The organism is Microbacterium sp. JAI119 (genome assembly GCF_013410135.1).
GTDB classification, from domain to species: Bacteria; Actinomycetota; Actinomycetes; order Actinomycetales; family Microbacteriaceae; genus Microbacterium; species Microbacterium oxydans.
Map to the genome: position 1 here is coordinate 1 of NZ_JACCCK010000006.1, position 56997 is coordinate 56997.

52 protein-coding genes (1 of these 52 only partly in view) are annotated in these 56997 nt (G+C 68.6%); 25 read left to right on the plus strand and 27 right to left on the minus strand.

Annotated elements, in window-relative coordinates; all coding sequences use genetic code 11:
* Positions 1-68: 68 nt before the first annotated feature.
* The 7 genes from HDC31_RS18305 to HDC31_RS18335 form a co-directional block, all read right to left on the minus strand.
* Complete coding sequence (locus HDC31_RS18305; RefSeq protein WP_179516397.1) at positions 69-860, minus strand: glycosyltransferase; 792 nt, start codon at positions 858-860, stop codon at positions 69-71.
* 22 nt (positions 861-882) lie between these two features.
* Positions 883-1524 carry an exosortase/archaeosortase family protein gene (locus HDC31_RS18310; protein WP_061016047.1) on the minus strand — a complete coding sequence of 214 codons (642 nt, stop codon included), beginning with the start codon at positions 1522-1524 and terminating at the stop codon, positions 883-885.
* Positions 1525-1612: 88 nt separating this feature from the next.
* On the minus strand, positions 1613-3355 hold the full coding sequence (locus HDC31_RS18315; protein ID WP_179516398.1) for a DUF11 domain-containing protein: 1743 nt from the start codon (positions 3353-3355) through the stop codon (positions 1613-1615).
* Between the two features lie 34 nt (positions 3356-3389).
* The gene (locus HDC31_RS18320; protein WP_061016043.1) at positions 3390-4055 is read right to left on the minus strand and encodes a hypothetical protein; all 666 of its coding nucleotides are present in this window, start codon (positions 4053-4055) and stop codon (positions 3390-3392) included.
* Positions 4056-4152: 97 nt separating this feature from the next.
* Complete coding sequence (locus HDC31_RS18325) at positions 4153-4344, minus strand: LPXTG cell wall anchor domain-containing protein (protein WP_061016041.1); 192 nt, start codon at positions 4342-4344, stop codon at positions 4153-4155.
* Positions 4344-5489: a non-hydrolyzing UDP-N-acetylglucosamine 2-epimerase gene (gene wecB / locus HDC31_RS18330; RefSeq protein ID WP_113680069.1), complete on the minus strand. Its 1146-nt coding sequence runs from the start codon at positions 5487-5489 to the stop codon at positions 4344-4346. The genes HDC31_RS18325 and wecB overlap by 1 nt, the downstream gene beginning before the upstream one ends.
* Positions 5490-5547: 58 nt before the next feature.
* Positions 5548-6330 carry a DUF11 domain-containing protein gene (locus tag HDC31_RS18335; RefSeq protein WP_147251137.1) on the minus strand — a complete coding sequence of 261 codons (783 nt, stop codon included), beginning with the start codon at positions 6328-6330 and terminating at the stop codon, positions 5548-5550.
* Here HDC31_RS18335 and HDC31_RS18340 point away from each other — a divergent pair.
* From HDC31_RS18340 to HDC31_RS18355, 4 genes are all read left to right on the plus strand, one after another.
* Complete coding sequence (locus tag HDC31_RS18340; protein WP_258546181.1) at positions 6307-6807, plus strand: Type 1 glutamine amidotransferase-like domain-containing protein; 501 nt, start codon at positions 6307-6309, stop codon at positions 6805-6807. The genes HDC31_RS18335 and HDC31_RS18340 overlap by 24 nt on opposite strands.
* Positions 6804-8159, plus strand: a complete 1356-nt coding sequence (locus HDC31_RS18345; protein ID WP_058633065.1) for an anaerobic C4-dicarboxylate transporter family protein — start codon at positions 6804-6806, stop codon at positions 8157-8159. Before HDC31_RS18340 ends, HDC31_RS18345 begins: the two co-directional genes overlap by 4 nt.
* 20 nt (positions 8160-8179) lie before the next feature.
* The gene (locus tag HDC31_RS18350; RefSeq protein ID WP_113680067.1) at positions 8180-9508 is read left to right on the plus strand and encodes a threonine/serine exporter ThrE family protein; all 1329 of its coding nucleotides are present in this window, start codon (positions 8180-8182) and stop codon (positions 9506-9508) included.
* A 199-nt stretch (positions 9509-9707) separates the two neighbouring features.
* Positions 9708-12149 (plus strand): LuxR C-terminal-related transcriptional regulator, encoded by a 2442-nt coding sequence (locus HDC31_RS18355; RefSeq protein WP_257022334.1) that lies wholly within the window; start codon positions 9708-9710, stop codon positions 12147-12149.
* A gap of 75 nt (positions 12150-12224) precedes the next feature.
* Here HDC31_RS18355 and HDC31_RS18360 read toward each other — a convergent pair whose 3' ends face one another.
* The 3 genes from HDC31_RS18360 to HDC31_RS18370 form a co-directional block, all read right to left on the minus strand.
* The gene (locus HDC31_RS18360) at positions 12225-17420 is read right to left on the minus strand and encodes an isopeptide-forming domain-containing fimbrial protein (RefSeq protein ID WP_179516400.1); all 5196 of its coding nucleotides are present in this window, start codon (positions 17418-17420) and stop codon (positions 12225-12227) included.
* Positions 17421-17706: 286 nt separating this feature from the next.
* The gene (locus tag HDC31_RS18365; RefSeq protein WP_179516401.1) at positions 17707-20226 is read right to left on the minus strand and encodes an ABC transporter permease; all 2520 of its coding nucleotides are present in this window, start codon (positions 20224-20226) and stop codon (positions 17707-17709) included.
* Positions 20226-20993 carry an ABC transporter ATP-binding protein gene (locus tag HDC31_RS18370; RefSeq protein ID WP_113680811.1) on the minus strand — a complete coding sequence of 256 codons (768 nt, stop codon included), beginning with the start codon at positions 20991-20993 and terminating at the stop codon, positions 20226-20228. Before HDC31_RS18370 ends, HDC31_RS18365 begins: the two co-directional genes overlap by 1 nt.
* Before the next feature lie 108 nt (positions 20994-21101).
* Between HDC31_RS18370 and HDC31_RS18375 the strand changes: the two genes are divergently transcribed.
* The 6 genes from HDC31_RS18375 to HDC31_RS18400 all read left to right on the plus strand — a co-directional run bounded on the left by HDC31_RS18375 (position 21102) and on the right by HDC31_RS18400 (position 25464).
* Complete coding sequence (locus HDC31_RS18375; protein ID WP_258546327.1) at positions 21102-22334, plus strand: sensor domain-containing protein; 1233 nt, start codon at positions 21102-21104, stop codon at positions 22332-22334.
* Positions 22322-22960: a response regulator transcription factor gene (locus HDC31_RS18380; RefSeq protein ID WP_113680813.1), complete on the plus strand. Its 639-nt coding sequence runs from the start codon at positions 22322-22324 to the stop codon at positions 22958-22960. The genes HDC31_RS18375 and HDC31_RS18380 overlap by 13 nt, the downstream gene beginning before the upstream one ends.
* Positions 22961-23208: 248 nt before the next feature.
* Positions 23209-23559 (plus strand): PadR family transcriptional regulator, encoded by a 351-nt coding sequence (locus HDC31_RS18385; RefSeq protein WP_046748117.1) that lies wholly within the window; start codon positions 23209-23211, stop codon positions 23557-23559.
* Between the two features lie 2 nt (positions 23560-23561).
* Positions 23562-23930 carry a DUF1048 domain-containing protein gene (locus HDC31_RS18390; protein WP_061017439.1) on the plus strand — a complete coding sequence of 123 codons (369 nt, stop codon included), beginning with the start codon at positions 23562-23564 and terminating at the stop codon, positions 23928-23930.
* Positions 23927-24700, plus strand: coding sequence for an ABC transporter ATP-binding protein (locus HDC31_RS18395; protein WP_113680814.1), 774 nt, complete (start codon positions 23927-23929; stop codon positions 24698-24700). The genes HDC31_RS18390 and HDC31_RS18395 overlap by 4 nt, the downstream gene beginning before the upstream one ends.
* Positions 24697-25464, plus strand: coding sequence for an ABC transporter permease (locus HDC31_RS18400; protein ID WP_113680815.1), 768 nt, complete (start codon positions 24697-24699; stop codon positions 25462-25464). The genes HDC31_RS18395 and HDC31_RS18400 overlap by 4 nt, the downstream gene beginning before the upstream one ends.
* Positions 25465-25615: 151 nt before the next feature.
* On the opposite strand, the gene HDC31_RS18405 is transcribed toward HDC31_RS18400, so the two are convergent.
* Genes HDC31_RS18405 through HDC31_RS18420 form a run of 4 tightly spaced genes read right to left on the minus strand, consistent with a single transcriptional unit; the run spans position 25616 to position 29338 of the window.
* Positions 25616-26803 (minus strand): ABC transporter permease, encoded by a 1188-nt coding sequence (locus HDC31_RS18405; protein ID WP_058630819.1) that lies wholly within the window; start codon positions 26801-26803, stop codon positions 25616-25618.
* A 17-nt stretch (positions 26804-26820) separates the two neighbouring features.
* Positions 26821-27531 (minus strand): ABC transporter ATP-binding protein, encoded by a 711-nt coding sequence (locus HDC31_RS18410; protein ID WP_179516402.1) that lies wholly within the window; start codon positions 27529-27531, stop codon positions 26821-26823.
* Complete coding sequence (locus HDC31_RS18415; RefSeq protein ID WP_113680816.1) at positions 27528-28583, minus strand: peptidoglycan-binding protein; 1056 nt, start codon at positions 28581-28583, stop codon at positions 27528-27530. The genes HDC31_RS18410 and HDC31_RS18415 overlap by 4 nt, the downstream gene beginning before the upstream one ends.
* Entirely contained in the window at positions 28580-29338 is a 759-nt protein-coding gene (locus tag HDC31_RS18420) for a hypothetical protein (protein ID WP_058630822.1), read from the minus strand. The genes HDC31_RS18415 and HDC31_RS18420 overlap by 4 nt, the downstream gene beginning before the upstream one ends.
* A gap of 136 nt (positions 29339-29474) precedes the next feature.
* Here HDC31_RS18420 and HDC31_RS18425 point away from each other — a divergent pair, with 136 nt between their 5' ends.
* Both HDC31_RS18425 and HDC31_RS18430 read left to right on the plus strand, forming a co-directional pair.
* The gene (locus HDC31_RS18425; protein ID WP_113680817.1) at positions 29475-30143 is read left to right on the plus strand and encodes a response regulator transcription factor; all 669 of its coding nucleotides are present in this window, start codon (positions 29475-29477) and stop codon (positions 30141-30143) included.
* 5 nt (positions 30144-30148) lie between these two features.
* On the plus strand, positions 30149-31417 hold the full coding sequence (locus tag HDC31_RS18430) for a HAMP domain-containing sensor histidine kinase (protein WP_181800691.1): 1269 nt from the start codon (positions 30149-30151) through the stop codon (positions 31415-31417).
* 6 nt (positions 31418-31423) lie between these two features.
* On the opposite strand, the gene HDC31_RS18435 is transcribed toward HDC31_RS18430, so the two are convergent.
* The 6 genes from HDC31_RS18435 to HDC31_RS18460 are packed head-to-tail and all read right to left on the minus strand — an operon-like array spanning position 31424 to position 37736.
* On the minus strand, positions 31424-32278 hold the full coding sequence (locus HDC31_RS18435; protein WP_046748107.1) for an ABC transporter ATP-binding protein: 855 nt from the start codon (positions 32276-32278) through the stop codon (positions 31424-31426).
* On the minus strand, positions 32275-33069 hold the full coding sequence (locus HDC31_RS18440; protein ID WP_179516403.1) for an ABC transporter ATP-binding protein: 795 nt from the start codon (positions 33067-33069) through the stop codon (positions 32275-32277). Before HDC31_RS18440 ends, HDC31_RS18435 begins: the two co-directional genes overlap by 4 nt.
* A gap of 3 nt (positions 33070-33072) precedes the next feature.
* A complete protein-coding gene (locus HDC31_RS18445) occupies positions 33073-33921 on the minus strand; it encodes an ABC transporter permease (protein WP_061017457.1) in 849 nt (282 codons plus the stop codon).
* On the minus strand, positions 33918-34868 hold the full coding sequence (locus HDC31_RS18450) for an ABC transporter permease (RefSeq protein WP_029258835.1): 951 nt from the start codon (positions 34866-34868) through the stop codon (positions 33918-33920). The genes HDC31_RS18445 and HDC31_RS18450 overlap by 4 nt, the downstream gene beginning before the upstream one ends.
* Positions 34869-34873: 5 nt before the next feature.
* Positions 34874-36517, minus strand: coding sequence for an ABC transporter substrate-binding protein (locus HDC31_RS18455; RefSeq protein WP_046748105.1), 1644 nt, complete (start codon positions 36515-36517; stop codon positions 34874-34876).
* Between the two features lie 34 nt (positions 36518-36551).
* A complete protein-coding gene (locus tag HDC31_RS18460; protein ID WP_046748104.1) occupies positions 36552-37736 on the minus strand; it encodes an acyl-CoA--6-aminopenicillanic acid acyltransferase in 1185 nt (394 codons plus the stop codon).
* Between the two features lie 103 nt (positions 37737-37839).
* On the opposite strand from HDC31_RS18460, the gene HDC31_RS18465 reads away from it, so the two are divergent.
* A complete protein-coding gene (locus tag HDC31_RS18465; protein WP_113680820.1) occupies positions 37840-38727 on the plus strand; it encodes a MurR/RpiR family transcriptional regulator in 888 nt (295 codons plus the stop codon).
* Positions 38728-38767: 40 nt separating this feature from the next.
* On the opposite strand, the gene bsh is transcribed toward HDC31_RS18465, so the two are convergent.
* From bsh to HDC31_RS18490, 5 genes are all read right to left on the minus strand, one after another.
* Positions 38768-39745: a choloylglycine hydrolase gene (gene bsh, locus HDC31_RS18470; protein WP_113680821.1), complete on the minus strand. Its 978-nt coding sequence runs from the start codon at positions 39743-39745 to the stop codon at positions 38768-38770.
* A gap of 143 nt (positions 39746-39888) precedes the next feature.
* Positions 39889-40797, minus strand: a complete 909-nt coding sequence (locus tag HDC31_RS18475) for a glycine betaine ABC transporter substrate-binding protein (RefSeq protein ID WP_046748102.1) — start codon at positions 40795-40797, stop codon at positions 39889-39891.
* A gap of 54 nt (positions 40798-40851) precedes the next feature.
* A complete protein-coding gene (locus HDC31_RS18480; protein ID WP_058630834.1) occupies positions 40852-41853 on the minus strand; it encodes a proline/glycine betaine ABC transporter permease in 1002 nt (333 codons plus the stop codon).
* Positions 41853-43172, minus strand: coding sequence for a glycine betaine/L-proline ABC transporter ATP-binding protein (locus HDC31_RS18485; protein WP_113680822.1), 1320 nt, complete (start codon positions 43170-43172; stop codon positions 41853-41855). The genes HDC31_RS18480 and HDC31_RS18485 overlap by 1 nt, the downstream gene beginning before the upstream one ends.
* A 338-nt stretch (positions 43173-43510) precedes the next feature.
* Complete coding sequence (locus HDC31_RS18490) at positions 43511-44821, minus strand: class I SAM-dependent methyltransferase (protein ID WP_179516404.1); 1311 nt, start codon at positions 44819-44821, stop codon at positions 43511-43513.
* A 90-nt stretch (positions 44822-44911) separates the two neighbouring features.
* On the opposite strand from HDC31_RS18490, the gene HDC31_RS18495 reads away from it, so the two are divergent.
* The 7 genes from HDC31_RS18495 to HDC31_RS18525 all read left to right on the plus strand — a co-directional run bounded on the left by HDC31_RS18495 (position 44912) and on the right by HDC31_RS18525 (position 51573).
* On the plus strand, positions 44912-45898 hold the full coding sequence (locus HDC31_RS18495; RefSeq protein WP_113680151.1) for an ABC transporter ATP-binding protein: 987 nt from the start codon (positions 44912-44914) through the stop codon (positions 45896-45898).
* Positions 45892-47517, plus strand: a complete 1626-nt coding sequence (locus HDC31_RS18500) for an ABC transporter permease subunit (protein WP_308472286.1) — start codon at positions 45892-45894, stop codon at positions 47515-47517. Before HDC31_RS18495 ends, HDC31_RS18500 begins: the two co-directional genes overlap by 7 nt.
* A 10-nt stretch (positions 47518-47527) precedes the next feature.
* Positions 47528-48016, plus strand: coding sequence for a GbsR/MarR family transcriptional regulator (locus HDC31_RS18505; protein ID WP_179516405.1), 489 nt, complete (start codon positions 47528-47530; stop codon positions 48014-48016).
* A 298-nt stretch (positions 48017-48314) separates the two neighbouring features.
* A complete protein-coding gene (locus tag HDC31_RS18510) occupies positions 48315-48704 on the plus strand; it encodes a GntR family transcriptional regulator (protein WP_046748097.1) in 390 nt (129 codons plus the stop codon).
* Entirely contained in the window at positions 48701-49615 is a 915-nt protein-coding gene (locus HDC31_RS18515) for an ABC transporter ATP-binding protein (protein WP_061015282.1), read from the plus strand. Before HDC31_RS18510 ends, HDC31_RS18515 begins: the two co-directional genes overlap by 4 nt.
* On the plus strand, positions 49615-50301 hold the full coding sequence (locus tag HDC31_RS18520) for a hypothetical protein (RefSeq protein WP_113681127.1): 687 nt from the start codon (positions 49615-49617) through the stop codon (positions 50299-50301). The genes HDC31_RS18515 and HDC31_RS18520 overlap by 1 nt, the downstream gene beginning before the upstream one ends.
* Positions 50302-50448: 147 nt before the next feature.
* The gene (locus HDC31_RS18525; protein WP_113681128.1) at positions 50449-51573 is read left to right on the plus strand and encodes an aromatic acid exporter family protein; all 1125 of its coding nucleotides are present in this window, start codon (positions 50449-50451) and stop codon (positions 51571-51573) included.
* Positions 51574-51578: 5 nt separating this feature from the next.
* Here HDC31_RS18525 and HDC31_RS18530 read toward each other — a convergent pair whose 3' ends face one another.
* Positions 51579-52169, minus strand: a complete 591-nt coding sequence (locus HDC31_RS18530; RefSeq protein ID WP_046748094.1) for a helix-turn-helix domain-containing protein — start codon at positions 52167-52169, stop codon at positions 51579-51581.
* Positions 52170-52243: 74 nt separating this feature from the next.
* Here HDC31_RS18530 and HDC31_RS18535 point away from each other — a divergent pair, with 74 nt between their 5' ends.
* Positions 52244-53611, plus strand: coding sequence for an MFS transporter (locus HDC31_RS18535; protein WP_113681126.1), 1368 nt, complete (start codon positions 52244-52246; stop codon positions 53609-53611).
* Positions 53612-53635: 24 nt separating this feature from the next.
* Here the strand turns inward: HDC31_RS18535 and HDC31_RS18540 are convergent, their stop codons facing one another.
* Complete coding sequence (locus HDC31_RS18540; RefSeq protein ID WP_113681125.1) at positions 53636-53854, minus strand: SCO4848 family membrane protein; 219 nt, start codon at positions 53852-53854, stop codon at positions 53636-53638.
* Between the two features lie 70 nt (positions 53855-53924).
* On the opposite strand from HDC31_RS18540, the gene HDC31_RS18545 reads away from it, so the two are divergent.
* The 4 genes from HDC31_RS18545 to HDC31_RS18560 all read left to right on the plus strand — a co-directional run.
* Positions 53925-54605, plus strand: coding sequence for an RNA polymerase sigma factor (locus tag HDC31_RS18545; protein WP_231589697.1), 681 nt, complete (start codon positions 53925-53927; stop codon positions 54603-54605).
* Positions 54602-55057, plus strand: a complete 456-nt coding sequence (locus HDC31_RS18550) for a hypothetical protein (protein ID WP_113681124.1) — start codon at positions 54602-54604, stop codon at positions 55055-55057. Before HDC31_RS18545 ends, HDC31_RS18550 begins: the two co-directional genes overlap by 4 nt.
* A 57-nt stretch (positions 55058-55114) precedes the next feature.
* Positions 55115-56683, plus strand: coding sequence for a S8/S53 family peptidase (locus HDC31_RS18555; RefSeq protein ID WP_113681123.1), 1569 nt, complete (start codon positions 55115-55117; stop codon positions 56681-56683).
* Positions 56684-56896: 213 nt separating this feature from the next.
* Positions 56897-56997, plus strand: the beginning of a protein-coding gene (locus HDC31_RS18560) for a CHAT domain-containing protein (protein WP_179516406.1). It continues 2350 nt past the right edge of the window; the window shows 101 of its 2451 coding nt (coding positions 1-101); its start codon is at positions 56897-56899; its stop codon lies off the right edge, out of view.

Sequence of the window (56997 nt, forward strand, 5' to 3'; positions counted from 1 at the left end):
TCAGAGAGTTAGCGCTTCTGATCCTCGGGGACCTCGACCCCTACCGCCGAATCACCGCCCGGCCACCCTCACCCCACCGGATGTCCGAAGAGCCCGTAATCCTCCAGGAGAGCTCCGTGCCATGGTTCGCCGAACTTCTCGCCGATCGCGTCGAGAACCGACAGCCGCGTGAACTGTCCGTTCCCCCCGAGCCCCACGGTTCCCGTCTTCGCGCGCAGCGACTGCATCGCTGCGATGGTCGTGCGGAATTCGAGGTCCTGCATGCGCAGCAGGAAACGGGCGAAGGTGTTCGCGAACCGGCCACTGTTCGGGTAGGGCTTCTTGTCGTCGCGGTTCTTCATCCACACCGCGATCTGCGCCGCACCGACCGCGGGATCGCCGAAGGTGTCCTCGGCCGAGCAGATCTCCAGGGCGTTGGGCTCCATCTCGCCGTCGGCATCGATCACGACGACGACGATCCGTTCATGGTCGGCGTCTTCGGGCAGCCAGCTCAGCAGCTGATGGTAGGCCGCATTGAGGGCGTCGCCTTTGCCGGTGCGGGCTTGCGGACGGCGGCGCTGCACCAGGTGCACGTGCGAGTCCTCTGCGGCCCACCGCGAGACGATCGCCGAGGTGGCGTCTTCGCTGTCGTCGTCGATCACCCAGGTGTGCGCACCGGGGAAGTCCCGACGGGCGCGCGAGATGGTGGTGTCGATGACCGCCTCCTCGTCACGGCACGGGATGAAGAAGTGCCATTCGAAGTCGGCGGGGTCCCCCGGGATCGCCTTCGGGTACCGGAGGTACGGAACGAGGATGAAGACGACGTAGGTGACGAAGGCGACGCCGAGAAGAATCGTGAAGGCGTTGAGTATGGAGAGCATGGAACGGCCTTTCAGGTTCGCGTCAGAGCGCGCCGTTTCGGTGGTAGCGAGGCCCCTCGGTCTCTTCCGGCACGACGCGGCGACGGCGACGCGGCCGCACGCCGACGATGAGCAACAGGGCGGCTAGCCCGAGCGCATAGCCGATGATGCCGACGACGGAACCGACGAAGACATGGCTGATCTCATAGCCGGGGTCGAGACCCCAGGTCTGCGTCGACCATCCGATGATCACGAGCCGGAGGAGGTTGACGACGAAGATGATGGCCCACATCGCCAGGATCCCGAGCACACTGCGACTCCATGGCACTCGCGTGCTGGCGAGGATGACCGCGCCGACGACCGTCAGGGGAACGCCGATCAGCAGCGTGGTGCACTCGACGGTGACGCGAAGGGCGATGAGCTCATGCTCGGGCGTCCGCACGAAGTAGTGCTCGGCGATGGGAAGACGCTGACCCTCGACGAAGGGGGAGAGAGCCCAGGTCGCAGCCGAGGCTTCGAAAGAGCGGAACGCCTCGTTGACCCAGACGAGGGCCAGCACCGCGAGAATCAACAGCAACGCCGCGAGGATTCGAGCGGCGCGGTCCCCCTTCGGCCCGCCGAGCGCGAACCGCACAGGAGGTCGGAGTTCTCTTCGCGGGTCTTCGACGATCGTGCTGCTGGCCATGACTACCTCTCACTGCGGGTGGTGCAAAACGGGGCGAGGAGAGGACCGCCCTGGAAGGACGGCCCTCTCCTGTTCGCCGGGGCGCTCCTTAGCGGGCGCTCCCGTAATAGGTGACACCGGGGAAGGCGAAGCCGTCTCCGTTGCCGTTCCAGACACCGGTGAAGGTGATCACGACGGTCTGGCCGGACGCCAGCGGACCCTTCCAGTCGATGGTGTTGCCACTGACCACGACGGTGCCGCTGTTGGCCGTGACGCTGGACGGGTTCCAGGTGGAATCATCCAGCACGCCGGCCAGGGCGTACTCGATCTCCGCATTCGCCGAGTCGACGTTGCCGTTGTTGCCGAACTCCATCCGGTACGTGACCGCCTGACCCGGCTGCGGGTCGGTCGGGTTCGAGTTGAACGTGTACTGGAAGAACTCGCGCTTGACGGTGTCGGTGTCGGTTGCGCAGACGTTCGCTGCGTTCGACGCGGCGGCGCACGCCTGGTTGGACAATGCACCCGGCGCTGCCGACTGGTTGACCTTGGCGTTCACCTTGAGCGTGACCGACTGCCCTGCGGCGAGGTCGCCGAGGTCGGCGGTCACGTTGCGCCCGGAGGCCGTGACCGTGATGCCGGCAGGACCGCTGCCCGACACGAAGTCGAGACCGGCCGGGAGCGGATCGCTGACCACGACGCTCTTGGCAGCACCGTCACCGGTGTTCCGCACCACGATGTCGTAGGTCAGGTTCTGACCCAGCTTGACGTCACCCTGCTGGTCGTCCTTGGTGATCGTCAGGACGGGCTTGGTCTGCTTGTCGATGGTCGTGTCGTCCCAGTCGCACGCCTGGTTGGACGAGGTCGCGACGGCACAGGCGTTGTTGCGCAGGTTGCCGAGCGGAGTCGACGTCCCGACCGTCGCCTTCACCGTCAGAGTCGACGAGGCTCCGGGAGCGAGCGACGGGATCGTGCCGCGCACCTGCTGTCCGGAGACCGTGACCTGACCCGAGGTACCCGCCGTGTAGGACGCGGTGATACCGGTCAGACCGGCGGGCAGATCGTCGCTGATGGCGACGTTCGTCGCCGCCGCATCGCCGGAGTTCTTGACGACGATGTCGTAGGAGAGCTGGTCGCCGATGACAGCCGCGTCGCGGTGGTCGTTCTTGTCGACGGTCAGCACGGGCTTGGTGGGCTTGTCCACATCGATGTCGATGCTGTGCAGGTCGCTCGGCACCTTGGTCCACGTGGGGATCAGGCCGAGGAAGGCACCCTTCGACCGCATCGTGACCTGGAACACGACCCTGGAGACCGTGCCATTGACCCGCACGGTTCCGCTCTTCGACGCGAAGTTGGTGGACGTGATGGTGTTCGAGGTGACGTCGAGGTCTCCGGACGTCGAGCTCAGTGTCACGCCGGAGGTCGTCAGCGTGTACTTGGCGGAGCTGTTCACGACACCGCCGAGGGCGTAGACGTCGCCACCGAGCTTGTCGAGTTTGATCTTCGGGTTCGTCACCTGCTGACCGAAGTCGACCACGACGTTGCCGCGGACGCACTCGATGCCGTTCTTGCAGGGAAAGTCCTCGTGGAAACCGATCACGTTCAGCCCCAGCTCACCGCCGTCGCGGACGGTGGCGAGGTTGACGACATCACCGGAGCTCTTCACCTGGATCTTGTCGGTGGTGGTGATCTTGGCAGTGGCGCCGGCCGCGGATGCGGTGCGGGTGTCGCCCGAACCGGTCCAGCCGTTGACGTCTGCGGCCGTGGCAGCCGGGGCCGCCGCGAGGGCGCCCACCGCCAAAGCGGCGAGCAACCCCCCGGCCAGCGCACCCCGGAGGATGGATTTCTTCTTCACTGTGGTTTCTTCCTCTTGAGTGAGCCGAGCGCGGTCAGTCGGTGGCCGTGGAACGACGGCGCAGAGCGAGCGCGCCGAGCGCGCCGACCCCGATCACACCGGCGCTGGCGAGTCCGACACCGGCATCGATCACCGGCACCGGAGGGCGCTGCGCGAACTGGTGCGCATAGTTGTAGGTGAAACGGACGTCGTCCGTGAACACTCCGCCGGTGTAGACGACTTTGGCGCTGTTGGTGATCGTCGGTCCCCAGTAGTCGTCGGCGACCGTGAACGACGCCATCGGCTGCACGATCCGCGTGCCACCGTCATGCGCCACGTTGAAGGTCCACACGACGTTGGAACCGACCAGCGCGCCGCCCTCGGTCGCCGAGGCGAACGTGGTGTTCGCCGGTACCGGAAGGATCACCTTGTAGACGCCGTCGATCTGCTCATCATTGACGAGCTGCACGACGGCACCTTCTTTGATCTCCGATCCGGGAGTGACCCCGGTGGCAGCCGTCTGTGTGGCGCGACCGAGGTAGCCGCGGACCAGCTGGGGAGAGCTGACCCTTTCCGTTCCGCTGGTGCTGGTGGTCGTCGTCGACGAATCCGGCGTGACCGGCTGGTCGTCGGCCATGGCCACCTGCCCACCGAGCACTGTGCCTCCCACGATCAGCAGGCCGATGCCGGCGGTGCAGGCAGTCTTGAGGATGCTCTTCATCTCGAGCCCCTTCCTTCCATTTGAGTGACGCGCAGAGTGCATCGCCGCCGATAGGACCGCGGATCGAACGTTCGATTACGCCCGCACGGGAAACGCCTCAACGGCATGGCCGGCGTCGATCCCGCCCGACGGGGGCGGCCCTGCGCAGCACGCGCCGACGGACGGTGAGCAACGCTCCAGCTCCCATGGCTGCCGCACCCACGATGACCCAGGTGAGCACCGAATCCGGACCGGTCATCGCGAGGAGGCCGACGGCGGCGAGAGGCGTGGTGAGATCGCTGCTGTACATCAGGACTCCTCTGCGGCGAGGCGGACGACGGAATTGATGTGCGTGGCGATGCGTGCCGTGGCCTTGCCATCACCGAACGGCGACGGCAAGGCGCTCAGCTTCTCCAGGGTCCCCTCGACATCGGCGAGCACAGCCGCCGCCTCGCTCGCGAGCGTCTGAGGTGTGACGAGCTTCGTGAACGATCCCAGCGCCTCAGGGCGTTCCGTCGAATCGCGCACGACGAGCACCGGTCGCCCGAGCACCGTGGCCTCCTCCTGGATGCCGCCGGAGTCGGATACCAGTACTGCCGCGTGTGCGGCGAGGGCGAGGAAGCGCTCATAGCTGTACGGCTCCTCGGCGATCAGGGCGTCGAGGAGATGCTCCGCGTCCAGTGAGGTGAGCATCGCCCGCGTTCGAGGATGCACGGGGAAGACGACGGGCCACCCGGAAGCGGCGATCTCGTTGAACGCGTGCAGGGTCGAGATGAGGTTGGCCGGGGTGTCCACGTTCTCCTGACGATGCAGGGTCGCGAGCACGTAGCGGTCGGGGTGGACCCCGAGCCTGACGAGCTCGTCGACGTCCGCGGCGACGTCGGAACGTTGCATGCGAACCGCCTCGACCACGGGGTTGCCGGTGACGAGGATGCGCTCGTCCTCGATTCCCTCCTCAAGGAGATTGGCCCGGTTGGTCTCGGTCGCGGCGAAGAGGTCATCGGAGATGTGGTCGACCATCACCCTGTTGTGCTCCTCCGGCATGCGACGATCCCGCGCCCGGAGGCCGGCCTCCACGTGCCCCAGTCGCACTCCCGCCGCGTTCGCGGCGAGCGCGGCGGCGAAGGTCGCGTTCGTGTCGCCCTGGACGACGACGTATTTCGGGTCGAGCTGGGTGATCGCCTGTGCGATCTGCTCGGCTGCTCGGCCGATCTGCGCAGCGCGTGGGAGTCCGCCGACATGCAGCTGGAGATCGACGCGCCTGATACCGCACGCCTGCAGGAAGACACGGGACATGCCGGGGTCGTAGTGCTGGCCGGTGTGGACGATGTAGGCGGCATCGCCGAGGCTTCGCACCAGAGGGGCGAGCTTCACGATCTCAGGACGGGTGCCGAACACGACCATCACCGAGGATTTCGGAAGCTCAGCGGACGAAAGGAAGGAAGAGGATGTCATTTCTGGGTACTCCGATCAGCCCCCGGGGATTTCCCGGGGACGACGTGTGTGAGGGGATCTAGCGGTTGGACCTGCGGCGCACACCGACGACGATGAGGAACGCCCCACCGGCGAGGAGGATGATCGCAGGGACGGCCAGCGCGAAGGTCGCACCGGTCTGGGCAAGAGCGGCCGGAGCCGGAGTGACCGTGGTGACGGCGCACGACCACGAGGGGTCATCCGCACACGCATGCACTGCGGTCAGCGGAGGCAGTGCCGGCAGCTCGGACAGGTCGGCATTCTCAGGAACAGGCATGCCCGCCTGCCTCGCCGCGCTGCGGAGGGATTCGTTCATGACCTCGTCGTAGGCGACCGTGGCACGGTTGACGATCTTCCCGTTCTGGGTTGCCGGAACCTGAGCCCGGAGACTCATCGTCGCCGACTGGCCAGGGAGGATCTCCTCCACCATCCACCCGACGCGGTCCTTGACGGCGACGCCGCCCGTCGAGGCGGAGATGAACCGCGTCCCCTCCGGGAGGTCGTCGACGACCGGGATCTGCGTCGCGGTGCCAGGACCGGTGTTCACGACCGTGATCGTGTAGTCGAGGATCGCGCCGGACTGCGCGGCGGCCTGCGCCACCGTCTTGCTGATCTCCAGAGAAGCGAGCGCGGGGACCGCCGTCACCGCACATGCCTGCGCGACGTCGTCGACGCAGGGCGTGAGGATCGTCGGATCGGGCGTGCCCGCCGGGACTCCCGCCGGGTTCTGCACCGTGGCCCTGTTCACCAGCTGCACCTCCCCCTGTTCCACCGTGCGGTCGACGACCTGGCCGGTTTCGTGAAGGGCTTCGACGTGATCCACGTCGGCGGCGGCAACACCGCCAACATGCTCGACGTCTGGAAGCGCCAGGGCCTCGACGAGATCATGCGCGAGATGTGGGAGGACCCCGACTCGAACGTGGTGTTCACGGGCGGCAGTGCAGGAGGCATCTGCTGGTTCGAGGGCGGGACCACCGACAGCTACGGACCGACCCTGCAGGTGCTGCCGGAGGGACTCGGCTTCCTGCACGGCAGCTTCTGCCCGCACTACGATGCCGAGGACCAGCGGCGTCCCCTCTTCCACACGTCCCTGCTCAGCGGAGAGCTCTCGACGGGGTACGCGGTCGGCAACCTGCAGTCGCTGCACTTCGAGAACTCCGAGTTCGTCACCGCGGTGAGCCCGGTCGACGATGCCCTCGCCCTTCGCGTGGAGGCCATAGGCGGGAAGATCGTCGAGACCGAGCTGCCCACCGAGGTGCTCAGAGGCGCTGCGCCCATCGTGAAGGGACCGTCGTCATGAACGACAACGTGTGGATCCTCGTCGCCGAACTCATCGTCGTCATCCTCGCGATCTTCATGGGGACCCGCACGAGCGGGATCGGTCTGGGCGTCTGGGGGCTCGTCGGCGTCGCCGTGCTCGTCTTCGTCTTCGGCGAAGCGCCGGGCAACGCCCCGGTCGACGCGGTCTTCATCGTCATCACGGTCATCACGGCGGCATCGACCATGCAGGCGGCCGGCGGCATCGACTGGATGGTGTCGGTCGCGGCGAAGGTGATCAGACGCCGACCCCGATCGGTGGTCTTCCTCGCCCCGGCGATGTCATTCCTGTTCACCGTCGGCGCAGGAACGGGCAACATCTTCTACCCGCTGCTGCCCGTCATCTACGACGTCTCGTACCAGCAGAAGATCCGACCGGAGCGTGCGCTCTCGGTGTCGGCCGTGGCCTCGCAGGTCGGCATCCTGTGCTCTCCTGTGTCCGCCGCGACCGCCTCGATGGTGGTGCTGCTCGCCCCGCAGGGCGTCGACCTCGGCGGACTGCTGCTGATCATGTGGCCCGCCTCCATCGTCGGCCTCTTCGTGGCGGCACTCGTGATGATGCGCCATGGCAAAGATCTGGAAGACGACCCCGAGTTCCAGAAGCGCCTCGCCGATCACCAGATCAAGCCGCCGGAGACCGACGCGCACGAGAAGAAGCTGCCTCCCACCGCGGTGCTCTCGGCCTCGCTGTTCCTCGCCGGCGTCGCTGTGATCGTGCTCTTCGGCCTGTTCGAGAACCTGCGTCCGGTCATCGGGACCGATGACGCCGGCGACCCGGTGCGCCTCAGCGTCACGGTCATCATCGAGGTCGTGATGGGCATCATCGCCGCCCTGATCTTCGTCTTCTGCAAGGTCAAGGCCGCAGATGTGCCCAAGCAGCCGACGTTCCCCGCCGGTATCGTCGGAGCCATCGCCCTGTTCGGCATCGCCTGGCTGGCCAACACCTTCGTCGCCGCGAACCAGACCCTCATCGTCGACGGCCTCGGCTCCGTGGTCTCCGGCTCCTCGGCGTTCCTCGGCGCGTTGCTGTTCGCGCTGGCCCTCTTCGCGGTCGCCATGCTCACGACGAGCCAGTCGAGTGCGACGAACGCGATCGTGCCGATCGGCATCACGATCGGCCTCCCCGCCTCCCTCCTGGTGGGCCTGTGGCCGGCGGCGATGGGCATCTACACGCTGCCGGCCAACGGCAGCCAGGTGGCCACCGTCGCGTTCGACCAGACGGGCACGACCAAGATGGGCAAGTTCGTCTTCGACCACTCGTTCCAGCTGCCGAACCTCATCTACGTGGCTGTGGCGATCATCGTCGGCGTGCCGCTCTCGTTCCTGTTCACCTGAGCCGAGCGGCCGGCCACGACATGACCGACGGCCTCGACCGGGCGACGCTCCGGCAGTTCCTGCTGGGGCTGGCGCAGGGCATGAACGCCTCCGCCGAGTCGGTCGACCGCATCCGTGACGTCATCGCAGAGGTGGCGAGGGCCTATGGGGGCGACGACGCCGACTTCGTGGTGCTGCCGACGATCATCCTCATCGAGAGCGGCGAGTCCGATGAGTCCCGCGTCGCGATCCGCTCGGCGACGAACGCCTCGTTCCGTTTCGATCAGATCGCCGCCCTGTACGAGCTGATCGCCCAGGCGAAGACCGGCTCGGTCACCCCGCTCGACGGCATCAGACGCCTGAACGAGATCGGCGCGATGCGCCCGCGGCTCGGCTGGATCACCCGCACGTTCGGGCATGCGGTGCTGACGACAGGGCTCTCTCTCCTGCTCGCCCCCACGTGGCAGGGCGTGATCGTCGCGTTCGTGCTCGGAGCGCTGATCGGATTGCTGAAGCTGGTCCGCTCTCCGACGCTGCAGCTGATCATGCCGGTGGTCGCGGCGTTCGTGTGCGCCACCGCGGTCTTCCTCCTGGCCGAGGTGATCGAGATCGGCGATCCGATCCGCCTGCTCATCGCCCCGCTCGTCACCTTCCTGCCCGGCGGCGTGCTGACGAGCGCCACCGTGGAGCTCGCAGCAGGGCAGATGATCTCCGGCGCCTCCCGTCTGGTCTACGGCTTCGTGCAGCTGGCGCTGCTGGCGTTCGGCATCCTCGCCGCCGGCACCGTCGTGGGGGTCGACTCGTCCTCGTACGAAGCCCTCGACGGGGGCTCGCCGCTCCCGTGGTGGGTGGCGCTCATCGGGATCCTCGTGTTCGCGCTCGGGAACTATCTGCATTTCTCCGCGCCACCGTCGACCTTCGGGTGGGTGCTTCTCGCACTCGTCGTCGCCTACACGGGCCAATGGGCCGGCACCGAGTTCGTGGGCGCGACGGTCGGCGGGTTCGTCGGTGCCGTCGCGATGACCCCCGTCGTGCTGTGGATCGCGACCCTCCGCCACGGAGCACCGTCGCAGCTCACCTTCCTCCCGGCCTTCTGGCTGCTGGTCCCCGGGGCCGCCGGGCTCGTCGGGCTCACGGAGGCGGTCGCGACCGACGGCGGACTCTCCGACTTCACCACGGCGCTGGTCTCGGTCATGTCGATCGCGCTCGGCGTGCTCATCGGCACCGCGCTGTACCGCGTCGTGCACCACGGCGCCGAGGAGATCGTGCAGTTCGCCGTCGCCCTTCCCCCCGCCTCGGACGAGAGCGCCCCCGCTCCGAACCTGTGGTCGCGGATCACGGCGCCCTGGCGCCGGAACGGTCACCGCTGACGGTCACGGACACGCTCCGCTCTCCCGGTATCGCTCGTCTCTGCGTTCGTCGCTGTCCCGGCGGGCGTCGCTTGTCGGTGCGGGATTTCGGCATATCGTAGAGGGAGGGGACCTGGGGAGGTACGGGGTGTCGGCATTTGTCGCGCAGGGGGACGGACGTATACCGCGAGTATCGGCGCACGCCATCAGGCGTCCGCGATTGAGCGCCGAGTTCGAGACCGAGACGCCCCTCACACTCATCCGCTCGGCGTCCGGCTCCGGCAAGACCACGGCCCTGGTGGACTGGGCGGCCACCACATCCGCCCACGTCGTGTGGCTGACCGTGACGCCGGCGATCACGAGGAGTGAGGCACTCGCCGGAGCGCTGCTGCGCGTCCTGCCCGGAGCCGACCGGCGGGACGACGGCGACGAGGGCTGGGCCGCCGTGGCCGCGCGTCTGCACGAGGCGGAGGGCCACCTGGTCGTGGTGCTCGACGATGCTGCCGCCGTCGAGCGCGATGGCGCGTTCGCGCTGTGTCGCGCCGTCGGTGCCGCTGCCCGCACCCGTCTGATCGTCGCAACGAATCGGCCGAGCCCCTTCGACAGCGAGGGCCTCGACCTCTTGATCGACACGACGCTCGTCGCTCCCGAAGACCTCATGTTCGATGATGAGGAGATCCGTCGCGCGCTCGACGTCGACGAGGACACGGCGGCTGCGACACGAGAGGCGACAGGAGGATTCCCCGCGCTAATCCGCGCCCTGGCGCTGCGGGGGACCGGCATGGATGCCGCGTCCCTGCGAGCCGCGACCACGGTGATCGAGGACTACCTGCAGGACAGGCTCACCGAGTGCGGCTTCGACCCTCGGGCGCTTCGAGGCATGCTCCGGATCAGCGTCACCGATTCCGTCGACGTTCCGCTCGCCACGGCGCTCACCGGCGATCCGGACATCGTGAAGGCGCTGGACCAGGCGGAGATGTTCGGCTTCGGTCGCTGGGCTGCCGGCGGCCGCAGCTCGTTCGAGCTCACGCCCCTGACGCGCGGGATGCTGCGCCGCGAGCTCCGCGCAGCCCTCGCGGACGAGGTCCCCGGGCTGAGGCGCATCGCCGCAGAGGGTGCCGTGCGCCGTGACCTGCCCCTCGAAGGACTGCGGCTCGCCGTGGAGGGCGACGACCTGCGTCTGGCGACCCACGTCACGATGTCGGGGTGGAACCGACTGCTGCACCGAGATCGGAACGGTGTCGTCGAACTGCTCGGCGACGTACCGGTGGCACGGCTGAAGCAGGAGCCGCTGGTGGCCATGCTGCTCGGGATGTGCCTGAAGCCCAGCCGCCTGCGGCGCCAGCGCGGACACCAGCTGCTGCGCATCGCGGTGGCGGCCGCGAACGCCCGCCGGACCACGCTCTCGGCCACGGAGCGGATCTTCATCTGGGCGGCCGAGAGTGCGTCGCTGCGCGCCATCGGACGACCGGAGCGCGCCGCACAGGTGGCAGCCCGATCTCTGGCCCTGTTCAACGAGACCCCGGAATCGCAGTGGCAGCAGTACGCCCGCGACATGCCGCTGCTGTGCACGCACCTCGGCATCTCCCTCTACTACGGCGGGCAGCAGGAGGAGGCCATCCACCTCTGGGAGCAGGCCACCGCCCTCGCCGCCGCGCACGGGGGCAGCAACGCCTTCCACGGCATCTGCCTCCTCGCCGGCGTGCACGCCTTGAACGGAGACCTCCCCGAGGCCAGGCACTACGTCTCCCTGATCAGAGACGGCGGCTGGGACGCGGCGCTGCTCGACAGCTACCGCGGCACGTTCTACCGTGTGGCCGAGGCCATGCTGGCGGTGGAGGACGGCGATCTCGCTGCCGCGAAGCAGCACATCAGGTACTTCGAGCCGTACCGCGCGACCAGCGAGCACTGGACGACGATGGCCTCCGTCGAGGCATGGATCGCTCTGCACGAGGGCGACGCCGCCGCGGGATTGGAACGCCTGGAATCGTTCGCGCGCCTGCGGGGCAAGGAGGCCGGTGCACCGCACGTGCGCCAGGCGCTGTCGCGCCCCCGGATCCTCCTCCATCTCGCCCTCGGTGACGTGAACGCGGCCAAGGCCGTGGTGCAGCGGGATGCGATCCCCGACCGCTTCGCGACCGTCCTGAAGCGGGCACGCCTGGCCCTCATCGACGGCAAGGCGGCCGACGTGGTCCGGCTTCTGGGACAGACCCGCCTGCGCCCCACGAACGCCAGGGAACGCGCAGAGGCCTCGGCGGTGCAGAGCGCCGCCCTGCACCGGGTGTCGCCGGCGGCCGCGCAACCGTCGAGCGAGGCGCTGAACGCCCAACTCGCCGATCGGGGCCTCACCACTCCCCTCGTGCTGCTGAGCGCGGAGGACTTCGGCACGGTGCGAGCCGACCTCGACCCGACCGGCCGTGGGACGTTCCCGCTGCGATCCGCGCTGCCGTCATTCGCGGCCCGACCCCGCCTGTCGTCACGCGAGCAGGTCGTGCTGCGCGCCCTCACCTCCGGCGCATCTCTTCCTGCGATCGCCCTGGAGCTGCGCGTCTCGCAGAACACCCTCAAGACACAGCTCCGCAGCATCTACCGCAAGCTCGGCGCGCACAACCGCACCGAAGCGGTGGAGCAGGCGGCGCGTCACGGTCTCCTGCCGGAGTAAGCGCAGACCCTTCCGGGGAAGACACGGAAGGCCCCGCCCGTCGAGTTCGACGGGCGGGGCCTTCTTTCATGACCGTCAGGCCTGGGAGCGGCGTCGACGCAGGATCAGCAGCACGGCACCGCCGAGCAGCAGAGCGATCGCAAGACCCAGCACCCAGGGCGCGAGGATTCCACCGGTGAGCGCGAGCGGCGTCAGCACCGGGTTCTCGGTCGTGCTGGGCGGCGGCGTGATCGTCCCACCGCCGGGAGGGGTGGCCGTGCCCACAGCCGCGTTGCGGAGAGTCGCACCCGCCGCGTTCGCATGCACGGTCACGGAGTAGGTGATCGTCACGCTCTCACCCTCGGCGAGGCTGCCCGTCCAGCGCAGCTGCGTACCGTCGACCACGGGTGCTGCCACCGTCCGCTCGCCGACGACCGCGGTCGCACCGGGCTTCAGATCGGCGTGCGACAGCACTCCGGAGAGGTCGTCTGTGATGACGACGGCGTCCAGCCCCGTCTCGCCCGTGTTGGTGCCGACGAGCGTGTACGTGACGGTGCTTCCCGTGGCGACCGCCGTGCCCGATCCCGGGTTCGCGGTCTTGAGGAACGCGAAGCCGGGGGTGCCGACAGGGTTCTCGGTCGTCACGGGCGGAGGCGTGAGCTCGCCGCCGCCAGGCGGTGTGGCGGTACCTGCGACCTTGTTCGCGATCGTCGCACCGCCCGCGTCGCCGTTCACGGTCACCGAGTAGGTGATCGTGACGCGCTGCCCGATGGCGAGGGCACCCGTCCAGGTGAGCTCGTCGCCGTTCACGACAGGAGCGGGTGCGGATCCGTCGACCACGGTCGCCGTCGCGTCGCCGTTGTAGGCGGCGTGGTCGAGCACGCCGGACAGGTCGTCGCTGATGCGCACGGGATCCAGCGCCGTCTCACCGGTGTTCACGCCGGTCACCGTGTAGGTGATGACGCTGCCGGGGTCGACCCTGGTGCCCGAGGCGGGATCGGCCGACTTGCGCAGCTCGAAGCCGGGCTCGTTGACCGGGTGCTCCGTCGTCGCCGGGGGCGTCTCGATCGGCGGCACGCCGCCCGGCGGGGTCGCCGAGCCTGATGCCGAGTTCTCGATGATGGTGCCGCCGGCGTCCGCCTTCACGGTCACCGTGTAGGTGAGCGTGACGGTCTCGCCGATCTGGAGCGCGCCCGTCCAGGACAGACGCTCACCGGTGACGGCGGGTGCCGTCGCCTCCGTGTTCCCGATCTTGGCCGTCGCATCGCCGTTGTAGTCGGCGTGCGCGAGCACACCGGAGAGGTCGTCCGTGATGGCGACGGGGTCGAGCACGGTCTCGCCGGTGTTCACGCCCGTCACGGTGTACGTGATGACGCTGCCGGGGTCGACCGCCGTGCCCGCTGCCGGGTCGGCGCTCTTCGACACCGAGAATCCGGGCACGTTCACGGCGTTCGTCGTGGTGCCGGGCGGCGGGGTGATCTCCTCGCCTCCCGGCGGGGTCGCCGTCGCCGTCGCACTGTTCTCGATCACGGAGCCGACGCCTTCGGCCTTCACTGTCACGGAATAGGTGACGGTGACGGTCTGACCGACCGCGAGGGCGCCCGACCAGCTGAGCTTCGCGGCGTCGAACGCCACTGCTCCTGCCGGTGCTCCGGCGACGACCGCGGCGGCATCCTCGTTGTAGGACGCGTAGGGCAGCACCTTGGACAGGTCGTCCGCGATCGCGACCGGGTCGAGCACCGTCTGACCGGTGTTCACGCCGGTCAGCGTGTAGGTGATCACGTCGCCGGGGTCCACTGCCGTTCCCGCGACGGGGTCGGCCGTCTTGGCGAACGTGAATCCGGGCTGGTTGACCGGGTGCTCGGTGGTCGCCGGCGGGGGCGTGATCGGCGTGCCAGGGGTGGTCGGGCTCTCCGGGTCGCTCGGATCCGTGGGGATCAGCGGTGTCGCCGTGCCGGTCACGGTGTTGGCGATCGTCTCGCCACCCGCATTCGCGTCGACAGTCACCGAGTAGGTGATGACCACGTTCTGTCCGGGGCGCAGCGTGCCGCTCCAGGACAGCGCCCCGTCGGCCACGCGGGCGTCGCCACGGCTGGCCGAGACGTCGTCGTTGTAGGCCGCGTGAGCCAGCGCGGGGCGCAGGTCATCGGCGATCGAGACGGGATCGAGCACGGTGTCGCCCGTGTTCGTGCCCGTGACGGTGTAGGTGATCACGCTGCCAGGGTCGACACGCGTGCCCGTCGCCGGGTCGGCCGACTTCGACACCGTGAAACCGGAGGTGGCGACCGGGTGCTCCGTGGTGGAGGGCGGGGGCGTCACCGGGGTGCCCGGCGTGGTCGGGCTCTCGGGGTCGGTCGGGTCGGTCGGGATGAGAGGGGTGCCCTCACCCGTGACGGTGTTGCGCAGCAGCACGCCGGTCGCATCGGCATCGACCGTCACCGTGTAGGTGATGTCGACGCGAGTGCCGGGTGCGAGCGCTCCGTTCCAGGTGAGCGTCGTGCCGACGACGGCGACCGCGCCGGTGGAGGCCGTCACATCGCCGTTGTACTGTGCGTGTGCCAGGACGGCGGACAGGTCGTCGACGATCGTCGCGGGGTCGAGTGCGGTGTTGCCCGTGTTGACGCCGGAGATCGTGTAGGTGATGGTGTCACCCGCGCGCACGGCGGTGCCGGAGGCGGGATCGGCGGACTTCGTCACCTCGAAGCCGGTGTCCACCACCGGGTGGTTCGTCTCCACGGCGGGAGGGACGATCGGCGTGCCAGGAGTCGTGGGACTGTCGGGGTCGCTCGGGTCGACCGGGATGCGCGGCGTGGCCGTGCCGGTGGCGGTGTTGTGAAGCAGCGCCTTCTGGACATCGGCGTCGACCGTGACGGTGTAGCGGATGACGACGGACTCGCCGCGCGGAACGGCGCCGGTCCAGGTGAGCGTGGTGCCGGACACGGCGACGGAGCCGCGGTCGGCGGTGACGTCGTCGTTGTAGGCGGCGCTGTCGAGCACACCGGACAGGTCGTCGACGATCTTCGCCGGGTCGAGGTCGGTGTCACCCGTGTTGGTACCGGTGATGGTGTACGTGATGGTGTCGCCCGCGGACACGGCCGTGCCCGACGCGGGGTCGGCGGACTTGCTGATCGTGAAGCCGGAGCCGACGACCGGGTGCTCGGTGGTCGTCGTCGGCGGGACGATCGGCTCTCCCGGCACCTGCGGGCCCTCGGGGTCACCGGGCTTCGGGGTGGTCGGCGTCGCCGTGCCGCTGACGGTGTTCTTCAGGATCTTGCCGGAGGTCTCCGGTCCGACGGTCACGGAGTACGTGATGGTCACGGCCTGTCCCGGCTGCAGCGCGCCGGTCCAGGAGAGGGCGTTCCCGTTGATCGTCGCCGCCCCAGAGGTCACGGGGGCACCGCCGACGGTGGTCGCGATGTCGGAGTTGTAGGCGGCGTGAGCCAGCACACCCGACAGGTCGTCGGCGATCGATGCCGGGTTCAGGACGGTGGCGCCGGTGTTGGTTCCGGTGACCGTGTAGGTGATGACCTGACCGGGCTCCACGACGGTGCCCGATGCCGGGTCGGCCGTCTTGACCACCGTGTACCCCGCCACGGGGTGCTCGGTCGTGACGGTCGGCGGAGTGGGCGGGGGAAGGGTGCCCGGCGGGGTGCCGGAGGCGGTGACGCTGTTGGCGATCCGCTCTCCCTCTGCGCCCTCGTCGACGATCACCGAATAGGTGATGGTGACCACTTGGCCGGGCTCGAGCACGCCGGTCCAGGCGAGGTCGTCGCCGGTGACGGTCGCGGCGCCGGAGGTGACGGTCGTTCCGTCGATCTTCGTGGCGATGTCGCCCTGGTAGGTCGCAGACGTGAACACACCGGAGAGGTCGTCGGCCACCTGCACGGGGTCGAGACGCGTGTTGCCGGTGTTCTCCGCCTCGACCGTGTAGGTGATGCGCTGGCCGGCGTGCACGGCCGCCCCCGGGGCGGGGTCGGAGGTCTTGCGCAGTGCCAGATCCGGAGCGAGGCGCACGTTGGTGAACGTGCACGTGACGTCGGTGCCGAGCGATCCGGCGGGCTGAGTCACCTGACCGTCGGCCGTCACGGCGACCGGCACCGTCGAACCGTCGGGATTGACCTGCACGCAGTCGAGGGATTCGGCGTATCTCGTGCGATCCGTCGTGCCGGATGCCGCCTCGCTCAGTCGGAACACGTCGCCCTGGTTGGTGAACACGGGGCCCGCGTAGTCGGGCTGCAGTCCGGTGCGCTCACCGCGCGTGACGGCGTCGGTCTGGGGGACCTGGTACCCGGCGGGCGACTGCACGCGCAGGGCGAACTGATCCGTGGCGAGGTGACGCCCCTCCGGGAGATCCTTCTTCAGCGTGAGCGTGTTCGGGAACGTGCAGCTCGCCATGTCGGTGGGCTGGAACGTTCCGAGCGACGTCGTGTTGACCGTCTCGCCACGGGGCAGGTCGACCTCGATGATGCGGTTTCCGCCGCCCGAGACCGAGACGAAGATGTGGCCGAGGTTTCCGAACGCGATGCCGTTGCCCTGGACGCCGGCGCCCATGTCGTGCACCTGCTTGGCGTCGATCGTGGCGGTGCTCGGGGTGAGCGAGGTGGGCAGGTCGGAGGAGTAGATGAAGTTGTCCGCCACGAGCACGAGCTGACCCGAGGCGCTGAACGCCATGTCCCCGTTCGCACCGAAGGCACTGCTGCCCGCGGTCGGGCGGAGCGTTCCGACCTGGACGAAGGTCTGCGGGGTGACGTTCTCTTCCCACGCGTAGAGGTTGATGGCGCCGTTCACCGTGCCGCTGGCGAAGTAGTAGACACCCGTGACCGGGTGGACGGCGCCGCGGAGCACGGACGAGTTCAGCGAGAACGTGGTGCGGGTCGTGGTGTCGGTCACGCGATCGTGCTTGGCGAGGGTCTTGGTGCCGGCGGCGTTGGTGACGGTGTACGCGTAGCGGCCGTTCGAGGAGATGCCGAGGGCGTTGTTGGAGTGGTCGACGCCGAGCGTGCTGGCACCGAGCGTTCCACCGTTGCCGGGCGTGCCCTGCTCGTTCACGACGAACTCGCGCACCTCGGTGGCGCTCTGCACGTACACCGCTCCCGGCGTGCAGAGGAACGGGTCGGCCGCGGCCGCGGGAGCGGCGGTCAGCGTTCCACCGATGAAGACCATCGACGAGGCGACGAGCGCCGTGCTGACGGCGCCCCCGATCAGCTTCTTCGCGCGGCCCCGCCAGCGGCTGAACCGCTCGGACGGAAGGCCATCGGATGTGTGGTCCTTGCGGGCAACACGGAATCCCATGACTGTCTCCCCATTCATCGCTTCGCCGCTGCGCGTTCGCGCACGGAAGCCCCCGCCCCCTCAGGCGACCGCCGAGCACCATTCGGGCATGGTGGACTCGGTCCGGGCCACCGCCAGCCTGGCGTGGGCGCGAGGTCCGTTCCGGGCGGGCGCAGGTTTTTCACCCCGCCTTTTCACCCCTCCCTCCCGTGCCACCTCCCCCACGCGCGAGGGGGACCGCCGCGCGCGGGGGAGACGCCGAGCAGGCGCACCGTGGAGACCGGTGCGCCTGCTCGGGTGCGGGGCGCTACTGTCGCGACCCGATCTCGTCGATCGGACGCGTGCGCATCGACGAGACGGTGCCGATCCACATCGCCACGAGCGCCAGCGCGCCCATGACACCGACGATCGCCAGCGAACCGAGCACCGGGAGGGCGGGTACCGGCTGGCCCGAGATCCCCATGCTCACCCCGATGAGCGGAGGGATCGCGACCACGACACCGAACACCATCGCGATCACCGCCACCAGCATCGCCTCGACGCGCATCATGGCGCGCACCTGCCTGCGGGACGCGCCGATCAGCTGCAGCAGAGCCAGTTCGCGCGAACGCTCCCCCGTCGCCATCACGAGCGTGTTCACCACCGCGATCGCGATGTAGCCGAGGATCACCAGCAGGGCGATGAGGTTGACCCACCCCTGCTGGGATTGCGCTCCCGCTCCCGCAGCCTCCTGCCCCGAGCCTTCGCTCACGAGCAGACCGCTCGCGCCCAACGCTGCACGGACCTCATCCGTTGCGCCCGCGTCGACCGCCACGAGCGCGAAGGCATCGAGACCTGCCGTGGTGTGGGCACTGACCGCATCGGCGGCCATGGTGAGGTCGCCGAAGCCGAGACCCCGCTCGTACACCGCGACGACCGCGGCCTCGAAGGGCGAGCCGTCGCCCAGGTACCCGACGACCGTTCCGCCGATGTTCAGCCCCAGCGCCTGCGCGGCGTCCGTGCTCACCGCGACCGTGGTGGTGCCGTCGAGCTGCGCGAGCGCCCCCTCCCGCACCCGCAGATCGAGGCTGTTCGCGATGTTCGTCGGATCGATGCCCTGCAGCACGTGCTCGTCTCGTTGGAGCTTGCCTTCGAAATCGAAGGAGTCCACCACCGCCGCGCTGAGGGCGACCCCCGAGACCTCGGCCACCCCTGGTGTCTCACGGATGGTGTCGATCATGTCGGGCGAGAGACCCGCCGGGGCCGTCACGCGCAGGTCGGCGATGACGCCGGCACTGGCCTGCGTCGCCGCCTCGGCCGCGATGATCGACGGCGCCCCGATCTGCACGAGTCCCAGACCGATGCCGAGGGCGATCGGCAGGATCGCGGAGGCGAGGCGCCTGCTGTTGGCCGCGGCGTTCGCCGAAGCGAGGAAGCCTGCGGATGAGAGCCGATGCAGCACCGCTCCGATCAGGCGGACGCTCAGCGACACCAGCCACGGGCCGAGCACCGCCAATGCGATGATCAGCAGCATGGCTGCGCCGGCCGCCGCACCGGCCGCGATCTGCCCGCGCACCACCAGCGGCACGGTCGAGACCGAGATGCCCGCAGCGGCGAGCACGATGCCCGTGATGATGCGAGGCAGTCCGATGACGGGGGCACCCGTCGCCGACTCGCGCAGAGCCTCCACCGGATCGAGTTTCGCGACCCGAGCCGCCGCGATACGCGCGGCACCCCAGGCGGAGGCGAGCACGAGCAGCACCGCTCCGACCGCGGGAAGCGGACTGAATGCCAGGGCGAAGTCGCCCGGGATCACACCCCCGGCGACGAAGGCCGACTGCAGCACGGTCGACAGCAGGTATCCCGGCACGATGCCGAGCAGAACGGCGACCGCCGACACCCACAGCACCTCACGGGCGACGAGCGCGTGCACCTGGGAAGGGCTCGCACCGACCGCGCGCAGCAGGGCATAGTCACGACGGCGCGACTGCACCGACAGCGACAGCGTGCCTGCCACGATGAACATCGCCACGAGGATGCAGGTGCCGACGAACGCGCTGCCGATGGCCACGAGCGTGGACCGCGCCGCACCCGAGTCGAGGAACTCCACGTCGCCGCGGGCGTCACCCGTGCGGGCGACCAGGCGGGGGTCGGCCTCGTGGATCGCGCTCGCCGTCTGCTCGGGATCCGCCCCGGAAACGAACACGCCGAGCGCCTGCGGGGCACCCCCGTGCGGGTCGAGCTGGTCGATGCGGCGCTCGCTCAGGAAGACATGTGCGCCGCGTTCGGGTGCGACCGGAGCGGCGACCTCGCCGACGACGCGGTACTCCGACGGCACGCCGCCGTGGGCAAGGACGACCGTGTCGCCCACGGCACGACCGCTGCCGACGGTGACGACGACCTCATCCGCCGCCGCGGGTTCCTGCCCCTCATGCAGCTCGAAGCCGGTCAGCGCGGTGGCGGGCCAGGGGTGCGCCTCGACCACGACGGCACCGGCCGCATCCGCTTCCTGCAGGACGAGAGGAACCGTGACGTCGGCGACGACGCGGTCGACTCCCGGAAGGGCGGCGATGTCGCGCACCGCGTCGACCGGCAGCGGCGCGCGCTCCCGGAGGGGAACCGGCAGGTCCTCCGGCACATCCACCTGCTGTGGCGCACCGACCACGATGTCGACCGCGGAGTAGCGCTCGGGCGCCAGCCCTCCGCGCATGCCGGATTCGACGAGCACGCCGAGGCCCGTCACCAGTGCGCTCGCGACGAACACCGCGACCGCCACGCCGACGAAGCTTCCGCGGTGATGGCGAAGGTCGGCGCCGACAAGTCGCCCCAGACCCAGCGACCCCGACATCACCACTCGCCCAATGCGCTCATGCGGGCGTTGATCTGCGCAGGGTCGGCACCGTCGAGGTATCCCGCGAAGGCTCCGTCGGCGAGGAAGATGGTGCGATCCGCGTGCGCGGCCACCACGGGGTCGTGGGTCACGACCACGACGGTCTGATTCAGCTCTCGTGCCGTGTGCGCGAGCAGATCGAGCACCTGCTTGCCCGAACGGGAGTCGAGGGCGCCGGTCGGCTCGTCGCCGAACACCACATGGGGCCGGGTGATGAGCGCGCGGGCGATCGCCACCCGCTGCTGCTGACCGCCGGAGAGCTCGGACGGGCGGCGGCGGCGGAACTCGGTGAGCCCCACGGCGTGGAGCAGGAAGTCGAGCCACTGCGTTTCGAGACGACGGGCGCCGAGCCGCAGCGGCAGCGTGATGTTGTCCTCGACGTTCAGAGCCGGCAGCAGGTTGTACGCCTGGAAGACGAATCCCACGTGATCACGACGGAACGCCGTGAGCTGGCGCGCCTTCAGCCCCGAGATCTCGGTCCCGCCGAGGTGCACGGTGCCGCTGCTCGGCCGGTCGAGTCCCGCAGCGCTGTGCAGCAGGGTGCTCTTGCCCGAGCCGGACGGGCCCATGATCGCGGTGAACGTGCCCTTCGCGATGGCGAGATCCACGCCGCGCAGGGCGGTGACGCGGCTGGCGCCGGAACCGTAGGTCTTGACGACGGACTGCAACCGGAGTGCTTCGGAGGGCCGCGTGTTCACGGCCGAGGCGAGTGGTGTGGAGGTCATGATTCGACGCTAGGGACGGGCCGGGCGGCATCCCATCCCGCCCGCTGCCGCTTCGATGGTGGGGCTGGCTATACCGTGCCGTCGCGATCGCTCGGGCAGACTGTGAGAGTGAAGGACCGATGGATGCGCCGCTGGTTGCGAGCGTGGGGATACCTGGCCGTCGAGGCCGCGGTCTCGATCGCATCCGTGGTGTTCCTCTGCCTGGGCATCGTGCTGCTCCCCTTCATGATCCTCACGGGCGGCGTGCTGCTCATGCCCGAGGCCGTGCAGAGCCTGCACCGCTGGACAGACCTGAACCGTCGACGTGTGGGCGCCTACCGGGGCGAGGAGCTGACGCCGATCGGCCACGTGCTCCCGCCGGGCTCAACGCTCGACGATCGTCTGCGCTTCGCGTTCTCGCGCGCCACCGGCCGAGACGTGCTGTGGCTGGCGGTGCAGGGGATTCCGGTGCTGTTCGTCTCTCTTCTGACGATCTCGCTCCCCGTCGCGGCGATCAACACCCTCGCCATCACCTACTACTGGCAGTTCGCCCCCGCCGACGACCCGGTCGGCTCGGTCTACCCCGTCACATCCTGGGAGCTCGCGGCCACGATGCCGCTGCTCGCGGTGGCGTATGCGCTCCTCGCGGTCTTCCTGATCCCGGCCGTCGCCCGTCTGGTGTCGTTCGTGTCGGCGAAGCTGCTCGCGACGCCGGAGAAGTCGCGCCTCGCGGCCCGTGTCGACGCCCTGACCCTCAGCCGTGCTGCCGCGCTCGACGCCCACGCGGCCGAGCTGCGCCGGATCGAACGCGATCTGCACGACGGTGCGCAGAACCGCCTGGTCAACGTGGTGATGATGCTCGGGATCGCCGAGCGCGCGCAGGAGATCGGCGGCGACGTGCTCGAACCCCTGCGGCGAGCGCAGGATGCCGCAACCGAGGCGCTCGCAGGGCTCCGCCGCACGGTGCACGACATCTACCCGCCGATCCTCGATGAGCTCGGTCTGGAGGGAGCCCTGGCCTCGCTCGCCGGGCGCACCGTGGTGCCCTGCACGGTCGAGACGGACCAGATCGGACGTGTGCCGGCGGCGGTCGAGTCGGCCAGCTACTTCGTCGTGGCGGAGGCGCTCACGAACGTCAGCAAGTACAGCGAGGCGACCCGGGCCGCGGTGCGGGTCGAGCGCGACGGCGAGCTTCTGGTCATCACGGTCGAAGACGACGGTGTGGGCGGCGCGGTCGAGCGACCCGGCGGTGGGGTCGCCGGCATCCGTCGCCGCATCGAGGCGTTCGAGGGCACCCTTGACGTGACGAGTCCAGTCGGGGGCCCCACCACCCTGAGAGCGGAGCTGCCATGCGGATCGTGATCGCCGAAGACGACACCCTGCTGCGCGAGGGGCTGGCGCTGCTGCTGCGTAGCGAGGGGTTCGATGTGGTCGCCGCCGTCGACAACGCCGACGATTTCCTCGACCGACTGGATGAGGCGGATGCCGCGGTGGTCGACGTGCGGATGCCGCCGACGTTCACCAGCGAGGGCTTGAAGGCCGCCGCCGAGGCCCGTGCCCGTCGCCCCGGCTTCCCCGTGCTCGTGCTGTCGGCATACGTCGAGGATCGCTATGCCGGTGAGCTGCTGGCAGCGGGAGCCGACGGTCTCGGCTACCTGCTCAAGGAACGCGTCGGCAAGGTCGCGGCGTTCGTCGACGCCCTGCACCGCGTGGCCGCCGGGGGCACGGTGATGGATCCCGAGGTGATCTCGCAGTTGATGAGCCGTCGTCGCGCCGACGACCCGGTGCAGACGCTGACTCCGCGCGAGCGCGAGGTGCTCGGCCTTATGGCGGAAGGCCTCGACAACGGCACGATCGCCGACCGGCTCTTCGTGACCGAGACCGCGGTGAGCAAGCACATCGGCAATATCTTCGCCAAGCTCGGCCTCGCCTCGAGCGACAGCGGCCACCGCCGCGTGCTCGCCGTCCTGGCCTACCTCCGCTCCTAGCCCCCCCCCGCTCCCTCCCCCCTCTCCCCTCCCTCCTCCACCCCCTCTCGGCGCTGAGACCCACTCTTGCCGCCGAGACCCACGGCTCTAGGCGCGTGCAGGCGTGGGTCTCGGCGCAGGCGATGGGTCTCGGCGTCGAGCGTGGGAAGAAACTTGGTATTTAGTGTTGCTAAGTACCGGTACTCAGTGTTACTTTGTACCGGTACCCAGCAACACTGAGTACTGAACCGAGAAGAGAGGAGGACCTGATGGGCAAGCAGATGACCGAGATGCTCAAGGGCACTCTGGAGGGCATCGTTCTGGCCCTCCTCGCCGAGCAGCCGGCATACGGGTACGAGATCACCACACGCATCCGCGACCACGGATTCACCGACATCGCCGAGGGCACGATCTACGCACTCCTCGTGCGCATCGAGCAGAAGAGCCTCGTCGACGTCGAGAAGGTCCCGAGCGAGAAGGGTCCGCCCCGCAAGGTGTACACCCTGAACGCGCAGGGCCGGCAGGAGCTCGAGGAGTTCTGGAAGACCTGGGATTTCCTCAAGACGCACATCGAACAGCTGAACAGCACGAACACCGACACCACGAACAAGGAGAACTGATCATGGCCGCGAAGTGGATCGAAGCGATCACCGGATCACTCGAAGAGAAGAAGCTGTACAAGCAGGCCCAGGCCCGCATCAACGCGCTGCCCGAGCCGTACCGCGAGATGGCGAAGGCGCAGCAGCGCTACAACATGTATTACGGCGGCGTCACCGACGGCGACACAATCGTGAAGATGTTCCTCGACATCGCCGACATGTGGGAGCGCGCCGCACTCGACGGCACCCCGGTCAGCGCCATCGTCGGAGACGACCCGGTCGAGTTCGCCGAGAACTACGCCGCCGCGTACGGCGGACGGCAGTGGATCGACAAGGAGCGCGCACGCCTCATCAAGGCGTTCGACGACGCGAAGAAGAAGGAGGAATCATGACGAACCCCGCCATCTCGGTGCACGGCATCGAGAAGTCCTACAAAGATCTGCACGTGCTGCGCGGCGTCGACTTCGAGGTCGAGAAGGGCAGCATCTTCGCCCTCCTCGGCTCGAACGGCGCCGGCAAGACCACCATGGTGCGCATCCTCTCCACCCTGCTGAAGTCGGATGCCGGAACCGCGACGGTGCAGGGCGTGGATGTGGCCGCAGACCCGGTCGGAGTGCGCGAGCGCATCAGCCTCACCGGACAGTTCGCCGCGGTCGACGAGATCCTCACCGGACGCGAGAACCTGGTGCTCGTCGCGAAGCTGCGGCATCTGCCCGACGCCGGGAAGGTCGCCGACGACCTGCTCGCCACGTTCCGTCTGACGGAGGCCGGCGGGCGCAAGGTCGGCACCTACTCAGGCGGTATGCGTCGCCGGCTCGACATCGCGATGAGTCTGGTCGGCGACCCCGAAGTCATCTACCTCGACGAGCCCACGACCGGCCTCGACCCCGAAGCCCGCATCGAGGTGTGGGGCGTGGTCAAGGAGCTCGCGAACACCGGCACCACCGTGCTGCTCACCACGCAGTACCTCGACGAGGCCGAGCAGCTGGCCGACCGCATCGCGATCCTGCACGAGGGCCGCATCATCGCGAACGACACCCTCGCCGGGCTCAAGCGCCTGCTTCCGGCCGCGAAGGTCGAGTACGTCGAGAAGCAGCCCACCCTCGAGGAGATCTTCCTCACCCTCATCGGCCCCTCATCCGGAAAGGAGAAGGCAGCATGACCACGCACTTCGCCGCCGACACGGCGACACTCACCGGCCGCTCCATGCGGCACATCTTCCGCAGCCCCGACACGATCATCACCACGGCAGTCACCCCGATCGCCCTGATGCTCCTGTTCGTGTACGTCTTCGGCGGCGCCCTCCAGCAGAGCACCGGCGTCGACAACTACGTGAACTACCTGCTGCCGGGCATCCTGCTCATCGCGATCGCGTCGGGCATCGCCTACACGGCGTTCCGGCTGTTCACCGACATGCAGAGCGGCATCTTCGAGCGGTTCCACTCCATGCCGATCGCCCGATCGAGCGTGTTGTGGGCCCACGTGCTCACGTCCCTCACGGCGAACGCCATCACCCTGGCGATCATCTTCGGCGTCGGATTCCTCTTGGGCTTCCGCACCGGGGCGAGCTTCTGGGCCTGGCTCGGAGTCATCGGCATCCTGATGCTGTTCACGCTGGCACTCACCTGGCTGGCGATCATCGCGGGCCTGAACGCCAAGACGGTCGACGGCGCGAGTGCCTTCTCGTACCCGCTGATCTTCCTGCCGTTCATCAGCTCGGCGTTCGTGCCCACCGACACCATGCCGGCACCGGTGCAGTGGTTCGCAGACAACCAGCCCGTCACCTCGATCGTCAACACCATCCAGGCGCTGTTCGCGCAGGAGCCGGTCGGGTCCGAGATCTGGGTCGCCCTCGCCTGGTGCGTCGGGATCCTCGTGGTCGCCTACGTGTTCGCGATCATCTCCTACCGGAAGAAGGTCAGCTGATCGACGCCAAGCGAGACGGAACGCTCCGACCGGGGACTTCTCCCCGGCCGGGGCGTTTCGCCGCGCTCGGCGGCACCTTCGAATCGCGCGAACGGTTCTATCCGCGCCGTGAAAGGGACCATTCGCGCGATTCGAAACCGAACCCAGGGCCTCAGACCGTGCGGAGTGCCGCCGTGGGCGACAGGCGCGCGGCGCTGATCGCGGGGTAGAGCCCGGCGATCACGCCGACCACCAGCGCCACGACCGGGCCACCGAACAGCACGACCGCAGGGATCGTCACCGCCTGCCCCTGGATCGAGGCGTAGACGACGACCCCGAGCGCGCCGACCGCGGCTCCGGCGAGGCCCCCCAGCCCGCCGAGCACGATCGCCTCCGCCACGAACTGACCCGCGATCTGCCCCGAGCGCGCGCCGAGCGCACGTCGAAGACCGATCTCGCCGCGCCGCTCCAACACCGCCACCACCATGGTGTTCGCGATGCCGATCCCTCCGACCAGCAGAGCGATCGCCGCGAGTCCGACCGCGAGGCCGGACAGCGAGTCATCCGCGGTGTCCCGCGCACCGGCGAGGTCGCCGAGCCCGTTCACCTGCACATACGGGGACGAGGGGTTCGCTGCGCGGGCGATCGCATCGCGGACCTTCTCCCCCGTCGCACCGTCGGCCATGCGCACGTAGATCGCGGCGATCCTGCCGTCGCTCTTCTTCGCCACGTGCTCGGCCGCCCACCGGTCGCCGAGGAACGCACTCGCGTCGATGGATTCGGCGAGGCCCGCTGCGTCGAGGATCCCGATCACGGTGTACCACTGCTCGCCGATCCATACCCGCACGCCCGGCTCCGTGATGCCCATGCGCGCCGCAGCCGCCGCGCCCAGCACGGTCACCGGCAGCGAGCGATCCGTCTCGTCGAACCACGAGCCCTTCGCCACGGATCCCTCCACCGACGACAGGAAGTCGGGACTCGCCGCATAGGCGGTCAGTCCGTTGCCCTGACTCTTCGGCATGAGGTCGTTGCGGTACACCCCCGTGTCGTCCGGCACCTTCTCGAGCACCCCGATCCGTTCGACCCCGTCTACCCGCTCGATCATCCCGGCGGCCGTCTCCGGCAGCTCGACCGGCTTGTTGTCGGGCCCGTAGCCCGGCTGCACGACGATCATGTTCGCGCCGAGGGAGTCGAGTTCGGCCAGCAGCTGGGCCTGGTTCGAGGCGGCGATGCCCGTGATCGCGGTGAGCGCCGCGATGCCCACCGCCACGCCGAGCGCTGACAGCGCCGTGCGCATCTTGCGACTGCGGGGACCGATGAGTGCCGTGCGGATGCTGTCAGCGACACTGAGTCGCGGCATCCGCTCCCCTCTGCGTCTCATGCGGCGACCTCTTCCTTCACGCGCGAGCCGGTGTCTCTCACGATCCGGCCATCGTGGATGCCGACCTGCCGCTGCGTGCGCTCGGCGATGTGCGGATCGTGCGTGATGATCACGACGGCCGTGCCGGAATCGGCGATCGAGGTGAGCAGTTCGAGAATGCGATCGCCCGTCGTCGAGTCGAGCGCACCTGTCGGCTCATCGGCGAACAGCACCGACGGAGCGCCGACGATCGCCCTGGCTATCGCCACGCGCTGCTGCTCACCGCCGGACAGCTGACCGGGTCTGTGCTTCATGCGCGCGCCGAGGCCCACCCGCTCCAGCGCTGCGGCCGCCCGAGTGGAACGCTCCGCCGACGGCACGCCGGAGTAGAGCAGACCGAGCGCGACGTTGTCGAGCGCGCTCAGTGCGGGCAGGAGGAAGAACTGCTGGAACACGAAGCCGATGCGGCGAGCGCGCAGCACGGCACGCTCGCGTTCGGGCAGAGCCGCGGCGTCGGTCCCATCGATCAGCACGGTGCCGCTCGTGGGGTCGTCGAGGGTGCCCATGATCGAGAGCATCGTGCTCTTGCCCGATCCCGAGGCTCCGACCACGGCCACCAGCTCACCGCTCTCGATCGCGAGGCTCATGCCATGCAGCACGCGCAGCGGCGGGTTGCCCGGGTACTCCTTGATCACGTCGACGAGCTCGACCACCGTGTCCGGGCTCATTGCGCCACCACCACGGCATCGCCGGCGGCGAGTTCTCCGCCCGTGACCTGCACCTTGGTGTCGGCGATCAGTCCGACCTCGACGGCGACGCGTTCGACCTTTCCGCCCTTGCGCAGCACGTCGACCGCGTAGCCGCCGTCGGTCGTCGCCACCAGGGCTGTGACCGGCACGACCAGAGCATCCTTCACCTCCGACGTCGCGAACACGATCTTGACCGCGCGCAGCCCGATGCCCTCGGCGACGGCCGGGTCGTCGAACTCGACGTCTGCGGTGGGCGGAGTGGTCTCGCCCTCCTTCTCGGTCGGCTGCCCGCCGGGGTCGACGGCGGTCACGGTCGCCGGCGCCTCCGTCCCGTCCGGCAGGATCACGGTCACCTTCGTGGCGGGCAGGATCTCGCGCGCCTGTGCATCCGTCAGCTTGGCGACCACGCGCAGCGTCGTGCTCGTGTAACTGAGCGGACTCGACCCCGCCGGGTCTCCCAGCTTCGCCGTGACCGACTCCACCCGCACGGACGCGGCGCTGATCGCGACGATGTCACCCAGCTTCACGATGCCGTCCTGCGGCACCCCGAGCGACTTCTGCCAGGCCTTGACGTTGGTCTCGGTGACCGCGGTGAACTCGTCGTCGATCGTCATGTTCTTGCCGAATCCGAGATCGGCGAGCGCCTGCTCCAGTTGACGGACGTCGGGGCCCTTCTCGACGCCGACGCCGAGGTCGCGCCAGAACGGACGATCGCCGCGCATCGCGATCACCGGCTTCCCGTCGACCTCGTAGATCGCCTGGCCGACGCCGATCTGCTCCCCCGCCGCCGGCAGGCGGGTGATCGTGCCGGCACGGCCCGGCAGGGCGACCGACGCCCCGTAGCTCAGGGTTCCGTTGAGGCGCAGATCGGAGGTGAGCGTGGTGAGCTCCGCGTCGACCGTCACCGGCGCCTTCTCCTCATCCGGTGACTCGGCCACCGAGCTCCAGGGCTGCAGCACGGCCACGGTCACGGCGGCCGCCACGAGCAGCACTCCGACCGGGACGAGCACCTTGGTCAGCCGGCGGCTCATTCGTCGTCCTTCGACGGAAGGACGGTGGCGGCGGAGACCATGCCCTCGAAGTACTCGCTCATCACCGCGAACCAGTCGAAGTCGACGGCTTCGATGCTCTCCTGTGTGAACATCGGGGGCATGTCGCCCGTGGTGTCCGCGCAGGCTTCGAGAAGCGTGCGCGCCTCGTCTTCACTGATCCCCTTCGGCAGGGTGAGCATGCCGTCAGCATCGGGGTCGGCGAAGTCGGCGAAGCCGTTCTTTCTGGCGCAGGAGGCGAAGGCGAGACCGGACTCGATGATCTCCTCCGGCGAGATCATCTGCGTCTGCGCTCCGGAGTCCGAGATGTCGGGCTTCGGCTGCGTGAACTCGGGGACCTTCTCTTCACAGGTCTCCCACGCGGCGCGCTGCCCGCCCTCCTCCGGGTAGCCCGATGCCGCAGTCGATGCGAGCCACGTACCGTCGTCGTCCGAGAAGACCATCGTCATGGCGAGGTCCTCGTCGTCGCCCGAGCCCGCTTCGACCGACATCATGCCGCCCGTCGAGGTGCCGCTCGCGGGACCGTCGGGCATCAGCATCCCCACCTGTCCCCCCTCGACGATCTTCGCGGTCTGCCCCTCCTCGGTGAGGCAGGTCACGAACCGGGCGGCCGCCGCATCGTTGGCCCCGTCCTTCGCCTTGTCGTCTCCCGATGGTGCGCTGCACGCGGCGAGCGTGAAGAGTGCGAAGACAGCGGGGATCGCCGCCCACGATCGGACTGCTCTCGAATCGAACATGAGGTTCCCTTTCTCGCGGTCGCAGCTCATCCGCGACGTGCGGTCAGTTCTACGGAGGCGGTGGTTTGCTGTCGGTATGACGGCGCCTAACCGGAAACTAACCGCGGCACACGCACCCTCGGATGACGGAGGTGCCATGCGACTGCTGCTGGTGGAAGACGAGGCCGACCTGGCCGACACGCTCGCCGACGGCCTGCGCCGCGAGGGCTACCTGGTGGAGGTCGCCCGCGACGGAGCCGCAGCCCTGACCTCCGCGGCCTCGAACGACGTCGACGTGATCGTGCTCGACCGCGACCTGCCGGTGCTGAGCGGCGACGCGGTGTGCCGCACTCTGGTCGCGCAGGAGTATCCGGCACGCATCCTGATGCTCACGGCCGCAGGGACCCTGAACGACCGTGTCGAGGGCCTCGACCTCGGCGCCGACGACTACCTCGCCAAGCCGTTCGCGTACGTGGAGCTGCTGGCCCGCATCCGAGCGCTCGGCCGTCGTGGCGGATCTGCGCGCACGAGTGCCGTGCAGGAGTTCGCCGGAGTGCGCCTCGACAGCGCTCGACGCATCGTGGAGCGCGACGGCAGCCCGATCCGGCTGACGCTCAAGGAATTCGGGGTGCTCGAGACGCTTCTCGCCGCGGAGGGCGGCTACGTCAGCGCGGACGACCTCCTCGACGAGGTGTGGGACGAACCACAGGAGCGCACACGCGGTGTGGTCAAGATCGTGGTGCACACGCTCCGACGCAAACTCGGCTCGCCCGAGGTGATCCACTCCGCGGCAGGACACGGCTATCGAGTGGGGACGACCGCATGAGACGTATGAGCTTCCGCACCCGACTGGTGATCATCATCACCGCGGTCTTCATCGCGGCCGGTGCCGCCCTGCTCACCGTGCAGTACCTCGTGGTGCAACAGCTGTTCTCCACGGCCATCACCACCACCGAGGCCAGTTGCCTCCCGATGGCGGCGGTCCTGCAGGTCGGCGAGGGGTCGAGCGCGACCGATGGACCCGACGTCAGCGAGGTGACTCCGCTCCCCGACAGCAGCAGCGTCCTCTGGGGCCAGGCCAGCACCGGCTGCGGGTACTACGTCGGATCCATCGACGCGCAGCTCGCGGTGCCGTCCCAGACCCTGACCTTCGACGCCGTGGAAGGCGCGGTGCTGCAGCAGTCGAGCTTCCTCGCCGACGAGGTGGGCAACGGGCTGCTGCTGTGGTCGGTGGTCGTGCTCGTGGCCTTCACCGGGGTGGCCGCCGCGATCGCGTTCTGGCTCGCGCGCCGCTCGCTGGACCGCATCGGAGAGGTCACGGCCGCCGCGCGCGACATCTCCGAACGCGACCTCGGCCGACGCCTCGCTCTGCCGGGGCCCGACGACGAGATCAAGGAGCTGGGCGACACGATCGACGGGATGCTCGACCGGCTGCAGTCGGCGTTCACCGCCCAGGACCGCTTCGTGGCGAACGCCTCGCACGAACTGCGCACCCCGCTGACGACGACGCGCACTGCGCTGGAGATCCCCCTCGAACAGGGAGCGGTGCCGGCGGACCTGCAGGCCAACATGCAGCGGGCACTGCGGGCGACCGAGCAGAGTGAGCGGCTCATCACGGCGCTGCTCGCCCTCGCGCGTGCCCGCACCGGCCTGGAAGAGGTCGAACCGGTGGAGCTGCGCACGCTCATCGAAGACCAGGTCGACGACCTCGACGCCCAGGAGATCGAGGTGCACACGAACCTGCGCGACCTCACGGTCGAGGGCGATGCGGTGCTGCTGGCCAGGGCCGTGCGCAACCTGCTCGAGAACGGCATCCGCCACAACGTGCCCGGCGGTGAGCTGTGGGTGCGCTCCCGACGGGAACGCGGACGAGCCGTCATCGAGATCGAGAACACCGGGGCGCAGATCACCCCTGCCACCGTGCAGCTGCTCACCGAGCCGTTCTACCGCGGCGATGCGAGTCGCACCTCGGCCGGCCCGGACGGCACCGGGCTGGGACTCGCGATCGTGCAGAGCATCGCCAAGACCCATGGCGGCGAGGTGCGCCTGCGCGCCCGTAAAGGCGGCGGCCTGATCGCCGCGATCGTCCTCCCGCTCTGACCCGGCCTACTTCCGGTCGCCCCGACCGACGACCTCCATGCGCTGCGTAAACGTCATCCGGTCCTGCACGACCCGCTCCGGGTCCCACCCCGGACCGGGGGTCGAGGCGATGAGGAGCTGCGAGTACGGGTGCTGCGGGCTTCGCAGCACCTGGCCGGTCTCTCCGTGTTCGACGACCGTGCCGCGGAACAGCACGAGCACGCGGGAGCAGAGCTCGCCGATGACGGCGAGGTCGTGACTGACGAACAGATAGCTCACCCCCGACTCCCGCTGGATCTCGGCGAGGAGTTCGAGCACCTGCGCCTGCACGGAGACATCGAGTGCGGACACCGCCTCGTCGAGCACGACGAGACGGGGAGACACCGCCAGGGCGCGCGCGATCGCGACGCGCTGTCGCTGACCGCCCGACAGCTCATGGGGCTTCGCGTCAGCGTGCCGCTCGGTGAGCCGCACGCGATCCAGCAGTTCGCCGATCGTGCGGTCGGGGTGCGACCCCGTGCCCTGCTCCCGCAGCCTCAGGGTTCGCCGCAGCGCCTCGCGCACGGTCAGCCGTCGATCGAGCGACCCGTTCGGATCCTGGAACACCATCTGCACCGCACGAGCCCTCGCAAGACGCTCGGCTCTGCCGCGCGGTCGACTGAGGCGGTCGACGCCGTCGATCACCGCGGACCCCGCGTCGGCGCGTTCCAGACCCACGAGGATCCGAGCGATCGTCGATTTGCCCGAGCCCGACTCACCGACGAGGCCGAGCGCCTCACCCGACTCGATGGCGAAGCTCACGTTGTTCACCGCGACGACGCGCTCGGATCCCGGACCCATCCGAAAGGCCCGATACAGCTCGGAGACCTCCACCAGACTCATGACGCCTCCTTCGTGTCGAGTACAGGGGCCGCGGCGATCAGCGAGAGCGTGTACGGATGAACCGCGTCCGCGAAGAGCCCCGGCTTCGTGAGCGTCTCGACGATCTCGCCCTGGCGCAGGACATGGATCCGATCGCAGATCGCCCCGGCCAGAGCCAGGTCGTGGGTGATGAAGAGCATGCCGAGACCACGGTCGCGGATCTGCCGTTGGAAGATCGCGATGATCTCGGCCTGCGTCGTCACGTCGAGCGCACTCGTCGCCTCATCGGCGAGCAGGAGCGCGGGATCGGTGCTCAATGCGGAAGCGATGACCACGCGCTGGAGCATGCCGCCCGAGAGCTCATGCGGGTACTGTCGCATTCGCCGCTCCGGGTGGGTGAGTCCCACCGCGGCGAGGAGCTGGACGATATGCGCCTCGGCGCGGCCCCGTCGCCAGCCGTGCACGCGGACGAGTCGTTCGGCGAGTGAATCCCCGATGCGACGCACGGGGTTGAGCGCGGAACGCGGATCCTGCTGCACCAGCGAGACGGATTCGGAGCGCACGCGCCGCCGGGTCTTCTCATCGGCCGCCACCATCTGGGTCCCGTCGACGCGGATGCTCCCCGCGATCGTCGCCTCATCGCCGTAGAGGGCGAGGGCCGCGCGCGCCGTCGTCGACTTGCCCGAGCCCGACTCCCCGACGAGCCCGACGAGCTCGCCGCGGTCCACCACGAGGCTGACGCCGGTGAGGATCCGAACCGCGTCGTCGCCTTCGCCGAACGCCAGATCAAGGTCCTGTATGTCGAGGAGCATCATTCATCCCTTCGCAAGCAGTCGGTCGGCCACGCGCACCCCGGCGACGTTCACCGCGATGACGACGATGGCGATGGCGGCACCGGGGACGAGCGTGGGAAGGAACTCCCCCTGGATGATTCCGGGTTGCCCCTCCTGGACCATCAGGCCCCACTCCGAGCTCGGAGGCTGCGCCCCGAACCCGAGAAAGCTGAGCGTCGCGAGACTCATGAGGGCTTCGCCGAAGAGGACGACGAGATACCCGACGAGCGGAGGGAGCAGATTCGGGATGACTCCGCGCACGCAGATCGTCAGGCCGCCGAGCCCCTGAACCCGGTACGCGTCGATGTAGGGCCGCGTCATCTCGCTCAGAGCCAGGCTGCGCGTGTACTTCGCGATGACCGGCGCGTATGCGAGCGCGAGCGCCACGATCGCCGTGGCCGGTCCCTTGCCGAACACGGCGATGACGAGCACGACGAAGAGCAGTCCGGGGAACGCGAACATGACGTCGGTCACGCGGGCCAGGACCGTATCGATCCATCCGCCTCGCCACGCCGCCAGGACACCGATCGCCACCCCGAGCACGGTGGCGAGCGCGAGCAGCACGACCGGTCCGACGAGTGTCTCACCCGCTCCGATGAGAAGCCGGGAGAAGAGGTCGCGCCCGAGCTGGTCCGTGCCGAGCAGGTGCTGTGCGCTCGGCCCTTCCCAGATCGCTCCGAAGTCGACGCTGTCGGCCTCGTAGGGGGCGAGGAGCGGGGCGAAAGCTGCCGCGACCGCGATGAGCGCGAGGAGGCCGCAGGAGATCCAGAACCCGACGTCGGATCCGGAGCGCCGACGGCGGCGCACCCGTGGGAGGAGCACGGAGGTCATGCGGACACCGTCCTTCGTCGGATACGGGGGTCGAGCACGGGAAGGAGCAGATCGACGATCGTCGTGACGATCATGTAGGCGACGACCATGAACAGGAGCACCGCCTGCACCACCGGGAAGTCGTGCGTGTTGATCGCGTCGACGAGGAGCGAGCCGACGCCGGAGATCCCGAACACCGTCTCGACCGCGACCGTTCCGGCGATCATGCTCGCGATGACGAGCGCGACCATGGTGATGATGGGGCCCCAGGCCCCGCGCAGGACATGATCGCGCACGATGTACCGCTCGCGGAGACCCGAGGCTCGGGCGGCCTCGACGTGTTCCGAGGAGAACTGCTCGATCATGGACTGTCGTGTCACGCGGCTCACGATGGCGAGCGCGGTGATGGCGAGGGTGAGCGCCGGGAGCGTGAGCGCATACAGACGATCGAGTCCAGCGGAACCCGCACCTGCCACGGGGAACCATCGCAGTTCCACGGCAAAGAACGCGACGAAGGCGATTCCGAGCACGAAGGAGGGGATGCTCGCTGCGAGAGTCGTGAATCCGATGATGGCGGTATCGGCCGCCTTTCCTCGGCGCACGGCCGCGACGATGCCGAGGCCGATGCCGACGACCGTGAGCACGACGGCCGCGTAGGCGACGAGCGACAGGGTGATGGGCACCCTCGCCGCCAGGAGCGCGCTCACGGGCTGGTGGTACTGGAACGACTGTCCGAAGTCGCCGGTGAGGACTCCGGAGGCCCAGTGCCAGTACTGGACGAGCATCGGCTCGTCCAGGTGGTACTGGGCCCGGACGCTCGCGATCCGCTCCGGCGTCAGGTTCTCGGGGTTGCCGATGAGGAACGTGACCGGGTCACCCGGCGCTGCGTACATCGCAGCGAAGATGATGAAGGAGGCGATCACCAGCGTGAAGACCATGCCGGCGAGCTTGCGGAGCGCGAATGGCATCGTGACTACCCCTTCGCGCTGCCGAGATCGACGGCCCACGGGTAGTAGATGAACGCTGCAGAGGCGGGGACACCCGTGACCGCCTTCGACATGATGAGCGTCGACGGCGTCGCGACGACCGGGATCCACACCGCGTGCTCCACCCAGCGCTTCTGCAGCTCTGTCGTGATCTCGGCGCGCTCGACGTCATCCGTCGCGGCGTAGCCCTCGTCGACGAGCGCATCGTATTCCGGGTCGGAGAAGACGCCGAAGTTCACGCTCGCATCGGACGCGCCGTTCTTGTAGAAGCCGAGGGGGTCGTTCTTCGAGATGTAGTACTCGTCGGGCCACAGATCGGCCTGGCCTCGGAGGTCGGGGTCGGAGTAGAAGTCGCCGTACTGCACCTGCGGGATCACGGTGATCTCCGCCTCGAGCCCGATCGATTGCGCCGCGGCGACCAGCGCATTCGCGATCACGTTGTGCGTCGAGGAGCCGTTCGAGGCGACGACGATCGGGGCGGAAGGGGCGCCGGCCTCGGCGATCAGGTCCTCGGCCGCCGCGAGATCGGCCTCGCTCGGCTTCGCGGGCGCGCCCTCGAGAGCGTCGTAGGCCTGCTCGAAGGTGTCGGCCTCGTATCCCCAGGCTCCCGAACCGACGGGTGTCTTCCACGGCTGGGCGAGACCGCCGAAGGCAGCCGTGGCGACGCCGGTCCGGTCGAGGGCGAGCGAGAGGGCCTGCCGGATGCGCTCATCCGTCAGTGCGCCGCGATCGGTCGTCTCGAGCACCCACGCGTTCGTCGACGGGCCTTGATAGACGGACACGTCCGCGCTCCCGATGAAACTCCGCGCGGCGCCGGCGTTCTCGAGGAACGACCCCTGGGCCTCGCCCGTCGTGACCGAGTTGGCTATCGCGGTCTCGTCGGCCCATCGGAAGACGACCTCGTCCGTGAGGGCATCGACGTCGGAGTTCCAGTACTCGGGGAACCTGGTGATGGTGAGCTGCGACCCCGCGTCCCACGACGTCACCTGGTACGGCCCGCTGCACGCGGAGGCGGAGCCGGGGCTGCCGAAGTCCTCCCCTTCGGCTTCGATGACGCGCGGGTTCCAGACGATACCGCCGTCGCCCGCCATCGCCTGGAGCAGAATCGCATCCGGCTGCGATGTCGTGACAGTGATCTGGTCGGTGCCGGTCTGCTCGATCGAGACCACGTTCCGGTACTCGTCGGATTCGGCGGCACCGTCCTCGGAGTGGCGCTGCATGCTCCACACGACGTCCGCCGTGCTCACGGGGCTGCCGTCGTGGAACAGCGCCCCCTGCCTGATGGTGAAGACGAGATGGGTGTCGTCGGTCCACTCGGCGTCCGATGCCAGCCCGGGACCGAGGGTCAGGTCGGGCTGCACCTGCATGAGCCGGTCGCAGACGTTCGCGAGAACCGTGTCGTCGGCGGTGGTGGCATCGATGTCGGCATCGAGTGTCGTCGGCTCGCCGCCGAGCATCCACGTCACGCTCTCGAGCGGGCCGGAGGCGGCGGGTGTCGTCGCACCGAAAGGCACGTCGAGGGCGGCGTCGCCGTCTTCGCCCTTCGACCCCGAACTGCAGCCGGCGAGCACGAATGCCGAGGCGGCGAGCACGCCGATCGTCACGGTGATGGGGTGATGCTGCTTCTTCATTGAACGCTATCTCCTCGGGTTCTCAATCTGTCGGTCAGGGGGAGGGGAGTTCGTCGTGCGGGCCGTCGTAGAGATTCCAGGGCAGCACCTCGTACTCGGTTTCGCAGGGGAATCCGTTCGCGACGCGGTATTCGCCGGTGGTGAGGTCGACACAGCTCGAGAGGAGCGTCGACCACTGCTTCACCGAGGGGGAGTCGGGATGCGGATGTGTGCAGACGCCCTCGGGGAAGCCGAGGTGATCCGACATCGCCTCACGCACGAGCGCGTAGCTGTGTTCGGGGTTCTCCGCACGAGCGACCGCCGCCAGCCCGGCCTGGACACGCGGCAGACGAAGCAGCGAATCCGCTGCCACCGGAAGGTAGGACCCGGCGAGCTGCGGCGGCACGGAAGCCTGGAAGTGGTTGGTGTGCGCGATCACGCCGCGTTCGGGATAGATCCAGTCCACGCCGCTCGGCGTGGTCTCGAGGTCGATGCCGAATCCGCTGCGGTCGGCGAGGAGCGCATTGCTCGCGATATGGGGACGGGTCTTGACCAGCATCCTGAGCGCGCTCGCGATATCGCCCTGATCGAGCACGAGCCGGCGGATCAGGGTCTGCGGCACGCCGACCGCCGCCCCGAAGCTCCCCCCGAGGCCGTTGGCGTTCAGCGAGATACCGGCGGAGTTGGCACCGTGGCGTCCCACCTGCCCGGCTTCCACTTGCATGATCACCGTGGGAAGCGGATCCTGCACGACGCGGACGATGAGGGTCGTTCCCGCGGTGCGCGTGCGCCAGTCCCAGTTCTGCCCGACGAGCGTGTGCCCGGTGCCGCTGCCCTCACCTGTCAGGAAGAACGACGTGCAGCCGTCGACGGCGTCGTCGCGCTCGTCGTCGGCGGCACGGGCCGCGGTCCTCGTGACTCGCGACGGTCCCTGGTGGTCGTAGACGAACTCGCCGCGCACGTTCAGCGTGACGATCTCGGCGAAGGCGACACCCGCCCCCTCCGCGATCCCCCGCATCTCCTCGACGAGGTGCGGCGCGATCTGCTCGCTGATCGGAACCCATCGCGAGACGGAATCCGTGATCCCGGCCCAGCTCATGCCGGTCTGTTGGGTCAGCGCTTCCGTGTAGTACTCGATCGAGCCGGCGATGAGGTCGGCGGCGGCCTCGCCGTATCGGCGCCCGCGCTCGCGGGGCGCCCCACTGATCTCGATGGTGCGGATCGGTGTCATGGCCGCCATATGACCTCCCTGTCAGGTGCGCCTGTTGCGCAATGAGGTTGCACCCGGGATGATTGAATCATCCGTTACGGATGATGCGCCTCTCGAACAGAATGATACAGCAATGGAACCGTTTGTAACAAGCGATACAGAGAACCCTGCGCTCTCCGGCCTCCGCGCGCGCATCGCCAGGACGTGGAACGACCTCTCGAAATCCGAACGTGCCGTCTGTCGCGTGCTCTCATCGACGTCAACTGAGCACATCCTCTATGCGAGCGCCGCCGAACTGGGCACCCAGAGCGGCACCTCGAACGCCTCCGTCGTGCGCACCCTGCAGAAGCTCGGATACTCGGGGCTCTCACATCTGAAGCAGGAGGTGGCCGCTCCGTTCTCGAGCAGCGTCTCGCCCGAGGTGCGCCTCAAGACCCGCATCGAGCACATCGGCCAGGACCTCGCCCGCATCCAGCAGGAGACCTGGGATGAGGCGGCGTCGCTCATCGAACTCGCACGCAGCTCGAACGACGACGCTGCGTATTCCGCCGCCATCACGCTGCTCATGCGCGCCGAGAGCATCTACTGCTACGGCCTCGGCGCCTCCGGGACCGCCGCTGACAACCTCGCACTGCGCCTACGACGGACGGGACTCTCCACTCGGCGGCTCAGCACCGACGGATTCCGTCTCGCAGACGAGGTCCTGAACCTCGAGGCGAAGGACGTCCTCGTCATCTTCGCGCCTGGACGGGTCACCCGCGACATCGATGTACTCCTGGACCACGCACAGTTGATGGGCGCCGGCGTCATCCTCGTGACCGACGAGCTCCACGAGAGGCTCTCCTCCCGTGTCGACGCGATCCTGACCGCACCCCACACCCCCACAGGACTGACCTCCGAGAGCCTCTCGGCGATCCTCATCTCAGACGTACTGGTCCAGGGCATCTCCGCTGTCGCGCCCGATGCGGCATTGCGCTCTTCGCAGCTGCTCAACGACGTTCGGGCACGACTGGGTTACTGACCCCCCGGCCCCTGCCCCCTCACACGGCTCCGGTCATACGTCAGTTCTGCATGGCGATCTGCTGCCCTTCGACGAGCGGGTAGGCGACCAACTCGGAGCCATCGAGGTCCTCACGGTGCATGTCGACCCCGGTGATCTGGCTGTTCTCATAGGTCGTGTAGTAGTAGATCCCCTTGTCGGCGTTGCAGCATGACGAGTAGATGGTGATCTCGTACTTCTCCTCGTCGCCCACTTGCACGCATCCGCGCTGCTGGGCGACGGAGCCGAGGATCTGGAAGAACTGGCTGATCGACTCCGACTCGGAGCTCCCCGAAACGGAGTTCATCCGCGTGAACACCGCCTTCACGAATCGTGATGACGACGACAGGTCCCCGGGGAGACCCATCCCGCCCATCCCCCGGCTGTAGGTATCCAGAGGCACGTCAGGGGCGAACGTGTTCTGCGGCTGCCGGGTCGACAGATGCATGTAGTCGTTCAGCCGGAAGCTCTGGATGTCGAACGTGGGATTGTTGGTGAGAACGCCCCAGGGATTGTCGTACACCTTCAGGCCGTCATGGACGCTCTCCACCGTGATCGAGGCCGCACCGTCCGAGATGATCCAGTGCAGCGGCGACAGCGGGAACTGCGCGCTGAACGAGATGTCGGCGAGGTTCACGGTCTCCAGCGCTTCCTTCACCTGCGCCACGGAGTCGAACTGCCCCAAGACCCACGGGATGAACTCGAAGGGGGTGACGTTGGTCGCCTCGGAATCCTCCGCCGGGTAGTACGCGTTGTCGGGGAAGTTGAGCCCGGCCATACCGAGCCCCTTCTCATTGACCGCGTCGTAGTACAGCGGGTACCCGTCCGAGATCGTCGCGATGCCGATGATCGCGTGATGCGTAGGCATGGACGCGAGTCGGCGGAACGGGAACGAGAAGTTCCTCGGCGTGATGGTGACCGTCTCGTTGTACGAGAACTCGAGATCGAGATTTCTCCCGAAGTAGTGGTCGACGGTGGTGAAGCTCAGTCCTGTGCACATCGTTCCCTCTCCGTTCCGGGGCCCGGTCGGGTCCTCGAACGGCCATGGTCGCACTCGTGGTCGCCCAGCGTAAGGGGGGTGACGCAAGCGCGAAGGAGGGCCTCCCGGCGCGGGAGACCCTCCTTCGTGAAGCGGGAGCGGTGTCAGCTGGTGACGGTCCAGTCGAACTGGTCACCGTACTGCTTCAGCCACTCGTCGACCGCGTCGGCTTCCTTGCCCTCGCCGTACTCGTTGACCACGAGGTCTTCGAGCGCACCGTACTGCTCGTCGTCGAGCTTGATCTTCTCGATCAGCTCGGCGGCCTCGGGGAACTCCTCGGCGAAGCCGTCGGTGCCCAGGAAGTGCAGGCCCTCGGCCTTGCCCATCGCACCCTTCGGGTCCTCGAGGTCCTTCACGGGGAAGGCGTCGTTGGCCCAGAACGGACGCCACAGCGTCACGACGATGTCCTCCTGCTTGTCGGTCGCGGTCTTCAGCTCGGTGAGCATCGCCGCGGTCGACGAGGTGACGAGCTCGTACTCGCCGTCGAGACCGTACTCGGGCATCATCTTCTGCGTCTGGGCGGTGAGGCCCGCGCCCGGCTCGATGCCGTAGATCTTGCCGTCGAACTCGCCGCCCTTGCCCACGAGGTCTTCGATCGAGTTCAGCTCGGAGTACTCCGGAACCGCGAGGGTGAGCTTGGCGTTCTCGTAGTACTTGCCGAGGTCTTCGATGTCGTCACCGTACTTCTCCATGTAGGAGGCGTGGGTGAGTTCCGGCCACGCCGAAGGATAGATGTCGACGTCGCCCTGGGCGAGCCCGGTGTAGAGCGGGCCTGCCTCGGTGAGCGTCTTCATCTCGACCGTGTAGCCGATCTTCTCGAGCTGGTCCTGCAGCAGGTAGGCGGTGCTCAGCCCATCGGTCCACGAGGGCAGGAAGCCCAGCGTGATGGTGCCCTTGTCGTCGCCGCTGCCGTCGCCGCCGCCCGTGCCACCGGCGCCGTCGCTGCTGCAGCCCGCGAGGGTGAGCGCGGCTGCGGCGCCGAGTGCGGTGATTGCGAGGATCTTCTTCTTCATGTGATTTCTCTCTCTTGCGTTCCGTATGGGTGTTGTTCCGTAGGGGTGGAGCTTTCAGCGCACTCCGCCGCCGACGGCGTTGCGTCGCGGCGCGACCTCGGCGCGTTCCGCCGCAGCTGCGGCGTCCTGCTGCTCCGAGACCTCAGGAGTAGGAGCGGATGCTGTTCCGCCACCGTTTCCGCGCGGGGTGCGACGCCGTGCGAGCATGCCGAGCAGCGACGAGCGGTTCTCGCCCGGAGCTCCCAGCGCCGCGGTGACCCGGTCGAGGAAGACCGCGATCAACACGACACCGAGGCCGGCCTCGACGCCCTTGGGGATGTTGATGGTCGAGATCGCCTCGACCACCATCTTCCCGAGGCCGTCCGCCCCCGCCATTCCGGCGATGACCGCCATCGACAGGGCGAGCATGATGACCTGGTTGACGCCGGCCATGATGGTCGGCATCGCGAGCGGAAGCTGGATGCCGCGGAGGATCTGGCCCGGCTTCGCGCCGAACGCCTGACCGGCCTCGACGGTCTCGGAGTCGACACCGCGGATGCCCAGCTCGGTCAGACGCACACCTGGGGGCAGGGCGAAGATCACAGTCGCCACGAGGCCGGGCACCACGCCGATGCCGAAGAACACGATCGCCGGGATCAGGTACACGAAGGCCGGCATGGTCTGCATGAAGTCGAGCACGGGCTTGAGCACGGCGCGGACGGTGGCGTTGCGCGCCGACCAGATGCCCAGCGGCACGGCGATCAGCACCGCGATGATGGCGGCGACGAGCACGAGCGCCAGGGTCTGCATCGCGGGAACCCACAGGTCCATCCCGACGATCAGTCCGAACGACACGACCGTGCCGATCGCGAGCTGCCACGAGCGCACGACCCAGGCGATGAGCGCGGCGATCACGATGATGACCACGAAGTTCGGGGCGAGCAGGATGCTCGTGAGGCCGTCGACGAGGAAGCTCATCACGAACGAGATCACGTCGAGCAGACCGTCGAGGTTGTCCTTGACCCAGTCGACGACGGACTCGATCCAGGTTCCCACGGGGATGCGGAAGCCATCCATCAGCGCACCTCCTCCGTCTCGACCTGGGCTCCTGAGCTTGTCGAGGGGCCCGGGTCGGCGGTCCACCCGTCATCGAGCACCGCATCGATCTCGGCCTGCGGCATCGGCATCAGCGGAAGCGTGATCTCCTCGGTCGCGCCGGGCCCGGGGCCGAGGGCGGCGAGCAGCGTCACTCGCGGGATCACCCCGACCAGACGGCCTTCGGCATCCGTGACCGCGAGCGGCAGGGGAGACTCGACGGCCGGCACGAACAGGTTCATGAGCACGTCGTCCTCGCGCACGCTCTGCAGCACGGGCTTGATGATCGAGTCGAGCGTGGTCGCACCGTTGCGCACGAGCTTCACCGCGTCACGGTCGGTGACGACACCGATGAGCTGCCGGTCCTTGCCGACCACGTACGTGGCCGACATGTAGGCGTCGCGCATCTGACGCAGGGCGGTGCGGGGTCCCGCGGTGTGCGGCACGACGGGGCGCGGGCGCTCCATCACGTTGGCCGCGGTGAGCACGCGGGCACGGTCGACGTCCTGCACGAACTGCTCGACGTAGTCGTTGGCCGGGTCCATCAGGATGTCTTCGGGTGTGCCGATCTGCACGATGCGGCCGTCCCGCATCACGGCGATGCGGTCACCGAGGAACATGGCCTCGTTCAGGTCGTGCGTGATGAACACGATGGTCTTCTGGAGCTTCTGCTGCAGTTCGAGCAGCTGCTCCTGCATCTCGCGCCGGATCAGAGGGTCGAGGGCGCTGAACGCCTCGTCCATCAGCAGGATGTCGCTGTCGGCGGCGAGCGCACGGGCGATGCCGACGCGCTGCTGCATGCCACCCGAGAGCTCGGACGGGAGCTTCTCACCCTGGCCCTCGAGCCCGACCAGCGAGAGGATCTCCTCCGCCTTCGCCAGGCGCTCGGCCTTCGGGGTGCCCTTGAGCTCCAGCGGGTACGCGACGTTCGCGGCGACCGTACGGTGCGGCAGCAAAGCGAAGTGCTGGAACACCATCGAGATGCGGTCACGACGGATCGCGCGAAGTCGCGACGACGGAATGCCGGTGATGGGATCGCCGTTCACGGTGACGGTGCCGTCGGTGACGTCATGCAGCCCGTTGAGCATGCGGATGATGGTGGACTTGCCGGATCCCGACAGGCCCATGATGACGAAGATCTCCCCGCGGTTCACGGAGAAGCTGGCGTCGATGACCGCGGCGGTGCCGGCATCCGCGACGGCGGTTCGGCTCTCACCGGCCTTCAGTCGACGGACGGCGGCGTTCGGATTCTTACCGAAAACCTTGTACAGATTGCGCGCTTCGAGAGCGATTTCGGACACGTTTCCCCTGCGGCTCGCCTTCGGGTGGCTGAGCCTGCTTCGGTTACGCCCGGGTGATCCCCTCAAGGCCGTTCGACATGTCTGCTGTGGCGGCACGGACGGCGGATTTCGGATCCACCGCGATAGAGCATCGACCGTACGTCCACGCCTCTTCGCAGCACAGCTCATCGAAAGAAGGACGTGGTCGCGGACTGGTCTTCGGGCCGTCAGGCCCACAGACCAACGTAACGAAATGGCCGATCAGGGGCAAATCCCGGTCGCGCGGGGTGGCCTCGTTTCGGTGGCTGACCGGGGGATTGCACGGGTATTCAACAATCCCTCCCGCGGTGGTTCCGCGGTCAGGAATCCGAGGTCTGCGCGCTCCGGATGCTGCGTGTGACGGTGAATTTCGGGGTGCGTTCGACCTGCTCGGTCGACCCCACCAGCCGGGTGAGTTCAGGGCGATAGGCGAGGGAGGAGTTGTACACCGTGAAGAGTTCTCCGTCGGGCCGGAGCACACGCGCCGCGGCCTCGAACAGCCGCGTCGCCGCTCCCGTGTGCACGCTCGCGCCGAGGTGGAACGGCGGGTTCAGGAGCACCACGTCGAAGGAGGCATCGGGACGCGCGGAGCCGGCGTCGTCGTGGGTGACCGTGACCCTGTCGGCGACTCCGTTCGCAGCCGCCGTCGCGCGGGCGGATGCCACTGCAGCGGCAGACCGGTCGGTGGCCGTCACCTGCGCTTCGGGGTGCGCGAGGGCATACGAGACGGCGAGCGCCCCGGTGCCGCAGCCGAGGTCGAGCACACGTCGGGCCGCAGCGTCGTGAACAACTCCGGAGGAACGTCCGTCTTCCGGCCGGTTCCGGTGCGAATCTGGTCGATCCGGGGCATTCTTGCGGAGTTGTGCACCGGTCAGGCCGAGCACCTCCAGCAGCACTCGGGTTCCGATGTCGAGGCGCGGCCCCGCGAACGCGCCTCCGTGGGCGACCAGCGTCAGCCCCTCGTGCTGCGCCGCCACCGGGAACGGCCGGTCCGCGGCGGCGGGGCGCGGCTCCGTGGCCACGATCAGTCGCGACTTCCGCTCGGCGCGTTGGGCCTGCACATGCGCGAAGCTCCGCCCCAGCACCTCGTTCTGACCGAGGGACATGTGCTTCACGCGGCCTCCGGCGACGAGCACCACGTCGGGAGCAGCCCAGCGGGCCACGGCGTCGGCGATCTCCTCGAGTTCCGCGAGCGACTTCGGCAGCTGCAGCAGCACCAGTTTCGCGCCGGTGAGCAGGTCGGCATCGAGCTCGTGCGGGTGGAACAGTCGGCCGAAACCCAGACCATCCGTCTCACGCTCGGCGGGTTGCCCCGCGACGCGCCCTGCCCCATTGAGGTCGTCTCCGTTTCGGCCGGAAGCACCCGCAAGCCCGAGCTCCTCGGCGTTGCGCTGCAGTGCCATGCGACCGGTCGCGAGGTCCTGATGCACCCGGATGCCGTGGCGCCCTGCCGCGGCAAGAGCAAGCGTGATCGCGCCGTACTCGTCGCCGATGACGACCGTCTCGGAGCCGTCCACGTCGAGCGCGAGCGCCCGTTCCACGAGCAGCAGGTCGGTCGCGTCATATGCCTGCAGGTTGTCCGCCTCGACGTCGGGCCAGCGGCGCAGGCGACTGTAGGGGAACTCCGGCACCAGCCCACTGTACGCGGGCGTCGTAAGGATTTCGCATGTGTTGTTTTCGCCCGATTCACGACTTTGTGAATCGGGCGTACGCTCCCGCGCATGACCACCGTCATCGCCACCCGCAATCTCACGAAGCACTACGGCCACATGCACGCCCTCGACGGCCTCGATCTCACCGTCGAGCAGGGCCAGGTGCACGGGTTCCTCGGCCCGAACGGCGCGGGCAAGTCGACCACCATCCGCATCCTCCTCGGCCTCGCGCGGCGCACCGGGGGTGAGGTCGAGTTCTTCGGCGAAGACCCCTGGGATCGCGCCGTCGACCTGCATCGACGCATCGCCTACGTGCCAGGAGACGTCAGCGTCTGGCCGAACCTGTCCGGGGGCGAGGCCGTCGACCTGCTCGCACGACTGCGCGGCGCCCGTGCGAAGGACGCCGCCTACCAGCACGAGAAGAAGCGCCTGATGGACGCGTTCCAGTTCGACCCGCGCAAGAAGGGCCGCGCCTACTCGAAGGGCAATCGGCAGAAGGTCGCTCTGATCGCGGCGTTCGCCGTGCCTGCCGACCTCTACGTCCTCGATGAGCCGACCAGCGGACTCGATCCCCTGATGGCGGTCATCTTCCAGCGTGAAGTGGCCCGCGCCCACGCGAACGGCGCGACCGTGCTGCTGTCGAGCCACATCATGAGCGAGGTCGAGCAGCTGTGCGACCGGGTGTCGATCATCCGCGCGGGCCGCGTCGTGGAGGCGGGAACCCTGGCGGAGCTGCGTCACCTCACCCGCAGCGACGTGTCGTTCGCCTCCGCCGGCGCCACCCTCGAACAGGTCGGCCGCATCCCGGACGTGCACGACCCCGTGCAGCAGGGCGACCGCATCCGCCTCTCCGTCGACAGCGATCGCACGGCGACGGTTCTCCCCACACTCGCCACCCTCGGCATCAGCGACCTCCGCGTCGCCCCGCCCTCGCTCGAGGAGCTGTTCCTGCGCCACTACGGCGATGACCTCGCCGGCCTCGAAGCGGCCGAAAACGGCGAGGCGGAGCACGAAGTGCCTTCCACCCGCCGCGCGCTGAAGGACCGTGCGTGGTGACCACGTTCGGCGTGCTGCTGAGACAGCGACTGCGCCGCGATCGGCTGCAGCTCGCGCTGTGGATCGTCGGTACGGCCCTGATGGCCTTCGCCGGATACGCCGGTGTCAGCCAGTCCTACTCGACTCTTGCCGACCGGCAGAACATCCTCGCCGCCGCGCTCGCGAATCCGGTGATCCTGATGTTCCGCGGGCTGCCGTCCGGCACGTCCGAAGGGGCGTTCCTGGCTTTCGAGGTGCTGCCGTGGCTGGCGTTCCTCGCCGCCCTCATGAGCACATTCCTCGCCGTGCGGCACACCCGGGGCGACGAGGAGGCAGGACGGGCTGAGCTCGTCTGGGCCACCCCCGCCGGGCGCCGCCTTCCGACGGTCGCGACGATCGCGCACGGGGTCCTCGCGAACGTCGCCCTGGCCCTGCTCACGGCGCTCGCGCTGGTCGCCACCGGCCTTCCGCTCGCAGGATCGGTCCTGGCGGGGGCCGCAGCGGCGTCCTGCGGCATCGCGTTCCTCGGCGTCGGCCTCCTCGCGGCGCAGCTTCTGCGCACCTCTCGAGGCGCGAACTCCCTGACGGTCTGGGCGCTCGTGGCGATGTTCCTGATCCGCGGCATCGGCAACGCGGCGGGCACCCCGAGCGACGATCTCACCCGCATCACGAGCGCGTGGCCGGCGTGGCTGTCCCCCTTCGGGTGGGTGGAGCAGTCCCGCCCCTACGACTCCGACCTGGTCTGGCCGGTGCTGCTCGGCCTGGCCTTCGGACTCGTGCTCGCCGGCGCATCCGTCGCCGTGCAGTCGATGCGAGACATCGATGCGAGTTTCGTCGCGGAGCGCCCCGGCAGGGTCTCGGCACGGCCCGCGCTCACCTCGCCGCATGCCCTGGTGTGGCGGCTCACGTCCGGGGCGATCGTGGGGTGGGCGGTCGGCGGAGCGATCACCGGCATCCTCGCCACCACCCTGAGCGGACTGGTCGACCGGATCTCGGGCGAGAACCCGGCCGTGGCCGACATCCTGACCAAGATCGGCGGAGCGACAGGCGGGCTCGACGAGGTCGTGGTCACCGTGTTCTTCACCCTTCTCGGCATCCTCGCCGCGTGCTGCGCCGTGCAGATCGTGGTGCGCGCACGGCAGGAGGAGGCGCACGGCACAGCCGAGGCCGTGCTGGCGACCCCGGTCGGTCGTGTGCGCTGGCTCGCCGACTACGTGATCGTCGGCGTGGTCGCGGTGCTGATCGTGGTCGCCGCCGCGGTGCTCGCCGGGTGGGTCGGCATCCGGGTGAACGGCGGCGCTGAATCGCTGTACCGCATCGTGGCGGTGGCGGGGCTCGGCCAGGCGTTCGCCGCATCGGTCTTCGCCGTCCTCACCGCGCTCGCCTTCGTGCTGCTCCCCCGCGCGACGACGGCCGTATCGTGGAGCCTCGTCCTGCTGGCGACCCTGTTCGGGATGTTCGGTCCGTTGTTCGGACTGCCGGAATGGACGATGAACCTCTCGCCCTTCGGGGTGACCCCCGTGGTGGACGGCAGCGGCGTGGATGTGCGCGGCCTGTGGTGGCTCGTGCTCGCCCTGGTCGCGGGAGGCGCAGGAGCCCTGACCCTGATGCGACGCCGTGAGCTCGCCCCCGGAGCCTAGGAGGAGCACGATGCCTGACGACCGCGACGCACCCTCGCCCGACTCCCACCGCGGGACGGAATCCGCCGAGCAGGCCGCCGCCATGATGACCGCCGCCGGGATGCCGCGGATGCCTGCGCGCGTGATGATGGCGCTGATCGCCGCTCCCGAGGGCGGGTACACGGCCGCGCAGCTCGGCGAGCGTCTGGGCGTCTCGGCCGCTGCCGTCTCCGGCGCGGTGCGCTACCTGCAGCAGCTGCACTTCATCCAGCGTCGATCGCGCCCCGGCGACCGGCGCGACCGCTACGAGTTCGTGCACGATCCGTTCTACAGCTCGATCGTCGGGAACATGCCGGTGTACTCGCGCCTTTCCGAGTACATCGACGAGATCGCCGCGGAGCACGACGACGATCAGGGCGCCCACGACCGCGCGATCGAGCTCGCCGAGTTCTTCCGCTTCCTCTCCACCCGCATGCTGCAGATCGTCGAGGACTGGCGCGCCCTCCGCCGCGACTCCTGACCCTCGCCCCACCCACACCCACACCCACACCCACACCCACACCCACACCCACACCTTCCTCGCACACCCACACCCACACCCACACCTTCCTCGCACACCCGCACCCGCGCCCGCGCACTCCTGCCAAAACGGAGACCATTCGTCCGCGCCCGACGTGTCTCCCCGGAGGCGGATACCAACGCGCCGAGCGGACACCGGATGGTCTGGGTTTTGGCACCAGCGACGAGCCCCTTGACACCCGCGTGAGTTATATGGTTACTTAGTTAAGTAACTAACCCACGAACCACGCGGAGGACTCGTGATCGAAGAAGGCAAGCCGCTCTTCCTCCAGATCGCCGAGCAGATCGAGGACTCGATCGTCGACGGCACACTCAGCGAGGAGGCGCAGGCTCCTTCCACCAACGAGCTCGCCGCGTTCTACCGGATCAATCCCGCCACCGCAGCGAAGGGAGTCGCCATGCTCACCGACAAGGGAGTGCTCTACAAGCGCCGAGGCATCGGCATGTTCGTCGCCGACGGTGCCAGGGAGCTGCTCCTCGGCGAGCGCCGCGCCGCGTTCGCCGATCGCTACATCGACCCGCTCCTCGCCGAAGCCCGCACGCTCGGGCTGGGCGCGGAAGATCTCGCGGCACTGCTCAGGCAGCGCGCCGCACTGACCATCGACGCAGAAGGGAAGACCCCCGCATGACCGCCGTCATCGAGGTGCAGAACCTCACCAAGCGCTACAAGGAGAAGCGAGCACTCGACAACGTGTCGCTCGCCATCGAGGGAGACGCGATCTACGGCCTCCTCGGCCGGAACGGTGCAGGCAAGACCACGCTCATGTCCATCCTCACCGCGCAGAACTTCGAATCATCCGGAACCATCAAGGTCTTCGGCGAGCACCCGTACGAGAACGCGCACGTGCTCAGTCGGATCTGCTTCGTCCGCGAGAGCCAGAAGTATCCGGACGACGCGTACCCCAAGCACGCTTTCAAGGCTGCGAGCCTGTTCTTCCCGAACTGGGACCAGGCGCTCGCCGACGAGCTCATCGCCGAGTTCCAGCTGCCGATGAAGCAGACGATCAAGAAGCTCTCGCGCGGCCAGCTGTCCGCAGTCGGGGTCATCATCGGTCTCGCCTCGCGCGCCGAGATCACCTTCTTCGACGAGCCGTATCTCGGTCTCGACGCGGTCGCCAGACAGATCTTCTACGACCGACTGGTGGAGGACTACGCGGAGCATCCGCGCACGATCATCCTGTCCTCGCACCTGATCGACGAGGTGTCGAACCTCATCGAGAAGGTCATCGTGATCGACGATGGGCGCATCCTGCTCAACGAAGACACGGATGCGGTCCGCGAACGCGCCGTGACCGTGGTGGGCGACGCCGCCAAGGTCGATGCCTGGGTGGGTGCGCGGGAGGTGCTGCACCGGGAGTCGCTCGGCCGGGTCGCGTCGGTCACCGTCCTCGGTGCCGTGTCGTCGGAGGATCGCGCCGAGATCACCGCGTCAGGACTCGACCTCGCACCCGTCTCGCTGCAGCAGCTGGTCGTGCGGCTCACGCAGAAGGTCGCGACCGATTCCACGAGAGAGAACGCAGCGAAAGAGGAGGTGCGCTGATGCGACGCACATTCAACGTCGTCCGCCTGCAGCTGATCAACAAGGGCACCTTCGTCTGGTACCCGCTGATCATCCTCGCGGCTGCCGTCGTGATCTCGATCATCATCTACGCGATGATCCCGGTCGACACCCCCAAGTACGGCGGCGGAGGCCAAGCGCCCCTCTGGTACTTCTTCGCGATCGGCATGTCGGCGATGACCCTGACCTTCCCGTTCTCGCAGGCCATGAGCATCACCCGCAGGGAGTTCTTCTTCGGCACGCTGCTGACGGCGGTCCTCGGCAGTGCCCTCATGGGAATCCTGTTCCTGATCGGCGGCGGCATCGAGGTCGCCACGAACGGCTACGGCGTGAACGGCTACGTCTTCTACCTGCCGTGGCTGTGGGACGCCGGGCCCCTCGGCGCCTTCGTCGTCTACTTCACACTCGCCCTGTTCTTCTTCGTGCTCGGGTTCACGGGCGCGACGATCTACAAGAGCTGGGGGCAGCTGGTCCTGCTCATCGTGGGCATCGGGCTGGCGCTGGTGCTCATCGGCCTCGTCTTCCTGGCGACCCGGCTCGACCTGTGGAACCACGTCGGCGCCGCGATCATGGACCTCGGGGCGGTGGGACTGGCGCTGTGGGGTCTCGTGCTCACCGCGGTCTTCACGGGAGTGTCGTTCCTCGCGTTCCGCAGGACTATCCCCTGATCCTCCGCGAGAGAACACGAATGCCGCGACCGCACACCCCGTGCGGTCGCGGCATCGTGGCTTTCGTCAGCGGATCCCCCTAGCTTCGGAGCACGGCGGAAGCAACCGGGTGCCGAAGAGCCGCGACGGTCACTACGCTCGGTGCGCGTGAAGATCCCTCCCCGTCTGCGGGCCCGCCGTTCGGGTATCGCCCGCTCGCTGCATGAGGCCGTGCTCCCCGCGCGGCTCCTGCTCGTCGTGAAGACGATGCTCGCGGTCGGGCTGGCCTGGGCGATCGCACCGCACATGCCCGGTGTCACCGACGAGTACCCCTACTACGCTCCGCTCGGCGCGCTGGTGAGCATGTATCCGACTCTGATGGGCTCGGCGAGATCGAGTCTGCAGACCTTACTCGGGCTGGCCACCGGAATCGGCCTCGCGACACTCATCGTGATCACGGTGGGTCCGACCTGGTGGTCGATCCCTCTCGTCGTCGGCCTCGGCGTACTCGTGTCGGGCACGGGCTGGTTCGGCGTCGGTCGCGAGTATGTGCCGATGGCCGCCCTGTTCGTGCTGATCATCGGCGGACAGAACGCCGACGACTACTCGCTCGGGTATCTGACGCAGATGGCGGTCGGGGTGGTCGTCGGCCTGGTGGTGAACCTGGTCATCGCGCCGGCGCCGCTCACCATGGCAGCAGCAGGACGGGTGGCCGACTTCCGCGAGCAGCTGGCCGCGCATCTGCACGACATCGGCTCGGCGGTCTCGGAGTCGTGGCCTCCCGAGCACGAGCAGTGGGCTGATGACGCGGCCTCGCTGGCCGATACCTCCTCGGAGTTGAGGGCGGCCCTGACCGAAGCGGAGGAGAGTCGCCGCGGCAATCCTCGCGCCAAGGGACACCGCTCGCGGATCCAGCAGAGCCACGATGAGCTCGCCGCCCTCGATCGCATCGGCCACCTCATCCGCGACATCGCCGACGAGATCGCCGACACCATCTGGGAGCGGCCGGCAGGGCTCGCGCTCGACCCCGCCCTCCCGGGTCCGCTGTCGGCCGCGTGCCATGCGGTGGCCGAAGTGATCGCGCACGGCGATGCCTCCTCGAGCGAGGATCACCGCGTGCGCGCCGAGGCGGCGCGGGCGATCCGGCTGCTCCTCGAGACCGTCGACGACCGCACGGTCGACGTCCGACGGTCGATGGGTCCGGGAGTGCTCACCGCGATGCACCTGCGACGCATCCTGATCCTGAGCGGTACAGGCTCCCCCTCCGAGAAGAGGGAAGAGGAGGTCGAGTAGCCGCGTCAGATGGTGTCGTCGGCGGCGATCACATCCACCTGCCAATAGCGGCCATCGGGGTCGGTGTCATCGTGCGCATCGTCGGCAGCGCTCATCACGTCGTTGATCTTCACCATCAGGTCGTCGAATTCGGCCTCGGTCAACCGCATCGTGCGCTGAGTGAAGGCGGCATGCACCTCTGCCGTGCGACCGGCGACGTATTCGGGAGTCCAGGCTGTCACGCGGCGCATCAGGTCGTGGTGATCCTCGACCAGCGCGGCGATCACGGCGCTGCCGAGTTCCTCGTCGGCGACCGGACTCTCCGGGCCGCCCACATTGAGGGGACCCTTGTGCCCCGTCCAGACGCGGTCGCGTCGATCGCGGGCCTTCTCCGGCGCCTCTTCGATCAGCCCGGCATCGGCGAGCGCGCGCAGGTGGAAGCTGGCACTGTTCGCCGGCACGCCCAGTTCCGCGGCGATGTCGGCTGCGCGGAGGAAGTCCCGCCGGGCGAAGAGGCGGATCATCCGGCGCCGAAGCGGGTGCGAGTAGGCCTTCAGCATGGCCGATGTCATCCAGGCGGGGTCATCGCGCGCGCTTTTCGTGCGATCCTCCGTCATCCCCCGATCCTACCCGCACTTCCAATTGCGCAATAAGCCTTGCGCAATACTTCTTGCGCATCTAATCTCGACGCATGACCACCCTCACCGAGCCTCATCGCCTGTGGCGGAACACGCGCTACCTCACCTGGTTGGTGAGCGATACGAGCAAGGGGCTCGCCGGCGCGCTCTTCGCCTTCGCGATCCCCCTGCTCGCTCTGATCGTGACGAACGACCCCGCTCAGGCGGGCATCATCGGCGGGGTCGGGATGGCGGCCCGACTCCTCACGACCCTTGCGGGCGGCGTGCTGGCCGACCGCCATCGCCGTATCGCGCTGATGCTCCTCGGCTCGCTCATCGGCATCGTGCTGGCTGGCGGCTTCACGCTTCTCGCCCTGGGGGACGCCCTGACCTTCGGGTCGTTGCTCGTGGTCGACGTGCTGCTCGCCGCACGCAGCGGACTCTTCGACGTTGCGGGCGAGAGCGCCATCAAGGAGATCGTTCCCGACGACGCGATGGGGCGCGCACAGGCCGCGAATCAGGGGCGCGATGCCGCTCTCCAGCTGGCGGGTGGTCCGCTCGGTGGTCTGCTGCTCGGCGTCGGCGGTTGGCTCGTCGGTGTGGTCATGACCCTGTGCCACGTGATCGCGGCCCTGACCGCGTGGATGCTGGGGCGTCAGGCGCGTCGCGCCGGAGTGGTCGATGCGGGCGAAAACCCAGACCATCTGCGTGCTGCGCGGCGCGTCGAGCCCGAACACGCCGCGGACACGGCGGATGGTCTGGGTTTCGGCACCTCGACGACCCCGCCCGCGGCGAAGCCCGACGCGTGGAAGGAGCTCCGCGAGGGGTTCGGGTGGCTGCTCTCCCGTCCCGACCTCGGCGGGGTGCTGCTCATCACGACGGTCATCAACCTCGGCTTCAACGCCACGATCACCACCATCATCTACGCCCTCCAGCAGGACGGACATTCCGAGCTTCTGATCGGCACCCTGAGCGCGTCGATCGGCGCCGTGATGCTCGCGGGAGCCGTGGTGGCCCCGCTGCTCATCCCGCGCATCAAGGCCGGAATCCTGGCGATCGCGGGGCTCTCCGTGATCTCGGCAGGTGCCATCGTGCTGTCGGTGGTCACCGACCCGCTGATCATCGCCGTGGTGCTCGGCGTCTCGGTACTGCTGGTCCCGGCGCTCAATGCCGGCATGATGGGCTACTTCATGGTCGCGACCCCGAGTCACCTGCTGGGGCGTGCCAACAGCGCTGCCGGTGTTCTCGGCATGGGCGCGATGCCGCTGGCACCACTCATCGCCGGCTTCGGCCTCGCCTGGATCGGCCGGGAGTGGACCATCCTGGTGTGCGCAGCGCTCTGCCTCGTCGCCGTGGCGATGGCCCTCGGCAACCGGGCGCTGCGCGCTCTGCCCGTCGAGTCCCGCTGGGCCGAGCACGCGAAGCAGTACGAGAGGGCCTGAGCTCCCGGGAGAAGGCGGTCGGCGCTAGAGCGCTCCGGTCAGCGCGGCGATCCCCGCCAACAGGGACACGAGAGCCAGCACGAGCGCGACCGCGATGAGGACGGCATGCACCTTGAGGAACGCCGTGGCCTTGCCGTTCTCGTCCCGCGCGCGGGGGTCTTTGGACACGCGCTTGTAGAACTGCGGCCAGACCAGAACGTTGAAGGCGGCGTTGAGGAACAGCACGATGGCGAGGGGGATCACCCCTCAACGGTATCGACTTCTTCTATGGGCCTCCCCGCACGATCATCCGCGCGGATTCTTGGATGCAGACATGTATCAGAAAGCCCTTGCCGCGCTCCTGGTAGATGTGATCACAATGGGCTTCATGATCGACGGTGCACCCGGCACCGCTCACGATCCTGCCTCGGACGACGGGCGCGCACGCTGGGAGCGCGCCGCGGATCTGTTCGACGCATGGCGCGAGAGCGACAGCCGCGCGATGGACGAGCTCGTACGGCTGATGACGCCCGTGCTCTGGCACGTCGTGCGCGCCTATGGGCTGGAGCGCACCCTCGCCGAAGACGTCGTGCAGACCACCTGGCTGCGACTCGTCCGCGGCCACGACTCGATCAGCGACTCACGGGCCGTATCGGCCTGGCTCACGACCACCGCCCGCCGGGAGGCCTGGAAAGTCGCGAAAGCGCACGGCAAGGTCGACACGACCGAAGCGGATGACCTCGACACACTGCTGCCCGAACAGGCGTCGGCCGAAGAGCACGCCACCCTCGGCGACGAGAACCGGCGGCTGTGGGCGGCTGTGCGGCGTCTGAACGAGCGCTGCCAGAAGCTGCTGCGCGTGATCGCCTTCGAGGATCGTCCGGACTACGCCCGCATCGCCAGCGACCTCGCCATGCCCGTCGGCAGCATCGGCCCCACGCGGAACCGGTGCCTCGCCAAACTACGCGCCCTGCTGGACGCGCCACCGACAGCGCAGGCAGGGGGATTCGCATGACCGAAAACGAGGACGCCCAGGTGTTCGCCCGGCTCCGCTCCCTGTGGAGCGAGGTCGATCCGATGCCCGCCGGCCTCATCGACCGCATGGTCGCCGCAGTCGCCGCCGACGGGCTGAACCGTGAATACGCGCTGCTCACTCTTGTCGAAGGACAGTTAGGCGCGGTGCGGGGCGAGGCCGACGCGCTCACCCTGCAGTTCAGCGACGGATCGACGAGCATCCTGCTGCACGTGACGACGACGGCTTCCGGACGCCGCCGCGTCGACGGCTGGGTCGACACCGCAGCCGCCGAGATCGTCCTGACCCAGGGCGAGAAGACCAGGTCGATCACGCCGGAGGAGACCGGACGCTTCGTGTTCGACGACGTCCCGCCCGGCCTCACGCGCGTTCAGCTGACCACCGTGATCGGGGACGAGACGCGCACACTGGCGACCCCGCAGTTCGAGCTGTGACCACGGGCGCCGCCCGTCGATGAAGACGCGGGTCCACCCGCAGGAAGAGGATGACGCATGGATCAGCCCAAGGGATGGACCTGGCAGGACCGCGCGGAGGGATCGATCCGACGGGGCACGGCGCTCGACCCGAGCACGGAGCCGGTGGACGGTATCCGTGCGTTTCCGACGGCGTACCTGCCGGAACGCCTGCTGATCACCCGCGCTCTCGGCGATGAGGAGGCCTACGACCGGGAGGTGCGCACGCTCCGCGACGCGGCAGACACGTTCGGCTGGCAGCTCGAGATCGAGGACGACACCCGCTCAGCGGTCGACGGCGAACTCGTGCCGGGAGTTCCCGGTTTCCTGCGCGCACGGCTGCGCACGCCGGACGAGCCGGTGCGCGGTGAATCGCCCGTCGCACCGGATGCCTGGCGCGTGCTCCAGCGCGCACGCCGCATGTCCCGCTCGACGATGCCGCGCACGAGCCTCGACCACGTGCTCTCCATCGATCCGGTCGGGCTCAATCCGTTCACCAGGACGAACCCGTTCACCCGCACCAATCCGTTCACCCGCACCAACCCGGTGCGCGGTGCGGGTGGCGCCGGCGGCAGCGACGACTACCTCGAGCCCGGACGCGGAGCACGACAGCCGGTGACCTGGTTGGGGCCTGCGCCCGTGCGCGGTCCCAGCCCCAAGCGCGGACGACGACCCGTCGTCGCTGTCCTCGACACCGGCTGCGGCGAGCACGCCTGGCTTCCCGCTGACATCGTCACCCGCACCGTCGACCTCGACGGCGTGCCGGTCGGGCTGACCGATGACGCCGATCCGGAGCGCTATCCCGACCTGTACGGGCAGCTCGACGGGGAGATCGACGCGGTCGCGGGACACGGCACCTTCATCGCGGGCATCGTCCGACAGGCGGCTCCGGACGCCGACATCCTCTCGATCCGGGTCGCGGGGGCGCTCGGCGTCGTGGACGAGAGCACGCTCCTCGAGACGGTCGCCCAGGTCGTGACGCTGCTGGCGCGCCACCGCGAGAACCCGAAGACGGGCTTCCCGATCGATGTGCTGAACCTGTCGCTCAGCTACTACCACGAGACGCCGACCGACGGACTGTTCAGCCTCACGCTCTACCAGCTGCTCGCCAAGGCACGCGAACTCGGCTGCGTCGTGGTGTGCTCCGCGGGGAACGACGCGATCGATCGCCCCTCCTTCCCGGCATCCCTGTGGCCATGGCCGGGCGCGGACAACGGCATCCGCCGGGACAAGGACGCGCCGCTCGTCTCCGTCGGAGCGTTGAATCCTTCCGGCCAGTCGGTCGCCCTGTTCTCGAACATCGGTCCGTGGGTGCAGGCCTACGCACCCGGAGCGGCGGTGGTGAGCACCTCGCCCGCGTTCGTGGGAGGCGCCCAGGCGGCGACGAGGGCCGACGTCGAAGGTCTGCGCCGTGAGACGATCGACCCCGACGATTACCGCGGGGGCTTCGCGGTGTGGAGCGGTACGTCGTTCTCGGCACCGTATGTCGCGGCGCGGGTCGCCGCGCAGCTCGGTACGGTGCCGGTCGGCGGAGCGACCCCCAGCGCTGCGGCGAAGGCGGTCGCCGCCGTCCTGAAGTCGCTGCCGAGCCCGATCGATCCCGTCTGACGCACCCCCGGGACGAGCCGTCCGTACCGATGCGGGCGGCTCGTCCTGGTGCCGGGCGGCTGACCGGGGCGTCCGGCGGTGCACCTGCAGGACGAATGCACGAATGCCGGATCAGGACGCGGCGCGTCATCCGACGAATGAACTTTCTCCCGGCGAGTGTCGCGCTCGATCCGCGCTCTTCCCCGCAGCCCTGGAGCACGGCATCCTGGAGGGATGCCCCTGTCCGCGATCGAGCTGCACCGGCGCGGAGTCGAGGCGGCGAACGCCCGGCGGTTCGCGCAGGCGCGGCGCGCCCTCGGCGCGGCGTCCGTCCG

What these genes read in the sequence shown, in the direction of transcription:
- HDC31_RS18305 (WP_179516397.1), bottom strand. Translation starts at nt 860, where the DNA reads ATGCTCTCCATACTCAACGCCTTCACGATTCTTCTCGGCGTCGCCTTC.
- HDC31_RS18310 (WP_061016047.1), bottom strand. Translation starts at nt 1,524, where the DNA reads ATGGCCAGCAGCACGATCGTCGAAGACCCGCGAAGAGAACTCCGACCT.
- HDC31_RS18320 (WP_061016043.1), bottom strand. Translation starts at nt 4,055, where the DNA reads ATGAAGAGCATCCTCAAGACTGCCTGCACCGCCGGCATCGGCCTGCTG.
- HDC31_RS18325 (WP_061016041.1), bottom strand. Translation starts at nt 4,344, where the DNA reads ATGTACAGCAGCGATCTCACCACGCCTCTCGCCGCCGTCGGCCTCCTC.
- wecB (WP_113680069.1), bottom strand. Translation starts at nt 5,489, where the DNA reads ATGACATCCTCTTCCTTCCTTTCGTCCGCTGAGCTTCCGAAATCCTCG.
- HDC31_RS18345 (WP_058633065.1), top strand. Translation starts at nt 6,804, where the DNA reads ATGAACGACAACGTGTGGATCCTCGTCGCCGAACTCATCGTCGTCATC.
- HDC31_RS18350 (WP_113680067.1), top strand. Translation starts at nt 8,180, where the DNA reads ATGACCGACGGCCTCGACCGGGCGACGCTCCGGCAGTTCCTGCTGGGG.
- HDC31_RS18360 (WP_179516400.1), bottom strand. Translation starts at nt 17,420, where the DNA reads ATGGGATTCCGTGTTGCCCGCAAGGACCACACATCCGATGGCCTTCCG.
- HDC31_RS18365 (WP_179516401.1), bottom strand. Translation starts at nt 20,226, where the DNA reads ATGTCGGGGTCGCTGGGTCTGGGGCGACTTGTCGGCGCCGACCTTCGC.
- HDC31_RS18370 (WP_113680811.1), bottom strand. Translation starts at nt 20,993, where the DNA reads ATGACCTCCACACCACTCGCCTCGGCCGTGAACACGCGGCCCTCCGAA.
- HDC31_RS18380 (WP_113680813.1), top strand. Translation starts at nt 22,322, where the DNA reads ATGCGGATCGTGATCGCCGAAGACGACACCCTGCTGCGCGAGGGGCTG.
- HDC31_RS18385 (WP_046748117.1), top strand. Translation starts at nt 23,209, where the DNA reads ATGGGCAAGCAGATGACCGAGATGCTCAAGGGCACTCTGGAGGGCATC.
- HDC31_RS18390 (WP_061017439.1), top strand. Translation starts at nt 23,562, where the DNA reads ATGGCCGCGAAGTGGATCGAAGCGATCACCGGATCACTCGAAGAGAAG.
- HDC31_RS18395 (WP_113680814.1), top strand. Translation starts at nt 23,927, where the DNA reads ATGACGAACCCCGCCATCTCGGTGCACGGCATCGAGAAGTCCTACAAA.
- HDC31_RS18400 (WP_113680815.1), top strand. Translation starts at nt 24,697, where the DNA reads ATGACCACGCACTTCGCCGCCGACACGGCGACACTCACCGGCCGCTCC.
- HDC31_RS18405 (WP_058630819.1), bottom strand. Translation starts at nt 26,803, where the DNA reads ATGCCGCGACTCAGTGTCGCTGACAGCATCCGCACGGCACTCATCGGT.
- HDC31_RS18410 (WP_179516402.1), bottom strand. Translation starts at nt 27,531, where the DNA reads ATGAGCCCGGACACGGTGGTCGAGCTCGTCGACGTGATCAAGGAGTAC.
- HDC31_RS18415 (WP_113680816.1), bottom strand. Translation starts at nt 28,583, where the DNA reads ATGAGCCGCCGGCTGACCAAGGTGCTCGTCCCGGTCGGAGTGCTGCTC.
- HDC31_RS18420 (WP_058630822.1), bottom strand. Translation starts at nt 29,338, where the DNA reads ATGTTCGATTCGAGAGCAGTCCGATCGTGGGCGGCGATCCCCGCTGTC.
- HDC31_RS18425 (WP_113680817.1), top strand. Translation starts at nt 29,475, where the DNA reads ATGCGACTGCTGCTGGTGGAAGACGAGGCCGACCTGGCCGACACGCTC.
- HDC31_RS18430 (WP_181800691.1), top strand. Translation starts at nt 30,149, where the DNA reads ATGAGCTTCCGCACCCGACTGGTGATCATCATCACCGCGGTCTTCATC.
- HDC31_RS18435 (WP_046748107.1), bottom strand. Translation starts at nt 32,278, where the DNA reads ATGAGTCTGGTGGAGGTCTCCGAGCTGTATCGGGCCTTTCGGATGGGT.
- HDC31_RS18440 (WP_179516403.1), bottom strand. Translation starts at nt 33,069, where the DNA reads ATGCTCCTCGACATACAGGACCTTGATCTGGCGTTCGGCGAAGGCGAC.
- HDC31_RS18445 (WP_061017457.1), bottom strand. Translation starts at nt 33,921, where the DNA reads ATGACCTCCGTGCTCCTCCCACGGGTGCGCCGCCGTCGGCGCTCCGGA.
- HDC31_RS18450 (WP_029258835.1), bottom strand. Translation starts at nt 34,868, where the DNA reads ATGCCATTCGCGCTCCGCAAGCTCGCCGGCATGGTCTTCACGCTGGTG.
- HDC31_RS18455 (WP_046748105.1), bottom strand. Translation starts at nt 36,517, where the DNA reads ATGAAGAAGCAGCATCACCCCATCACCGTGACGATCGGCGTGCTCGCC.
- HDC31_RS18460 (WP_046748104.1), bottom strand. Translation starts at nt 37,736, where the DNA reads ATGGCGGCCATGACACCGATCCGCACCATCGAGATCAGTGGGGCGCCC.
- HDC31_RS18465 (WP_113680820.1), top strand. Translation starts at nt 37,840, where the DNA reads ATGGAACCGTTTGTAACAAGCGATACAGAGAACCCTGCGCTCTCCGGC.
- bsh (WP_113680821.1), bottom strand. Translation starts at nt 39,745, where the DNA reads ATGTGCACAGGACTGAGCTTCACCACCGTCGACCACTACTTCGGGAGA.
- HDC31_RS18475 (WP_046748102.1), bottom strand. Translation starts at nt 40,797, where the DNA reads ATGAAGAAGAAGATCCTCGCAATCACCGCACTCGGCGCCGCAGCCGCG.
- HDC31_RS18480 (WP_058630834.1), bottom strand. Translation starts at nt 41,853, where the DNA reads ATGGATGGCTTCCGCATCCCCGTGGGAACCTGGATCGAGTCCGTCGTC.
- HDC31_RS18495 (WP_113680151.1), top strand. Translation starts at nt 44,912, where the DNA reads ATGACCACCGTCATCGCCACCCGCAATCTCACGAAGCACTACGGCCAC.
- HDC31_RS18505 (WP_179516405.1), top strand. Translation starts at nt 47,528, where the DNA reads ATGCCTGACGACCGCGACGCACCCTCGCCCGACTCCCACCGCGGGACG.
- HDC31_RS18515 (WP_061015282.1), top strand. Translation starts at nt 48,701, where the DNA reads ATGACCGCCGTCATCGAGGTGCAGAACCTCACCAAGCGCTACAAGGAG.
- HDC31_RS18520 (WP_113681127.1), top strand. Translation starts at nt 49,615, where the DNA reads ATGCGACGCACATTCAACGTCGTCCGCCTGCAGCTGATCAACAAGGGC.
- HDC31_RS18530 (WP_046748094.1), bottom strand. Translation starts at nt 52,169, where the DNA reads ATGACGGAGGATCGCACGAAAAGCGCGCGCGATGACCCCGCCTGGATG.
- HDC31_RS18535 (WP_113681126.1), top strand. Translation starts at nt 52,244, where the DNA reads ATGACCACCCTCACCGAGCCTCATCGCCTGTGGCGGAACACGCGCTAC.
- HDC31_RS18545 (WP_231589697.1), top strand. Translation starts at nt 53,925, where the DNA reads ATGTATCAGAAAGCCCTTGCCGCGCTCCTGGTAGATGTGATCACAATG.
- HDC31_RS18550 (WP_113681124.1), top strand. Translation starts at nt 54,602, where the DNA reads ATGACCGAAAACGAGGACGCCCAGGTGTTCGCCCGGCTCCGCTCCCTG.
- HDC31_RS18555 (WP_113681123.1), top strand. Translation starts at nt 55,115, where the DNA reads ATGGATCAGCCCAAGGGATGGACCTGGCAGGACCGCGCGGAGGGATCG.